This window comes from Planomonospora corallina (assembly GCF_042650625.1).
Taxonomy (GTDB): Bacteria; Actinomycetota; Actinomycetes; order Streptosporangiales; family Streptosporangiaceae; genus Planomonospora_B; species Planomonospora_B corallina.
Genome location: NZ_JBHSBM010000010.1, coordinates 89,035 through 144,231, shown reverse-complemented (window position 1 = coordinate 144,231; position 55,197 = coordinate 89,035). Strand labels below are relative to the sequence as shown.

At 73.3% G+C, this 55,197-nt stretch carries 55 protein-coding genes (1 of these 55 only partly in view); 21 read left to right on the top strand and 34 right to left on the bottom strand.

Annotated features, from left to right (window positions below; genetic code table 11):
• Positions 1–533, top strand: partial view of an ABC transporter ATP-binding protein gene (locus ACFOWE_RS04255; RefSeq protein WP_377285498.1) — the 3' portion only. Its footprint begins 238 nt before the window's first position; 533 of the gene's 771 nt are visible here — the last part of the coding sequence; its start codon lies beyond the left edge, outside the window; the stop codon is at positions 531–533.
• A 1-nt stretch (position 534) separates the two neighbouring features.
• Positions 535–3,057 (top strand): ABC transporter permease, encoded by a 2,523-nt coding sequence (locus ACFOWE_RS04250; protein ID WP_377285497.1) that lies wholly within the window; start codon positions 535–537, stop codon positions 3,055–3,057.
• A gap of 45 nt (positions 3,058–3,102) precedes the next feature.
• On the opposite strand, the gene ACFOWE_RS04245 is transcribed toward ACFOWE_RS04250, so the two are convergent.
• From ACFOWE_RS04245 to ACFOWE_RS04210, 8 genes are all read right to left on the bottom strand, one after another.
• Positions 3,103–3,372 carry a hypothetical protein gene (locus ACFOWE_RS04245; RefSeq protein ID WP_377285496.1) on the bottom strand — a complete coding sequence of 90 codons (270 nt, stop codon included), beginning with the start codon at positions 3,370–3,372 and terminating at the stop codon, positions 3,103–3,105.
• Complete coding sequence (locus tag ACFOWE_RS04240) at positions 3,369–4,118, bottom strand: toxin glutamine deamidase domain-containing protein (RefSeq protein WP_377285495.1); 750 nt, start codon at positions 4,116–4,118, stop codon at positions 3,369–3,371. The genes ACFOWE_RS04245 and ACFOWE_RS04240 overlap by 4 nt, the downstream gene beginning before the upstream one ends.
• 215 nt (positions 4,119–4,333) lie before the next feature.
• On the bottom strand, positions 4,334–5,965 hold the full coding sequence (locus ACFOWE_RS04235) for a molybdopterin-dependent oxidoreductase (RefSeq protein WP_377285494.1): 1,632 nt from the start codon (positions 5,963–5,965) through the stop codon (positions 4,334–4,336).
• Positions 5,966–6,149: 184 nt separating this feature from the next.
• Complete coding sequence (gene rdgB, locus ACFOWE_RS04230) at positions 6,150–6,755, bottom strand: RdgB/HAM1 family non-canonical purine NTP pyrophosphatase (protein WP_377285680.1); 606 nt, start codon at positions 6,753–6,755, stop codon at positions 6,150–6,152.
• Between the two features lie 67 nt (positions 6,756–6,822).
• The gene (rph, locus tag ACFOWE_RS04225; RefSeq protein ID WP_377285493.1) at positions 6,823–7,539 is read right to left on the bottom strand and encodes a ribonuclease PH; all 717 of its coding nucleotides are present in this window, start codon (positions 7,537–7,539) and stop codon (positions 6,823–6,825) included.
• Positions 7,540–7,544: 5 nt separating this feature from the next.
• The gene (locus ACFOWE_RS04220; protein WP_377285492.1) at positions 7,545–8,297 is read right to left on the bottom strand and encodes an MBL fold metallo-hydrolase; all 753 of its coding nucleotides are present in this window, start codon (positions 8,295–8,297) and stop codon (positions 7,545–7,547) included.
• 13 nt (positions 8,298–8,310) lie between these two features.
• Positions 8,311–9,147 (bottom strand): glutamate racemase, encoded by an 837-nt coding sequence (gene murI, locus ACFOWE_RS04215; protein ID WP_377285491.1) that lies wholly within the window; start codon positions 9,145–9,147, stop codon positions 8,311–8,313.
• A gap of 133 nt (positions 9,148–9,280) precedes the next feature.
• On the bottom strand, positions 9,281–10,072 hold the full coding sequence (locus ACFOWE_RS04210) for a thioesterase family protein (protein WP_377285489.1): 792 nt from the start codon (positions 10,070–10,072) through the stop codon (positions 9,281–9,283).
• A 444-nt stretch (positions 10,073–10,516) separates the two neighbouring features.
• On the opposite strand from ACFOWE_RS04210, the gene ACFOWE_RS04205 reads away from it, so the two are divergent.
• Positions 10,517–12,385, top strand: a complete 1,869-nt coding sequence (locus ACFOWE_RS04205; protein ID WP_377285487.1) for a DUF3352 domain-containing protein — start codon at positions 10,517–10,519, stop codon at positions 12,383–12,385.
• Positions 12,386–12,499: 114 nt separating this feature from the next.
• On the opposite strand, the gene ACFOWE_RS04200 is transcribed toward ACFOWE_RS04205, so the two are convergent.
• From ACFOWE_RS04200 to clpS, 6 genes are all read right to left on the bottom strand, one after another.
• Positions 12,500–13,447, bottom strand: a complete 948-nt coding sequence (locus tag ACFOWE_RS04200) for a PLP-dependent cysteine synthase family protein (protein WP_377285486.1) — start codon at positions 13,445–13,447, stop codon at positions 12,500–12,502.
• A gap of 153 nt (positions 13,448–13,600) precedes the next feature.
• Entirely contained in the window at positions 13,601–13,879 is a 279-nt protein-coding gene (locus tag ACFOWE_RS04195) for a MoaD/ThiS family protein (protein ID WP_377285485.1), read from the bottom strand.
• Between the two features lie 181 nt (positions 13,880–14,060).
• A complete protein-coding gene (locus ACFOWE_RS04190; RefSeq protein ID WP_377285483.1) occupies positions 14,061–14,198 on the bottom strand; it encodes a hypothetical protein in 138 nt (45 codons plus the stop codon).
• A gap of 58 nt (positions 14,199–14,256) precedes the next feature.
• Positions 14,257–14,673, bottom strand: coding sequence for a Mov34/MPN/PAD-1 family protein (locus ACFOWE_RS04185; RefSeq protein WP_377285481.1), 417 nt, complete (start codon positions 14,671–14,673; stop codon positions 14,257–14,259).
• 9 nt (positions 14,674–14,682) lie between these two features.
• Positions 14,683–15,207: a DUF2017 domain-containing protein gene (locus tag ACFOWE_RS04180; protein ID WP_377285480.1), complete on the bottom strand. Its 525-nt coding sequence runs from the start codon at positions 15,205–15,207 to the stop codon at positions 14,683–14,685.
• 84 nt (positions 15,208–15,291) lie between these two features.
• The gene (gene clpS / locus ACFOWE_RS04175; protein WP_377285478.1) at positions 15,292–15,579 is read right to left on the bottom strand and encodes an ATP-dependent Clp protease adapter ClpS; all 288 of its coding nucleotides are present in this window, start codon (positions 15,577–15,579) and stop codon (positions 15,292–15,294) included.
• 40 nt (positions 15,580–15,619) lie between these two features.
• Here clpS and ACFOWE_RS04170 point away from each other — a divergent pair, with 40 nt between their 5' ends.
• From ACFOWE_RS04170 to ACFOWE_RS04160, 3 genes are all read left to right on the top strand, one after another.
• The gene (locus ACFOWE_RS04170; RefSeq protein ID WP_377285476.1) at positions 15,620–16,909 is read left to right on the top strand and encodes a nicotinate phosphoribosyltransferase; all 1,290 of its coding nucleotides are present in this window, start codon (positions 15,620–15,622) and stop codon (positions 16,907–16,909) included.
• A gap of 44 nt (positions 16,910–16,953) precedes the next feature.
• Positions 16,954–17,538 carry a nicotinamidase gene (locus tag ACFOWE_RS04165; RefSeq protein WP_377285474.1) on the top strand — a complete coding sequence of 195 codons (585 nt, stop codon included), beginning with the start codon at positions 16,954–16,956 and terminating at the stop codon, positions 17,536–17,538.
• 160 nt (positions 17,539–17,698) lie between these two features.
• On the top strand, positions 17,699–18,409 hold the full coding sequence (locus tag ACFOWE_RS04160) for a hypothetical protein (RefSeq protein WP_377285473.1): 711 nt from the start codon (positions 17,699–17,701) through the stop codon (positions 18,407–18,409).
• Positions 18,410–18,535: 126 nt separating this feature from the next.
• On the opposite strand, the gene ACFOWE_RS04155 is transcribed toward ACFOWE_RS04160, so the two are convergent.
• The 10 genes from ACFOWE_RS04155 to ACFOWE_RS04110 all read right to left on the bottom strand — a co-directional run bounded on the left by ACFOWE_RS04155 (position 18,536) and on the right by ACFOWE_RS04110 (position 30,264).
• Positions 18,536–20,284 carry a DEAD/DEAH box helicase gene (locus ACFOWE_RS04155; protein ID WP_377285471.1) on the bottom strand — a complete coding sequence of 583 codons (1,749 nt, stop codon included), beginning with the start codon at positions 20,282–20,284 and terminating at the stop codon, positions 18,536–18,538.
• Between the two features lie 168 nt (positions 20,285–20,452).
• A complete protein-coding gene (locus ACFOWE_RS04150; protein ID WP_377285470.1) occupies positions 20,453–21,373 on the bottom strand; it encodes a hypothetical protein in 921 nt (306 codons plus the stop codon).
• Between the two features lie 115 nt (positions 21,374–21,488).
• Positions 21,489–22,883, bottom strand: a complete 1,395-nt coding sequence (locus ACFOWE_RS04145) for an MFS transporter (RefSeq protein WP_377285469.1) — start codon at positions 22,881–22,883, stop codon at positions 21,489–21,491.
• Positions 22,880–23,710, bottom strand: a complete 831-nt coding sequence (locus tag ACFOWE_RS04140; protein ID WP_377285468.1) for a zinc metalloprotease — start codon at positions 23,708–23,710, stop codon at positions 22,880–22,882. The genes ACFOWE_RS04145 and ACFOWE_RS04140 overlap by 4 nt, the downstream gene beginning before the upstream one ends.
• Positions 23,711–23,932: 222 nt before the next feature.
• Positions 23,933–24,184, bottom strand: coding sequence for a DUF3039 domain-containing protein (locus ACFOWE_RS04135; protein ID WP_377285467.1), 252 nt, complete (start codon positions 24,182–24,184; stop codon positions 23,933–23,935).
• Positions 24,185–24,304: 120 nt separating this feature from the next.
• On the bottom strand, positions 24,305–24,883 hold the full coding sequence (locus tag ACFOWE_RS04130; protein WP_377285466.1) for a YqgE/AlgH family protein: 579 nt from the start codon (positions 24,881–24,883) through the stop codon (positions 24,305–24,307).
• A 196-nt stretch (positions 24,884–25,079) separates the two neighbouring features.
• The gene (locus ACFOWE_RS04125) at positions 25,080–26,492 is read right to left on the bottom strand and encodes an NAD-dependent malic enzyme (protein WP_377285465.1); all 1,413 of its coding nucleotides are present in this window, start codon (positions 26,490–26,492) and stop codon (positions 25,080–25,082) included.
• A gap of 384 nt (positions 26,493–26,876) precedes the next feature.
• Positions 26,877–27,803, bottom strand: coding sequence for a co-chaperone YbbN (locus ACFOWE_RS04120; protein ID WP_377285463.1), 927 nt, complete (start codon positions 27,801–27,803; stop codon positions 26,877–26,879).
• A 46-nt stretch (positions 27,804–27,849) separates the two neighbouring features.
• A complete protein-coding gene (locus ACFOWE_RS04115) occupies positions 27,850–29,517 on the bottom strand; it encodes an acyl-CoA mutase large subunit family protein (protein ID WP_377285462.1) in 1,668 nt (555 codons plus the stop codon).
• A 228-nt stretch (positions 29,518–29,745) separates the two neighbouring features.
• Positions 29,746–30,264 (bottom strand): MarR family winged helix-turn-helix transcriptional regulator, encoded by a 519-nt coding sequence (locus ACFOWE_RS04110; protein WP_377285461.1) that lies wholly within the window; start codon positions 30,262–30,264, stop codon positions 29,746–29,748.
• Between the two features lie 392 nt (positions 30,265–30,656).
• Between ACFOWE_RS04110 and ACFOWE_RS04105 the strand changes: the two genes are divergently transcribed.
• Together ACFOWE_RS04105 and ACFOWE_RS04100 are read left to right on the top strand one after the other, a co-directional pair.
• A complete protein-coding gene (locus ACFOWE_RS04105) occupies positions 30,657–32,267 on the top strand; it encodes a hypothetical protein (RefSeq protein ID WP_377285459.1) in 1,611 nt (536 codons plus the stop codon).
• 55 nt (positions 32,268–32,322) lie between these two features.
• The gene (locus tag ACFOWE_RS04100; RefSeq protein ID WP_377285457.1) at positions 32,323–33,000 is read left to right on the top strand and encodes a DUF4230 domain-containing protein; all 678 of its coding nucleotides are present in this window, start codon (positions 32,323–32,325) and stop codon (positions 32,998–33,000) included.
• A gap of 103 nt (positions 33,001–33,103) precedes the next feature.
• On the opposite strand, the gene meaB is transcribed toward ACFOWE_RS04100, so the two are convergent.
• Together meaB and ACFOWE_RS04090 are read right to left on the bottom strand one after the other, a co-directional pair.
• A complete protein-coding gene (meaB, locus tag ACFOWE_RS04095; protein ID WP_377285455.1) occupies positions 33,104–34,051 on the bottom strand; it encodes a methylmalonyl Co-A mutase-associated GTPase MeaB in 948 nt (315 codons plus the stop codon).
• 83 nt (positions 34,052–34,134) lie between these two features.
• Positions 34,135–35,322, bottom strand: coding sequence for an acetyl-CoA C-acetyltransferase (locus tag ACFOWE_RS04090; RefSeq protein ID WP_377285453.1), 1,188 nt, complete (start codon positions 35,320–35,322; stop codon positions 34,135–34,137).
• A gap of 184 nt (positions 35,323–35,506) precedes the next feature.
• Between ACFOWE_RS04090 and mce the strand changes: the two genes are divergently transcribed.
• Positions 35,507–35,944, top strand: a complete 438-nt coding sequence (gene mce, locus ACFOWE_RS04085) for a methylmalonyl-CoA epimerase (RefSeq protein ID WP_377285452.1) — start codon at positions 35,507–35,509, stop codon at positions 35,942–35,944.
• Between the two features lie 203 nt (positions 35,945–36,147).
• Complete coding sequence (locus ACFOWE_RS04080; protein ID WP_377285451.1) at positions 36,148–37,437, top strand: DivIVA domain-containing protein; 1,290 nt, start codon at positions 36,148–36,150, stop codon at positions 37,435–37,437.
• Between the two features lie 202 nt (positions 37,438–37,639).
• Here ACFOWE_RS04080 and ACFOWE_RS04075 read toward each other — a convergent pair whose 3' ends face one another.
• From ACFOWE_RS04075 to ACFOWE_RS04060, 4 genes are all read right to left on the bottom strand, one after another.
• Complete coding sequence (locus ACFOWE_RS04075; protein ID WP_377285449.1) at positions 37,640–38,413, bottom strand: alpha/beta fold hydrolase; 774 nt, start codon at positions 38,411–38,413, stop codon at positions 37,640–37,642.
• Between the two features lie 175 nt (positions 38,414–38,588).
• Positions 38,589–39,302 (bottom strand): alpha/beta hydrolase, encoded by a 714-nt coding sequence (locus tag ACFOWE_RS04070; protein ID WP_377285447.1) that lies wholly within the window; start codon positions 39,300–39,302, stop codon positions 38,589–38,591.
• Positions 39,303–39,378: 76 nt separating this feature from the next.
• Positions 39,379–39,675: an ATP/GTP-binding protein gene (locus ACFOWE_RS04065; RefSeq protein WP_377285446.1), complete on the bottom strand. Its 297-nt coding sequence runs from the start codon at positions 39,673–39,675 to the stop codon at positions 39,379–39,381.
• Between the two features lie 20 nt (positions 39,676–39,695).
• Positions 39,696–41,174 (bottom strand): 3-hydroxyacyl-CoA dehydrogenase family protein, encoded by a 1,479-nt coding sequence (locus ACFOWE_RS04060; protein WP_377285444.1) that lies wholly within the window; start codon positions 41,172–41,174, stop codon positions 39,696–39,698.
• Positions 41,175–41,338: 164 nt separating this feature from the next.
• Between ACFOWE_RS04060 and ACFOWE_RS04055 the strand changes: the two genes are divergently transcribed.
• From ACFOWE_RS04055 to ACFOWE_RS04005, 11 genes are all read left to right on the top strand, one after another.
• Entirely contained in the window at positions 41,339–41,779 is a 441-nt protein-coding gene (locus tag ACFOWE_RS04055) for a hypothetical protein (protein ID WP_377285442.1), read from the top strand.
• The gene (locus tag ACFOWE_RS04050) at positions 41,776–42,084 is read left to right on the top strand and encodes a winged helix-turn-helix domain-containing protein (RefSeq protein WP_377285441.1); all 309 of its coding nucleotides are present in this window, start codon (positions 41,776–41,778) and stop codon (positions 42,082–42,084) included. The genes ACFOWE_RS04055 and ACFOWE_RS04050 overlap by 4 nt, the downstream gene beginning before the upstream one ends.
• Positions 42,081–42,959, top strand: coding sequence for an ABC transporter ATP-binding protein (locus tag ACFOWE_RS04045; RefSeq protein ID WP_377285440.1), 879 nt, complete (start codon positions 42,081–42,083; stop codon positions 42,957–42,959). Before ACFOWE_RS04050 ends, ACFOWE_RS04045 begins: the two co-directional genes overlap by 4 nt.
• Positions 42,956–44,167: an ABC transporter permease gene (locus ACFOWE_RS04040; RefSeq protein ID WP_377285439.1), complete on the top strand. Its 1,212-nt coding sequence runs from the start codon at positions 42,956–42,958 to the stop codon at positions 44,165–44,167. The genes ACFOWE_RS04045 and ACFOWE_RS04040 overlap by 4 nt, the downstream gene beginning before the upstream one ends.
• Before the next feature lie 249 nt (positions 44,168–44,416).
• On the top strand, positions 44,417–45,079 hold the full coding sequence (gene nucS / locus ACFOWE_RS04035; RefSeq protein ID WP_377285438.1) for an endonuclease NucS: 663 nt from the start codon (positions 44,417–44,419) through the stop codon (positions 45,077–45,079).
• 79 nt (positions 45,080–45,158) lie between these two features.
• Positions 45,159–45,986 carry an ABC transporter ATP-binding protein gene (locus ACFOWE_RS04030; RefSeq protein WP_377285437.1) on the top strand — a complete coding sequence of 276 codons (828 nt, stop codon included), beginning with the start codon at positions 45,159–45,161 and terminating at the stop codon, positions 45,984–45,986.
• 73 nt (positions 45,987–46,059) lie between these two features.
• Positions 46,060–46,920 carry an ABC transporter permease gene (locus ACFOWE_RS04025; protein WP_377285435.1) on the top strand — a complete coding sequence of 287 codons (861 nt, stop codon included), beginning with the start codon at positions 46,060–46,062 and terminating at the stop codon, positions 46,918–46,920.
• Positions 46,917–48,242 carry a sensor histidine kinase gene (locus ACFOWE_RS04020; RefSeq protein WP_377285433.1) on the top strand — a complete coding sequence of 442 codons (1,326 nt, stop codon included), beginning with the start codon at positions 46,917–46,919 and terminating at the stop codon, positions 48,240–48,242. Before ACFOWE_RS04025 ends, ACFOWE_RS04020 begins: the two co-directional genes overlap by 4 nt.
• A 4-nt stretch (positions 48,243–48,246) precedes the next feature.
• Entirely contained in the window at positions 48,247–48,870 is a 624-nt protein-coding gene (locus ACFOWE_RS04015; RefSeq protein WP_377285432.1) for a response regulator, read from the top strand.
• 166 nt (positions 48,871–49,036) lie between these two features.
• The gene (locus ACFOWE_RS04010) at positions 49,037–50,521 is read left to right on the top strand and encodes an aldehyde dehydrogenase family protein (RefSeq protein ID WP_377285430.1); all 1,485 of its coding nucleotides are present in this window, start codon (positions 49,037–49,039) and stop codon (positions 50,519–50,521) included.
• A gap of 146 nt (positions 50,522–50,667) precedes the next feature.
• Positions 50,668–51,255, top strand: coding sequence for a TetR/AcrR family transcriptional regulator (locus ACFOWE_RS04005; protein WP_377285429.1), 588 nt, complete (start codon positions 50,668–50,670; stop codon positions 51,253–51,255).
• A gap of 21 nt (positions 51,256–51,276) precedes the next feature.
• Here ACFOWE_RS04005 and ACFOWE_RS04000 read toward each other — a convergent pair whose 3' ends face one another.
• From ACFOWE_RS04000 to ACFOWE_RS03985, 4 genes are read right to left on the bottom strand one after another with little or no spacing between them, the layout of a single operon-like run.
• Positions 51,277–51,870: a response regulator gene (locus ACFOWE_RS04000; RefSeq protein ID WP_377285428.1), complete on the bottom strand. Its 594-nt coding sequence runs from the start codon at positions 51,868–51,870 to the stop codon at positions 51,277–51,279.
• Positions 51,867–53,147, bottom strand: coding sequence for a sensor histidine kinase (locus tag ACFOWE_RS03995; RefSeq protein WP_377285427.1), 1,281 nt, complete (start codon positions 53,145–53,147; stop codon positions 51,867–51,869). Before ACFOWE_RS03995 ends, ACFOWE_RS04000 begins: the two co-directional genes overlap by 4 nt.
• 12 nt (positions 53,148–53,159) lie before the next feature.
• Positions 53,160–53,957, bottom strand: a complete 798-nt coding sequence (locus ACFOWE_RS03990; protein ID WP_377285426.1) for an ABC transporter permease — start codon at positions 53,955–53,957, stop codon at positions 53,160–53,162.
• Positions 53,958–53,995: 38 nt separating this feature from the next.
• The gene (locus ACFOWE_RS03985; protein ID WP_377285425.1) at positions 53,996–55,057 is read right to left on the bottom strand and encodes an ATP-binding cassette domain-containing protein; all 1,062 of its coding nucleotides are present in this window, start codon (positions 55,055–55,057) and stop codon (positions 53,996–53,998) included.
• Positions 55,058–55,197 lie beyond the last annotated feature (140 nt).

Genomic DNA, 55,197 nt, shown 5'->3' with positions numbered 1-55,197 from the left:
TGCACATCGGGGACGTGGAGCTGACCGGGTTGAACGACAAGCAGCTGACGCTGCTGCGCCGGGAGCGGATCGGTTTCATCTTCCAGGCGTTCAACCTGCTGCCGACGCTGACCGCGGAGCAGAACATCCGGCTCCCGCTGGAGATCGCGGGCCGCCAGGCCGACCAGGTCCTGTTCGACCGGGTGGTGGAGACGGTGGGGCTGCGCGACCGGCTGGGGCACCGGCCGACGGAGCTGTCGGGCGGCCAGCAGCAGCGGGTGGCGGTGGCCCGGGCGCTGATCAGCAAGCCGCAGGTCATCTTCGCCGACGAGCCGACCGGCAACCTGGACTCGCGCAGCGGGGCGGAGGTGCTGTCGTTCCTGCGGGCGTCGGTGCGGGACCTGGGGCAGACGATCGTGATGGTCACCCATGACCCGGTGGCGGCGTCGTACGCCGACCGGGTGGTGTTCCTGCGTGACGGTTCGCTGGTCAGCGAGCTGGACCGGCCGACTCCGCAGAGTGTGCTGGACACGCTGATGAAGCTGGAGGCGTGAGGTGCTGCGGACGACTCTGGCCGGGTTGCGGGCGCACCGGTTGCGGTTGCTGCTGACGTCCCTGGCGATCGCGCTGGGGGTGGGTTTCATCGCGGGCACGTTCGTGCTCACCGACACGATCCAGGCGGGGTACACGGAGAAGTTCGCCGCGGCGGGCGACAGGATCGACGTCGCGGTCTTCCCCGGCAAGGACGGGGAGGGCCGCCCGGACGAGCGGCCGGTGCTCTCCGACGCGGTGCTGGAGAAGGTGCGCCGGGTGGACGGCCTGGCTGACGCGCAGGGGCTGGTGCGGGGCACGGCCGCGCTGCTCGGCAAGGACGGCAAGGCCGCCGGTGACTTCCCGACGAACGGCGTCTCGATCCCCCGGGGCGCGCTCAACCGCACGGTGATCACCGCCGGTGCGGCGCCGGCCGACGGGCGGCAGGCCGTGCTGGACGACAACACCGCGAAGAAGTACGGCTTCGCGGTGGGCGACACCATCGCGGTGCTGGACTCCGAGGAGGTCCGGCACGAGTTCACGCTGGTGGGCCTGTTCGACGTCGGGCTGGACCAGGAGCTCGCCTACAGCGGCGCGGTGGGGTTCACCACCGAGACGGCCCGGGCGATGACCGGCGCGAAGGGCTTCGGTGAGATCGACGCCCTCGCCGCCGAGGGGACGGGCCAGCAGGAGCTGCGCGACGCGGTCGCCGCCGCTCTCGGGAAGGGCTTCACGGTCAAGACCGGTGAGGACTACGCCGCGGACATGGCGCAGGCCAACGGCGCCGACAACCGGATGATCACTCTGGGGCTGCTGCTGTTCGGTGTGGTGTCGATGTTCGTGGCGGCGCTGGTCATCTACAACACGTTCAACATCCTGGTGGCGCAGCGGACGCGGGAGATGGCGCTGCTGCGCTGCATCGGGGCGACCCGCCGGCAGGTGTTCGGCTCCGTCGTGCTGGAGTCGGCGGTGGTGGGGCTGGTCTCCTCCGTGCTGGGTCTGCTGCTCGGCTACGGCCTGGGGGCGGGGGCGCTGGCCGTGCTGAGGTCGCTGGACGCGCCGCTGCCGTCGTCGGCGGTGTCCCTGGCTCCGCGCACGATCGCGGTGGGGCTGGTCATCGGGTTGGTGGTGACGGTGGGCGCGGCGCTGCTGCCGGCACGCTCGGCGACGCGGGTGGCGCCGATCGCGGCGCTGCGCACGCAGGTGGAGGAGCACACCTTCCGGGCGGGCGTGGTCCGCGTGGTGTTCGCCGCGCTGTTCCTGCTCGCGGGCGGGGGTGTGACGGCGGCGGGGCTGGTCATGGACGCGGGGCAGGCGGCGCTGCTCGCGGTGATGGCCGGCGGGGCGCTGGTGTTCCTGGCGGTGCTGATCCTGGGGCCGGTGCTGGTGCGGCCGCTCAGCGCGTTCGCGGGCTGGCTGCCGGCCAGGCTCTTCGGGGTGGCGGGCAGGCTCGCCACGGACAACTCGCGGCGCAACCCGAAGCGGTCGGCGACCACCACGGTGGCGCTGACGGTGGGGGTGACGCTGATGACGCTGATCGCCGTGCTGACGGGCACCCTGCGGGAGACGTACTCGGCGAAGCTGGACGAGCAGTTCCCGGTGGACTACATGGTCCAGCCGCAGGACTGGGACGCGCAGCTGCCGCGGGCGCTGGCGGAGGACCTGCGGTCGCGGCCGGAGCTGACCTCGGTCCTGGCGCTGCGCGGCACCACGGCGGAGGTCGGCGGGAAGGGCGCGGAGTACGAGGTCGGCACGTTCACCGCGGCGGCGGACTTCCGTCCGGAGCTGGAGTCGGGCTCGCTCGGGGAGCTGAGGCCGGGTACGGCGATGCTGGAGGAGGGTGCGGCGCGGAGCCTGGGCGTCGGGGTCGGCGACCGGGTCCCGGTGGAGACGAAGGAGGCCGGGACCGTCGAGCTGACGGTGGTGGCGCTGTTCGACCGGGAGAGCGCGAGCCTGTCCGAGGTGACCGTGCCGGAGCGGGAGTTCGACCGCTACTTCGGCGCGGTGGGTGACAGCCGGATCATGGTGAACGCGCGGGACGGGGTGGCGCTGGAGCGGGCGCGGGCGGCCGTGGACGCGGCGGCGCAGCCGTACCCGACGGCGAAGGTCGCCAGCTCGACGGACATCCGCGGCGAGTTCGACGAGGCGCTCGACATGATGCTGATGATCATCACGGGTCTGCTGGGCCTGGCGGTGCTCATCTCGCTGCTGGGCATCGCCAACACGCTCTCGCTCTCGGTGCACGAGCGGACCCGCGAGTCGGCGCTGCTGCGGGCGCTGGGCCTGACCCGTCCCCAGTTGCGGCGGATGCTCTCGGTGGAGGCACTGATCCTGGGCCTCATCGGCGCCCTGGTCGGTGTCGTGCTCGGGGTGGTCTACGCGTGGGCGGCGGCGCACACGCTGACCAATGACGTCCACTTCGAGGTGCCGGTCCTGCAGGTGCTGGCGTTCATGGCGCTGTCGGGCCTGGCCGGGGTGGTCGCGGCGGTGCTGCCGGCGCGCCGGGCGGCGCGGGCGTCCATCGTCGGCTCGCTGGCGAGCGGCTGAGCGGGGGTCTCCGGCCGGGGCCGGGTCTGCGCCCCCGGGAGGGCACTACCGGGGGCGGAGGCCCGGCCACTGCTCGGCCACGGTCTCGGGGTTGAGCAGGGGGCGGATGAAGATCTCGCCGGTGGTCCTGTCGATGACGATGCAGCCGGAGCCGACGGTGCCGGGCAGCGTGGCGGGATCCTCCTCCCCCGGCTGCCGGGCCCAGGCGACGTAGCCTTCCTTGAAGGCGTGGATCCTGACCTCCAGGGCGGCGCCGAGCGGGCGCACGCCGTTGAAGTACTCCTCCGCGACGGTCCTGGCCTGGTCGAGGTTCACAGCGCCCGCCCCTCTCCGTCGATCAGCACGCAGAAGACGCCGGTCACCGCGTCGTAGGGCGGTTCGACGGCCATGTGGCCGCGCTGGGCGTCGATCCAGATGACCTCGCCGCCGGAGTTGACGGCGTTCCAGGCGTGGCTGCCGCCGCCCGGCCAGCGGGTGACGAGGAGCGCGGCGGAGCCGTGTCCTCCGTCGAGCAGCCGCTGCGCGATCAGGGTGTAGGCGGCGCGGCCGGCGCCGGCGAGCTGGAAGCGGTGGCCCAGCCAGCGTTCGGCGCGGGCGGTGCCGTCGCTCTCGCCGTCGAGGACGGGTTTGCCGATCCGGTCGTACTCGGGGTGGCGGGCGGCGGCCACGGTCGGCATGCCGTACCAGGTGGCGAGTACCGCGAGCGCGCAGTCGAGGGCGTTGGTCGCGCGGAACGGGTCGTCGGCGGGGCCGGAGGCGTTGATCAGCCGGATCCACATGCCGCGGGGGTCGGGGAAGCGCCGGGGCGCCCCGCGCTCGTCGGCCGGTACGGCCCGCTCGATGTCGGCCTGGGCCTGCGGTTCGGGCCTCGACAGGCCGCCCGCCACGCCGTACGGCCGGCAGCGGTCGAGCCGGGGCGGCCGCCACGGCCGGCGTTCGGGTTCGCGGGGGGCGGCCACGACGACGGAGGCGGCCCCGTCCAGTTCGAAGTCACGCCACCGTTTCCCGTCCGCGGTCACGACCGGGTTGTAGACCCCTGCGGGTACGGACCATCGCGTCACATGCACCCCCTGTCACCCATGTTTCGCAAGCCCCGATCGTAGGGCGGTCACCGGGGCGGCGCGGGGGAGTTGGCCAGATCGGGACCCGGCCGTCCTCTCCGGCGGGGGCACGGGAGGGTGGTGCCCCCGGGGTTTTCGGGGGCACCGGGTCCCGTCCGTTCCCCGGCCGGCCGTGACCGGGAGCGGGCGGGATCCCGGCCGGTCCGTGGCCGGGCTCAGGCGACGGTGACGGTGACGGTGTGCAGGCCGGTGGCGCCGTCGGGGGCCACCGGGGTGCGCTCGGCGGTCTGGGTGTAGCCGGTGGCGTCGGTGGCCCGCACCTCGATGGTGTGCTCTCCCGGGGTGGCGTCCCAGTCGTCGACGACCCACTGGCGCCAGGTGTCGGCCGTGGGGGCCTGGGCCAGCCTCGCCTGCCGCCAGGGCCCGCCGTCGACGCGTATCTCGACCGCGTCGACCCCCTTGTGCTGGGCCCAGGCCACGCCGGCGACCACCGTGCGGCCCGGCGCCAGGCGCGCCCCGGGCCTGGGCAGGTCGATGCGGGACTGCGTCTTGACCGGGCCCTCGGCGGCCCAGCCGCGCGGTGTCCAGTAGGCCTCGTCCCGGTCGAACCGGGTGACCTTGATCTCCGTCACCCATTTGGTCGCCGAGACGTAGCCGTACAGGCCGGGGACGACCATCCGGGCGGGGAAGCCGTGGTCGACGGGGAGTGTCTCGCCGTTCATCGCGACCGCCAGGAGCGCGTCGCGGCCGTCGAGGACGACGCCGGCCGGGGTGCCGCAGGTCCAGCCGTCGGCGGAGACGCTGAGCAGCATGTCGGCGCCGGCGCGCACACCTGCCTCGCGCAGCAGGTCGGCCAGGCGGACGCCGAGCCAGCGGGCGTTGCCGATGTACGGCCCGCCGACCTCGTTGGAGACGCAGCAGAGCGTCACGTCGGCCTCCACCAGGGGCCGCGCCAGCAGGTCCGCGAAGGTCAGCTCGACCTGCCGGTCGACCATGCCGCCGATCCTGAGGGTCCAGCCGCGGGGGTCGACCCGGGGGACGACGAGGGCGGTGTCCACCCGGTAGAAGTCGTGGTTGGGGGTGAAGAACGGCGAGAGCCCCTTGATCCTCAGGTCGCTTCCGGCGGGCACCGGCCGGGCGGGGACCGCCGGGCGGGGCAGCGCCAGTCCGGCGCGGGCCGCGTCCACCTCGGAGCGTCCCGTGAACAGTCGTCCGGCCACCGCCCCGGCTCCGGCCGCGACCGCGCCGCCGAGCGCGGCGGTCAGCAGCCCTCTCCGGTCGAAGGAGCGCGGCTCCTCCCCCGCGCGCATGACAGCCGGGACCTGCACACCGGGCGGCTCGCCCTCCGCGCGCATGGCCGCCGGGGTCTGCACGCCGGGCGGCTCCTCCCCGCCGGTCCCGGTGGGGAGGAGCGCGCGGCGCAGCAGGCGGGACAGCGTGAACACCCCGGCCGCCACCCCGAGCAGCGTGGGCAGGGCGTCGGCCGGTCCCGCGCCGGGACGGGTCAGGACCGCCAGGATGCCGAGGGCGCCGAACCCGCCCAGGAGCGCGGCGCCGTACCGGAGGTCGCGGGCGGCCAGGATCCCGGCGTACGCGGCGGCCGCGGCGAGGACGGCGAGCACCCCCGCGAGCAGGACGGTCTTGTCGTGCTCGCCGAAGGTCCGGATCGCCCAGTCCTTCAGCCAGGCGGGTGTCAGGTCGACGGCGGCGTTCCCGGCCGCCACCACGGGGAAGGCGGAGGCCTTCACCAGGGCGGCGGCGGGCAGGGAGAGCCCGGCCGCCACCGCGCCCGCGACCAGCCCGGCCAGCGCCGCGGCCCAGGAGGGCAGGCGCCCGTTGTTCTCCATGCCCCGACGTTACGCCCGCCGGGCGGCCGGAATTGTCACGCTCCGGTCACGCCGAGGTTGTCACGCTCCGGTCATACGGCCGAGGTTGCACGCTCCGGTCATACGGGGGTCATGCGGGGGCCGTGCGGGCGGACGGTCACGCGACCGGGCGGGCGGACACCGGTGGAGGCGCCGACGGGCCCGGTCACGCCAGGCCGAGCGCCTCGGCCAGGATCGGGACCAGGGCGCGGAAGGCCCGGCCCCGGTGGCTGATCGCGTCCTTCTCCGCAGGCGTCAGCTCCGCGGTCGTGCGGGTCTCGCCCTCCGGCACGAAGACCGGGTCGTAGCCGAAGCCGCCGGTTCCGCGCGGGGCGCGGACGACCACGCCGTGCAGCGCGCCCTCGGCCACCCGTTCCTGCCCCGACGGGAGCGCCAGCGCCGCGGCGCACGCGAAGTGGCCTCCCCGGCGTCCCTCCGGCACGTCGGAGATCTGGGCGAGCAGCAGCTCCAGGTTCGCCCGGTCGTCGCCGTGCCGGCCGGACCAGCGGGCCGAGAAGATGCCCGGCATGCCGTTCAGGGCGTCCACGCAGAGCCCGGAGTCGTCGGCGATCGCGGGCAGGCCGGAGGCTCCGGCGACGGCGTGCGCCTTGAGCAGGGCGTTCTCCGCGAAGGTCAGGCCGGTCTCGGCGACCTCACCGATCTGCGGGAACTCCTCCAGGCCGACGATCTCGACCGGGAGCGCGGCGTCGGCCAGGATGCGGCGGAGTTCGGTGATCTTTCCCGCGTTCCTCGTCGCGAGGACGACCTTCATACGCCCGCTCACGCGCCCTCCTCCACCGGCCGCGCGAGCGGCGCCGCTGCGCCCGTGCTCCGCCCGCTCACGCGAGCGCCTCCTTCTGCAGGCGGGTGAGCTCGGCGCAGCCGGCGGCGCCGAGGTCGAGCAACTGGTCGAGGGCCGCCCGGTCGAACGGCCTGCCCTCGGCGGTGCCCTGCACCTCGACGAACTCTCCGGTCCCGGTCATGACGACGTTCATGTCGGTCTCGGCGGCGACGTCCTCGGTGTAGCAGAGGTCGAGCAGCGGCGTGGATTTCACGACGCCGACCGAGACGGCCGCCACCGAGGCGACCAGCGGGTCGCCCTTGCACATCTTCCGCTCGCGCATCCAGCGCACCGCGTCGACCAGCGCGACGTACGCGCCGGTGATGGCGGCGGTGCGGGTGCCTCCGTCGGCCTGGAGCACGTCGCAGTCGATCATGATCGAGTTCTCGCCCAGGATCTTGTAGTCGACGCAGGCGCGCAGGGAGCGGCCGATCAGGCGGGAGATCTCGTGCGTCCGGCCGCCGATCTTCCCCCGGACCGACTCGCGGTCGTTGCGGGTGTTCGTGGCCCGGGGCAGCATGGCGTACTCGGCCGTCACCCAGCCCTGGCCGCTGCCCTTGCGCCAGCGCGGCACGCTGTCCTGCACGGAGGCGGCGCACAGCACCCTGGTGCCGCCGAACTCGACGAGCACCGAGCCCTCGGCGTGCGCGAGCCAGTTGCGGGTGATGGTCACCGGGCGGAGTTGGTCGGGATTGCGTCCGTCTGCACGAGCCATGGACATCACCCTAGGTCATACACGGCCCCGCTCCGTGCGAGCTCCGTCCGCCCGCCGAAGCCGCCCCGGGAGGCGTCCGAGAGGATCTCGGCCGGGTCGTACCAGGGGACGAGGTGGGTCAGCACCAGGGTGCCCACCCCCGCCTTGGCCGCGTGCTCGGCGGCCTGCCGGCCGGACAGGTGCAGTCCCGGGGGGTTGTCCGGGCGGTCCAGGAAGGAGGCCTCGCACAGGAACACGTCCGCGTCGGCGGCCAGCTTGACCAGTTCGGCGGACTCGCCGGTGTCGGCGGAGTAGGCCACCGAGCGCCCGCCGTACGAGACGCGGAAGCCGAAGGTCTCGACCGGGTGCTCCATGCGCGCGCAGGTCACCTCGAACGGCCCCGCCTCGAAGGTGCCGGGGGTGAGCGCCGTGAAGCCGAAGGCGGTCTCGATGCCGGGCTCGTCGGGCATGCTGTAGGCGGCGGACAGACGGCGGGGCGCGTCCGCGGGCGCGTGGACCGGGACCTTCGGGTGCGGGCCGTCCGGGGAGTAGGTGCGCACCACGTGGTAGGGGCACAGGTCGAGGCAGTGGTCGGCGTGCAGGTGGGACAGGCAGATCGCGTCCACGTCGTACAGGCCGATGTGCCGCTGGAGGGCGCCCAGCGCGCCGTTGCCGAAGTCCAGCACCAGCCGGTAGCCCTCGGCCTCCAGCAGGTAGCAGGACGAGGGGCTGTCCGGCCCGGGGAAGCTCCCCGAGCATCCGACGATCGTCAGTTTCACTGCGGCCTCCTTCTCATCGCGTGGTCATCGCGACGCCGGCGTCGCCGGAGAGCTCGCCCACCGCCGCCGCCTCCACCGCCTCGATCTCCGGTCCGAGGAAGCGCCGGCCCAGCCGGGCGAACAGGCCGGTGTCGCCGGTGGTGAGGAAGCGGTGGCGGGGCGGGGCGCCACCGGCGGCGGCCAGGCCTTGGTCGTGCAGGATCCGGAAGACGTCCTTGGCCGTCTCGTCGGCGCTGGAGACCAGGGTGACGCCGTCCCCGGCGACGTAGGAGATCGCACCGGTCAGCAGCGGATAGTGGGTGCATCCGAGGATGAGCGTGTCGCAGCCGTCGGCGAGGATCGGCTCCAGATAGCCGCGGAGGACCTCGATGAGCTCCTCGCTCATCGTCTCCCCCCGCTCCACGAACTCCACCAGCCGGTGCGCGGCCACCCCGGTCAGGTGGACGTGCGGGGCCGCGGCGAAGGCGTCGTGGTAGGCCATCGACTCGATGGTGGCGCGGGTGGCGATGACTCCGACCCGGCCGTTGCGGGTGGCCCGCACGGCCCGCCGGGTCGCGGGCTGGATGACCTCCACGACCGGCACGTCGTAGCGTTCGCGCGCGTCCCGCAGCACCGCCGCGCTGGCGCTGTTGCAGGCGATGACGAGCATCTTGACCCCATGCTCGACGAGGTGGTCCATCACCTCCAGCGCGTAGGCCCGCACCTGTGCGATCGGCTTGGGCCCGTACGGCTGGCGCGCGGTGTCGGCCACGTAGAGGACCGACTCACCCGGCAGCTGGTCGATGATGGCCCTGGCCACGGTGAGGCCGCCCACCCCGCTGTCGAAGATTCCAATGCTCGTTTGCGACACGGTTCCCAAGGTTAGGCGACCGTCGGCGGGCGCTCACGGTAAGAATCCTCACAGTGTCCCTGGCGTCTCCGGCGTCTCCGGCGTCTCCGGCGTCTCCGGCGTCTCCGGGTCTCCGGCGCGGGCCCGCCGCCGGTCAGCCGCGGCCGACCCGGGCGAGCTGGCGGGACTGGGCGACGAGCCGCCCGGCGGAGTCCCAGACCTCGACGTCCTCGTCGAACCAGCCGTCCCCGATCAGCCTGCCGCTGCCGAGCACGGTGAGCCAGCCGGGGGCGGGCAGGGCGCGCAGGTGCCAGGTGAGGTCCACGGTCGGGGCCCAGCCGCGGGCCCCGGCGGAGAAGACCACCGGCGGCAGCGCGTCCACGGCCAGGGCCAGCACGTAGGGGTCGGGGTCCTGCGGCTCGGCCATCCGGAAGTAGGCGCGGCCCTCGGGCCGGCCGGTGGGCTCGCCGCCGAGCCAGCCGATGGTGGGCGGGTCGAACAGGACCTCCACCTGGGCGTTGAGAGTCATGTTGGACTCGGGCTTGGGGTCGGGCAGTTTGACGCACTGCTCGACCGGCGGCATGGCGGCCGACGGGCCGTCCGTCCAGTCGGGGGCCGCGCCGGTGAGGGTGGCGGTGGTGACGAAGGTGTCGATGAAGGGCCGGTCGTCCTGGACCAGGGTGGCGCGGGTCACCGTCGCGGTGCGGCCGGTCTTGACCTGCTCCAGGTGGACCCGGGCGGGGCCCGGCCGGGCCGCGCGCAGGAAGTGGGCGCTGGTGGTCACCGGGTGCGCGTGCGCGGAGGCGTCCACCGCGGCGCGGAGGATCACCGCCATCAGGTAGCCGCCGTTGAGGGGCCCGCCGATCGAGTAGCCGGGGTCCAGGCACACGTCGTAGGTGGTCTCGTCCACCCGGATCGCCTGCGTCGCCTCGTCGAACTTCGTCATCTTTAGTCCACTACCTCGCTTCACCCGGCGGCGCGGGCGTCCGTGGCGGCGCTCGGCCGCGCCCTCGCTCCTGATGTACGGCCCGGCGTCCCGCGGGACACTCAACCGAACCTTGTTCTAGTGGGCTCACTCTACCAATTCCCGGCGCCCGGCCGCGTCCCCGCCCGCACCGGCTCCGCCCGCACCTTTCACCGCGATCCAGGACAAAGCACCGAATCGACATAGAAGATTATTTTTGGGATCCCCCTCTCCACCGCCTCCCCGCGAGCCCCGTTCCCCGGGCCGGAGGGCGCGGTCCACGGCACGGATCCCCTGGTGAACGGCATATGGCAGGCGATCCACCGTTAGATGCCGCAAAGGCGCCGTTAGTTCAATGCAAGTGATTCGCTAGCAAGATGCACTAGCTTCTACATATCCCCGAAGTCCACCTTGTGAGTAGTGAGCATGTCTGCCAACAACCCCCCCGGTCAGTTCCCCGACCCGGGTCAGAATCCAGACAGGACGATCGCCTACCGTCCTCAGCCCAATGACCAGCCGCACACCCAGGCCTATCCCCAGCCCGGCGGCTACCCCCAGCAGGGCGGCGCCTACCCGCAGCAGGGTCAGCCCACCTACCCGCAGCAGGGCGCGGGAGAGTACCAGCAGACCCCTCCCCCCTACCCGCAGCAGGCCTACGGCCAGCAGCAGGCGTACGGCCAGCAGCCCCCCTACGGCCAGCAGCAGCAGGCGTACGGCCAGCAGCAGTACGGCCAGCAGCCCCCCTACGGCCAGCAGCAGCAGGCGTACGGCCAGCAGCCCCCCTACGGCCAGCAGGGCAACTGGCAGCAGGGCCCCGAGTTCCTCGGCGCCGGGCAGCCGCCCGCCCCGCCGGCGCGCAAGGGCCGCAGGAGCTGGCTGGTCGCGGTGGTCGCCGCACTGGTCGTGGCGCTCCTCGGCGGCGGCGGCTACGCCGCGGTCGGCCTCCTCAGCGGCGGCGGCGCCCAGCCGCACGACGTGCTGCCCGGCAACGCCGTCGGCTACGTCCGCCTCGACCTCGACCCGGCCGCCAACCAGAAGCTGGCGCTGTTCGAGATCGCGCGGAAGTTCACCGTCACCAAGGACTCCTTCACCGGCGACGACCCGCGCAAGGCCATCTTCGACCTGATCAAGAAGGACGGCAACGACCTGCAGAACCTGGACTACGCCGCCGACGTCGAGCCCTGGCTCGGCTCCCGCATCGGCGTGGCCGTGACCGCCCCCGCCAAGGCCGGCGAGAATCCCGGCGTCGTGGTCGCCGTCCAGGTCACCGACCAGGACAAGGCCAAGGCCGGGATCGCCAAGCTCGCCGACGGCGGCGAGTACGGCATCGCCTTCCGCGACGACTACGCGCTGATCTCCGAGAACCAGCAGCAGGCCGACCAGGCCGCCCAGGCGGACCCGCTCTCCAAGAACGAGAACTTCTCCGCCGACCTGTCCGACCTCGGCGAGGACGGCGTCCTGTCCTTCTGGGCGAACCTCGCCGAGATCGCGAAGCTCGCCCCTGAGGCGACCTCCGCCGAGAACGCCGCCACCCTGGAGATGGTGAAGAACGCCCGGTTCGCCGGCGCGCTCCGCTTCGACGGCGACTACGTCGAGATCGCCGGCGTCGTCCGCGGCGTCGACTCCCCCGAGATCAGCGACCCCGAGCCCAACCAGCTCGGCAAGCTCCCGGCCTCCACCGCCGCGGCGATCTCGTTCTCCGGTCTCGGCGAGACCCTCGGCAAGCAGTGGAACGAGGTCATGAAGGCGGCCGGTCAGGGCGCCGGCGGCACCCAGTCCTTCCAGCAGTTCACCGACCAGGCCCAGCAGCAGTACGGGCTGAAGTTCCCCGACGACCTGGTGACCCTCCTCGGCACGAACCTCACCGTGGCCCTGGACGAGAACGGCCTCGACGCCAACGCGCCCAAGATCGGCGCCCGTATCGCCACCGACCCGGCCAAGGCGCAGGAGGTCGTCGGGAAGTTCGAGAAGCTCCTGGCCGACTCCGGCGCCACCGCGCAGCTCGGCAAGGCCACCGGCGACGGCCTCCTCGTGCTGGCCAGCTCCCAGGAGTACGCCGACGCGCTCGCCAAGGACGGCACCCTCGCCGAGAGCGAGGCCTTCCAGCTCGCCGTCCCGAACGCCGAGAGCGCGACCTTCGCCACCTTCGTCGACCTCGACAAGCTCGAGAAGCTCTACCTGCAGAACGTGCAGGGCGACGAGCAGGCGAACCTCAAGGTCCTGCGCGCCGTCGGCATCAGCGGCACGCAGTCCGGCGGTGACGCGGACTTCTCCCTGAGGGTCCTGTTCAACTAGGGGCCGGCGCACGCACACGCGCAAGGGCGGGCGTCCCGATCGGGACGCCCGCCCTTCTCCATGCGCGCGGCAGGTGCGCGGCGTGCGCACGGCAGGTGCGCGGTCGGCCGGGGCTCAGGCCCAGAGCTGGCCCTCCAGGCGCTCCTCGGCCTCGTCCAGGGTGCCCTCGTAGGCGCCGGTGGACAGGTACTTCCAGCCGCCGTCCGCCACCACGAAGACGATGTCCGCCCGCTCGCCCGCCTTGACCGCCTTCGCGGCCATGCCCAGCGCGGCGTGCAGGGCCGCGCCGGTCGACACGCCGGCGAAGATGCCCTCGGCGGCCAGCAGCTCCCGGGTCCTGCGCAGGGCGTCGCCGGAGGAGACGGAGAACCGGGTGGTCAGCACCTCGGGGTCGTACAGCTCCGGGATGAACCCCTCGTCGACGTTGCGCAGGCCGTACACCAGCTCGCCGTAGCGCGGCTCGGCGGCGACGATCTTCACGCCGGGCACGTGCTCACGCAGGAAGCGGCCCACGCCCATCAGCGTGCCCGTGGTCCCGAGGCCCGCGACGAAGTGGGTGACGGACGGCAGGTCCGCGAGGATCTCCGGGCCGGTGGTCTCGTAGTGGGAGCGCCAGTTGGCCGGGTTGCCGTACTGGTAGAGCATCACCCAGGACGGGTTCTCCTCCGCCAGCTTCTTGGCGACCCGGACCGCCTCGTTGGAGCCGCCCGCCGCCGGGGAGGAGATGATCTCCGCTCCCCACATGCGCAGCAGCTGGCGGCGCTCCTCGGAGGTGTTCTCCGGCATCACGCAGATCAGCTTGTAGCCCTTGAGCTTGGCGGACATCGCCAGCGAGATGCCGGTGTTGCCGCTGGTGGGCTCCAGGATCGTGCAGCCGGGGGTGAGCAGCCCGTCCTTCTCGGCCTGCTCGACCATCCAGAGCGCGGGCCGGTCCTTGATCGAACCGGTCGGGTTGCGGTCCTCGAGCTTGGCCCAGATCCGCACGCCCTCCGAGGGCGAGAGCCGGGGCAGCCCGACCAGGGGTGTGCGACCGACCGAGTCGATCAGCGAGTCAAAACGCATGGGTGCCGGTTTCCGCTTCGGGTCAGTGGACGAAAGACGCCGGAACGCACCGCCGGGGCCGCCGGGCCCACCGGGATCATCCGGATCGCCGGGCTCGCCGGGGTCACAGACGGCCCCGGCGGTGCTGACGGCGCCGACGGTGCCGTGCCGCCGTCAGCGGGAGCCGCCGGCGACGGCGGGCAGGACCGTGACGGTGTCACCGTCGGCGACCGGCGTCTCCAGGCCGCCGAGGAAGCGGACGTCCTCGTCGTTCAGGTAGACGTTGACGAAGCGGCGCAGCGCGCCGCTCTCGACCAGGCGGTCCTGCAGCCCCGGGTGCCGGGACTCCAGGTCGCCGATCAGCTCCTCGATCGTGGAGCCCTTGGCCTCCACGGCCTTGGCCCCGTCGGTGTACGTGCGCAGGATGGTCGGGATGCGGACCTGGATCGCCATCGTGAATCAGTCTCCTCGTGTCGTCATGGGAGTCGTCATGGGACGCCTTGGAGCTTCGCGGAGCTCCACAGGGCGCCATGGAGCTTCATGGAGCGTCATGGGACGTCATGGGACGTCATGGGAACGGCCCACCGGATGAGAACACCGGAGGGCGCGGGGGGATTTCCCGGGTGGGAGCCGGTCAGCGACAGTCGTAGACGACGGAGAAAGGCGTGTGACCGAACAGGAAGTTCTGCACGGGCGCGAGGCCCGCGTGCCGCACGCGAACACCGGGACGTGCGCACACGACGTCCTCGAAGTTCGGATCAACGGTCGGCATGGTGGCCAGTCTACCCAAAGGGGTCACCCCGCCCCACGGCCGTCCCGCCCTGCGGACGTCACGACGGCAGGACCGTGACCTCCTCCTCGGTGATCACGCCGTCGACGATGCGGTAGGAGCGCACCTCGGCCTTCTCCCCCAGCTCCTCCCGGGTGGAGACCAGCACGTAGTGCGCGTTCGGCTCGGAGGCGTAGGAGACGTCGGTGCGCGAGGGGTAGGCCTCGGTCGAGGTGTGCGAGTGGTAGATGACCACCGGCTCCTCGTCGCGGTCGTCCATCTCCCGCCAGACCCTGAACTGCTCCATGGAGTCGAAGCGGTAGAAGGTGGGTGAGCGCTCGGCGTTCTCCATCGGGATGAACCGCACGGGGGTGTCCGAGCCCTCCGGACCCGCGATCACGCCGCAGGCCTCGTCCGGGTGGTCGGCCCGGGCGTGCGCGATCATCTTGTCGACCAGTTCCTGGGAGATCGTGAGCATGTCTGGAAGTTACCAAAGAGCCTGGACCAGGCTGTCCTGCAGGTAGGTCAGCCAGTCGTAGGCCACATACGCCGGGTAGCGGGGGTCGTCCTCGCCCATCCCGGCGATCTGGTCGTGGACCTCCTCGGTCACCTCCAGCCGGGTGCCGAGCGCCAGCCGTACGTCGTTCAGCGCCCGCATCCACGCCAGCGCCTGCTCGTGGGTCAGCTCCACGCGCCCGGGCGCGGCGGTCTCCAGCAGGGTCCGTGCGTCGGCCCGCTTGCCCTCGCGCAGCGTCACCTCGGTGTAGCGGCGGAACTCCGCCGACATCTCCCGGTCCTCGTAGGCCGAGGGGAACAGCCGGGCCAGCACCGGGTCGGACGGCTCCTCGGCCGGGCCGATCCCCAGGGCGCGCTCCAGCGGGTCGTCGCCGGCCTCGCCCGGCTCGACCAGGTCCAGGATCTGGGCGACCAGCGAGCGCAGGACCGCGACCTCCCCGGCCTCGAAGCGGGCGGTCACCCCGCCCCCGTGGCCGGACGCGAAACCCTCGCTCACCGGTCACCGCCCCCGGCGGGCGGCCAGGCGTGCCTCATCGATCACCTCCGGCGCGGAGCCCCCGGCCCTTCGGCGGGAAGCCCGTCACGAATCCTGCTGCAGGGTGGCCCACAGGCCGTAGGAGTGCATGATCTGCACGTCGCGCTCCATCTCCTCGCGGGTGCCGCTGGAGACCACCGCCCTGCCCTTGTGGTGCACGTCCAGCATGAGCTTCTCCGCCTTCTCCCGCGGATAGCCGAAGACGGTCTGGAAGACGTACGTGACATACGACATGAGATTGACCGGGTCGTTCCAGACGATCGTCAGCCACGGCTGGTCCGGCCGGTTGTCGATCGACGGACGCTCGACCTCCATCGGAGCTGTGGTACCCACGTCCACCAGTCTGCCTCATCCCGGGCTTAGTCTTCGACTCGTGACCATGAGCATGAGCGGGGCATTGCTGACGGACCACTACGAACTGACGATGCTGCAGGCGGCGCTGCGCAGCGGAGCGGCCTCGCGGCGCGCCGTCTTCGAGGTCTTCGCCCGGCAGCTGCCCGGCGGGCGGCGCTACGGGGTGGTCGCCGGGATCGGCCGCGTGCTCGACGCGCTGGAGCACTTCCGGTTCGGCGACGAGGAGCTCGCCTTCCTGTCGGACGGCCGGGTGGTGGACGACGCGACCCTGGACTTCCTCGCCGGCTACCGCTTCCGCGGCCGGGTGGACGGCTATCCCGAGGGCGAGTGCTACTTCCCCGGCTCCCCCATCATGACCGTGGAGGGCACGTTCGCCGAGGCCGTGCTGCTGGAGACGCTCATCCTGTCCGTCCTCAACCACGACTGCGCGATCGCCGCCGCCGCCTCCCGGATGGTGCACGCCGCCGGTTCCCGGCCGATCATCGAGATGGGCTCGCGGCGCACCCACGAGATGGCCGCCGTGGCCGCCGCCCGCTCCGCCTACCTGTGCGGGTTCGCCTCCACCTCCAACCTCATGGCCGGCCGCGTGTACGGCGTGCCGACCGCGGGCACCGCCGCCCACGCCTTCACGCTGCTGCACGACTCCGAGGAGGAGGCCTTCGCGGCCCAGATCGCCTCGCTCGGCGCCGCCACCACGCTCCTGGTCGACACCTACGACGTGGAGCGGGCCGTGCGGACCGCGGTGGAGCTGGCCGGGCCGGAGCTGGGGGCGGTCCGGATCGACTCCGGCGACCTGGCCGAGGCCGCGCAGCAGGTCCGCGCGCAGCTCGACGCGCTGGGCGCGGACCGCACCCGGATCCTGGTCACCGGCGACCTCGACGAGTACTCCATCGCGGCGCTGGCCGCCGCCCCGGTGGACGGCTACGGCGTCGGGACGTCCCTGGTGACCGGCTCCGGGGTGCCCACCGCCGCCCTGGTCTACAAGCTCGTCGCCCGCGAGAGCGCCTCCGGGGTCCTGGAGCCGGTCGCCAAGAAGTCCGTCGGCAAGCCCAGCCGGGGCGGGCGGAAGGAGGCCTTCCGGCGGCTCGACGAGTCGGGCACCGCCCTCGCCGAGCTGGTCACCGTCTCGCACGAGCAGCCGTCCGGCGCCCGCCCGCTCCGGGTGCCGCTGGTCCGCGACGGCGAGGTCGTCCGGCGGGAGGGCCTCGAGGAGGCCCGCGCCCGGCATCGGTCGGCCCTCGCCGAGCTCCCCGTCACCGCCTGCCAGCTGTCGCGGGGTGACGCGGCCCTTCCCACCGTCTTCGACTAGTCCCGGCCGTGTCCGGCCGGTCCCGGCCGTGCTTGACTGGGCCCATGGCAACCGCGCTGATCATCGTCGATGTCCAGAACGACTTCTGCGAGGGCGGCAGCCTCGCGGTGAGCGGCGGCGCGGAGGTCGCCGCCGCCATCTCCCGGCACGCCGCCTCGCACGGGTACGACCACGTGGTGGCCACCCGTGACTTCCACATCGACCCGGGCGACCACTTCGCCGCGGAGCCCGACTTCGTGCTCTCCTGGCCGGCGCACTGCGTGGCCGGGACCCCGGGCGCGGACTTCCATCCCGCCCTGGACACCTCGCGGGTGGAGGAGGTGTTCAGCAAGGGCGCCCACGCCGCCGCCTACAGCGGTTTCGAGGGGAGCTCCGGCGACGGCACGAGCCTGGCCGGCTGGCTCGCCGAGCGCCGGGTCCGCGCCGTGGACGTGGTCGGCATCGCCACCGACCACTGCGTGCGCGCCACGGCGCTGGACGCGGTCGCCGGCGGGCTGGAGACCCGTGTGCTGCTGGACCTCACCGCCGGGGTCGCCCGGCAGACCACCGAGGCCGCCCTGGCCCGGCTCGGCTCGGCCGGCGTCGTCCTCACCGGGTCCCCCGTGGTCCGCTCCCCCGGGCAGGAGTGAGCACCGGACAGGAGTACGCCGGACAGGAGTGAGCGCCGGGCAGCGGGTCCTCCGCGCTCCGGATACGGACGATCACCGGTCGGCAAGGAGGCGGTAAACACCGCCATCGCCGGCCGCGGCAGGAGTATGACGGGGAGTCGGAATCCTCATACTCGCGGTGGTGAACCCCATGCTCGTGCTCGGCGTCTCGTGGCTGGTCCTGGCCCCCGTGTGCCTGTGGCTGCTGGTCCGCGGCCGGGCGCGGGCCCGGGTGTCCGCGCTCCTCGCGCTCGTCGCGCTGGAGGCGGTCACCGTACGGCTCGGCGCCGCGGGCCGGGAGCCCGCCGCCCCGGCCGCCCCGCCGGCGGCCGGCGGCTCCCCGGCTCCCATGGCGTCGCCGGGGCCCGCTGTGCCCCCGGCGTCCCCGGGGCCCGCTGTGCCCCCGATGTCCCCGGGGTCCGCTGTGCCCTCGATGTCCCCGGCGTCCGTGGCCCCGGGGTCCGCCGCGTCCTCCTCCCCGGAGCCGCTGGCCCCCGCGCCCTCCACCCCGGGCGGCACGGTCGCGCGGCCGTGTGCCCCCTCTCCCCGGATTCCGGAGCGGGTCAGGCTGGTCACGCGCGGAGGCGAGCTGCGCGCGGTGGCGCTCTCCTGGACGGCCGAGGGGGACGGGTGCGGCACCGCGACCGTCGTCCTGCGCCTGCGCGGTCACACGCTCCGGGTGTGGCTGCGCGAGGGCACGGCGCCGGTCGCCCGTCCCGGCGCCCGCGTCCTGCCGGTGCGGGTGGACGGCGCCACGGCCTCCACCCGGGTCCGGCTCGCCCCGCCGCTGCCCGCCGGTGCGGGCCTGGCCGCGGTCGACGGCCGCACCGGCAGGCCGATCGCGCTGCGCTGACCCCGCGGCGCCGCCCGCGTCCCGCCGGCCTCCCGTAGGACCGCCGCCCGCGGCCCGCCGGCCTCCCTGCCGCCGATCACGTCCCACCCGTACGGCCGCCGCCCGCGCCGAGCGGGCCCGCCGCGGCTAACGCCGCTGGGTGGCCCACTGGCGGATCTTGTCGATCCGCGCCTGCACCTGCTCGGCCGTGGCCTGGGCGATGGCGGGCCCCCCGCAGGCGCGCCGGAGCTCGGCGTGGATGACCCCGTGGGGCTGGCCGGTGCGGTGGTTCCACGCGCCGACCAGGCCGTTGAGCTCCTTGCGGAGGTCGGCGAGCACCTCGTGCGGGGCGCGCTCCGGTTCCTTGCGCTCCGGCTTCTTCCGGGCGGCCTTGAGCTGCTCCGACTGGCGCCTGCTGAGCAGGGTGCGCACCTGGTCGGGCTCCAGCAGGCCGGGCAGGCCGAGGAAGTCCTCCTCCTCCGGGGAACCGGGCTCGGCGGCCGTGCCGAACTCGCCGCCGTCGAAGAGCACCCGGTCGAAGGTCGCGACCGCCTCCAGCGTCTCGAACGGCAGCTCGTCGCCGACGACGTCGGGGTTGTCCTTCTTCCGGTTGGCGTCCTCGAGGAGGAAGTCGTCGAGTCCTTCCTCCGGTGGCCTGCGGTCGAGCACGTGGTCGCGCTCGGCCTCCATCTCCCCGGCCAGGCCCATCAGGGTCGGCACCGAGGGCAGGAACACCGAGGCGGTCTCACCGCGCTTGCGGGCCCGGACGAAGCGGCCGACGGCCTGGGCGAAGAACAGCGGGGTGGAGGTGCTGGTGGCGTAGACGCCGACGGCCAGGCGCGGGATGTCGACGCCCTCGGAGACCATGCGGACCGCGACCAGCCAGCGCTCCTGGGAGGCGGAGAACTGCTTGATCTTCTTGGAGGCGTCGGGGTCGTCGGAGAGCACCACGGTGGCGCCCTCGCCGGTGATGGCGCGCAGGTGCCGGGCGTAGGCGCGGGCCGTCTCGTGGTCGGTGGCGATGACCAGGCCGCCCGCGTCGGGCACGCCCCGGCGGACCTCGGTCAGGCGCCGGTCGGCGGCCTGCAGCACCTGCCGGATCCAGTCGCCCTTGGGGTCGAGCGCGGCCCGCCACGCCTGGCCGATCTGGTCCTTGGTGAGGGGCGTGCCGAGCGTCGCGGCGATCTCGTCGCCCGCGCGGGTGCGCCAGCGCATCTCCCCGGCGTAGGCCAGGAAGATGACCGGCCGGACGACGCCGTCGGCGAGCGCCGGGCCGTACCCGTAGGAGTAGTCGGAGACGCTCCGCATCACGCCCTCGCCGTCCTCGGCGTAGGTGACGAACGGGATGGGGTTCACGTCGGAGCGGAACGGGGTGCCGGTCAGGGCCAGGCGCCGGGCGGCGGGCTCGAAGGCCTCGCGCACGCCGTCGCCCCAGGACCTGCTGTCGCCTGCGTGGTGGATCTCGTCGAAGATGACGAGTGTCTTGCGGGCCTCGGTGCGGGCGCGGTGCAGGGCCGGGTGCATCGCGACCTGGGCGTAGGTGACCGCCACCCCGGTGTAGTCGCGGGAGGTCGCGCCCTGGCTGTTCTTGAACTCGGGATCGATCGCGATGCCGACGCGGCCGGCGGCGTCGGCCCACTGCCGCTTGAGGTGCTCGGTGGGGGTGACGATCGTCACGGCCCGGACGATGCCCCGCGCGAGCAGGTCGGTCGCGATGCGCAGCGCGAAGGTCGTCTTGCCGGCGCCCGGGGTGGCGACCGCGAGGAAGTCGCGGGGCTCACGCCGGCGGTACAGGTCGTAGGCCTCCTGCTGCCAGGCGCGGAGCTTCGGCGCGGTGCCCCAGGCGGCCCTGTCGGGGTACGAGGGAGGCAGGTGGGAGGCGGCGGAAGTGCTCACGCTCCCCTCCTCGCCTGGCTGCTCGCCGGAGTGCTCACGGTGCTGCTGGGTCGGATGGTCCGCTCGCTTGGCTCACTCACAATCCCAACAGACTAACCGCCGTGTGCCGGCGTGCGCGCCGATCGCGGGCGATCCTCCGCCGGATCACGGCGGGATCCGGCGCGGCGCTCAGCGCAGCCCGGCGAGCACGGCGTCGATCCCGGCACGGGCGCGGAGGTCGTCCGGCCCCGCCACCGCCAGCACGACGACCGGCGGCCTGCCTGCGCTCCCGGTGAGGAACACCACACGCAGGTAGGCCGGGCGGTTGACCACGTCGCGGTACTCGGCCCGGAGGCTCCGGCTGTGCCCGGCCCGCCCGCCGACGGTGACCGCCCGGTCGTCGATGACCTTCACCTCGTCGCCGTGGAGCAGGAGCCTGCCGTACAGGTCGGCGAGTGTCACCGTGGCCCGGCGCGCGTCGGCGACCCGGCCGCCGGGCCGGACCAGCACCGTCACCGTCCGGCCGTCCCCGGCCACCGAGGTGAAGCCCGTGACCGGGGGCACCGGGCCCGTCCGCCACCCGGCGGGCAGCGGGTAGCCGACGCCCGCGGCCGGGTCCGCCACCCTGCCGGGGACCGGGGAGGGGGACGAGATCCGCAGCACCGCGACGACGGCGCCGGCGGTGGCCGCGGCGCAGGCGGCCAGGGCGAGCAGGCCGAGCGCCAGTCGCCGCAGGCGGCGGGGGATCCTCAGGCCGGAGGGCGCCGCGGGCGCGCCGTAGCGGCGGGCCGAGGGCGGCAGGTCGTCCTCGTCCCGGTCCGGTCCCGGCGACCGCGCGTGGCCGGGCCGGGCGGGGCTCCATCCGCCGTGCCGGGGCGGCCACACCCGGCCGGGCTCCGGCCGGCCCAGGTCCGGCGGGATGGCGGGAGCGCGCTGCGGCGGGCCCTGGTCCGGCGGCGCGGCCGGGGCGCGCTGCGGCGGGCCCTGGTCCGGCGGCGCGGCGGGGCCGGCCTTCGGCACCGGGGCGCCGTAGGGATGCGTCCGGCGGGGGGCACCGGGCCGCCGCGGGGGCTCCTCCGGCGGCCACGCCCGGTGCGGTGCTTCGCCCACGGCGGCTCCTTCCGGTGGTCGCATGGCGGTCACGGCCCTCTCGTCCTACCATGCCTCGCCCGCCGCGATCCGGCCATAGCCGATCACCGGTATGAGCCCGTGCGGCCGCGGCCGGTCAGGCGGGGTCGCGCATCCGGGCGGCCACGAAGGCCCCGAAGAGCGCGATGGCCGCCGTCATCGCGATGATGGCGGTGTATCCGGTGGCGATGTCGTCGTGGCCGATCAGGTTGACCAGTGTGCCGCCGAAGCCGATGGTGAGCGCGCCGCCCAGGGTGTCGACCACCTGGAGCGCGGCGGAGTTGGCGCCCTGCTCGTCGCCGGGCGACTGGCGCATGGTGGTGATGCTCACGCTGGTGGTGCCGATGCCCATGCCGAACCCGGCGACCATCCAGGCCGGCGCCATGAGCCAGCCGGTGGACCCGGGGACGAGGGCGAGCATGGTCAGCAGGATGCCCGCGGTGACGGCCGCGGCGCCGGCCCGCACCAGGGTGGGCCGGTCGAACTCCCGCCGGGTCTGCAGGTAGGAGCCGGTGCTCCAGCCGAGGGCGCCGATGGTGAGCGCGACCCCGGCCTGGGTGGTGGTGAAGGCCAGCTCCTTCTGCAGGACCAGCGGGATGTAGGCGTTGACGCCGAAGAAGGCGGAGGCGAGCACGCCGCGCATCATGACGGTGGTGGGCAGTCCCCGGCCGAAGCGCAGCGCCTTCGGCGGCAGCAGCCGGGGCAGCCCCGCGGCGAGCAGGCCCAGTCCCACGCCGGCGGCGATCCCGCCGAGCGGCGGGTCGGTGTCGAACAGCTCCACCCCGTACAGCAGCGTCCCGCCGCCGGCGGCCGTCGCCAGCGCCGCCAGGGTCATCCGCAGCGGCCGCGACCTGGGCCCGGTGCCGGGGACCGGGGCGTCGCCGTCGCCGGCGCCGCCGCGCAGCGCGGGCAGGAGCATCACCAGGGCCGGGACCACCAGCGGGACGATGCCGTAGAAGACCCAGCGCCACTCGGCGGCGTCGGCGACGAACCCGGCGACGCTGGGCCCGATCAGCGAGGGCAGCACCCAGGCCGACGAGAGCCCGGCGAAGACCTTGGGCCGGGCCGCCGGCGGGTAGACCCGCACGATCATGACGTAGATGGCGACGATGACGAAGCCGCCGCCCAGTCCCTGGACCGCGCGGGCCACGATGAACATCCCCTTCGAGGCGGCCGCGCCCGCCATGACCATGCCGGTCACGAACAGGGCCACCCCGAGCAGGAACGGCACGGCGTGGCCGCGCCGGTCGGACCAGAGTCCGGCGACCACGTTGGCGAACAGGCCGGCGATCAGGAAGGCCGAGAAGCTCACGCCGTACAGGTCGAGCGCGTCGAGGTCCGCCGAGACGGCGGGCATGATCGTGCCGATCGACATGCCCTCGAAGGCGATCAGGGTGACGACGAGCAGGATGCCGAGGGTCGCCGTGCGGTACCGCGGGCCGAAGATCCGGGGAGAGGCGTATGGAGCGTCGAGCGTCTTCGGTGCTGTCACCCGTCAAGGGTAAGGGGCAGGCCCATTCCCCGGTACATCGCCCAGGACTCCCTCATCTTGGCGCCCTGCCCGGCGGTGAACTGCGACATGCAGGTGTCGTAGGAGTAGTCCATGAAGTTGTGGATCGCGTCCACGCCGTCCCCGGGGCAGGTGTCCTTGCCCGCCGGGCAGCCCTCGGTCGCGCTGCCCTGGGGCGGGGTGTCGGCGACCCCGTCACCCGGCTCCTGGCAGCCGTTCTCGAAGGTGTGCAGCAGCCCGAACCAGTGGCCGATCTCGTGGACCCCGGTGAACCCCCGGTTGAAGTTGCGCAGCGATCCGCCGGGCATGCTGCGCCAGTCGATGACCACGCCGTCGGACTGGGGGTCGTTGGCGTACCAGTAGGGGTAGGTGGAGTAGCCGAGCACCAGGCGGCTGAGCTGGGCGACGTAGAGGTTGAGGGTCTCGGGCCCACCCCTGCGCACCTGCTTGACCTCCCGCTCGTAGGTGAGCGGGCTGACGAACCAGGCCGGGTTGTTCCTCCTGGTGATGCCGGCGAGGCGGAACCGGATGCCGGTGTCGGCCCCGCCGTACCGGCCCCCGTAGGCGGCGTTCAGCGCGGCGATCTGGCTGCGCACCGCGGCGTCGGTGGCGCCCTGGCGGCCGTTGGTGATCACGTGCACCCAGACCGGGACCGTGACCGTCGTCTCGGGGGCCCGGCGCAGCGCCGACCGCCGCCGCTCGTGGTCGGCGAGCATCTCGGCGACCTGACCGTGCCCCGGCGCGTGCGGCTCGAACCCCCGTCCGGGGCTCCCCGGCGTCGCGGGCGCCGCGACGCGCGCACCGGTCACGCACTCGTCCGCGGTTGCGGCTGCGGCTGCGGCTGCGGAGATGGACGGAGCACCGGGGTCCGCGGAGGCGGGAACGGTGCCCGCCGTCAACAGGAACGTCGAGACGACGGCGATCGCACGCGCAACCATGCACTCCCCCGATGAGTGGTCTGACCTGGCCGGATGCTCTCCGGTGCGTTCACGACCGTAACCTCATCGGGGGCGGTCACCAGGGAGTGACACTCACTCCTTGCCGCTGTCGTCGCCCTTCGGCAGCCCTTCGTAGATCTCCTTGCACTCGGGGCAGACCGGGAATTTCTGCGGATCCCGGTTGGGCACCCAGACCTTGCCGCAGATCGCCCGCACCGGGATGCCGGTGACCGCGCTCTCCATGATCTTGGACTTGTCGACGTAGTGGGCGAACCGCTCGTGGTCGCCGTCGCCGTGCGACAGGTTCGGGCGGACGTCGCTCTCAGGAAGAATCTTCGTGCTCACCCTGTCGATTTTATGCCCGAGCCGCCCCCGCCCCCTCTCCGATGTACGGCTTCGCAACCGGAGCGCTCCCGGGGATGCCGGCCCCGCGGCCGCCGCCCCCGGCGCGGGCGCCGTCCGCCGTCAGTTCATCGTGGGGTCGTCGGGGCAGGTGGCCACGTAGGCGAGCTCGCCGCGCTGGCGGCGCAGGACCGCCCGCCACAGGGTCTCGGGGGCCGCGTGGAAGGTGTCCTGGGGCTCGGCTTCCACGACGTACCACGCGCCCTCGCCGATCTCGGCCTCCAGTTGCCCGGCGGTCCAGCCCGCGTACCCGGCGAAGATCCGCATCTGGGCGATCTCGCCGGCGAGGATCTCCGGCGGGGCGTCGAGGTCGACGGTGCCGAGCCTGGAGACCGCGCCGGTGCCCCGGTGCAGCCGCCGCCAGCCCAGGGGCTCCTGCCCGCTCGGGACCGCGGCCAGGGCCAGGGCGCTGTCGGTCTGGACGGGCCCGCCCTGGAACAGGACGGGCGGGCCGGTGACCAGGGCGTCCCAGGTGGGCAGCACCTGCGTCACCGAGATGTCGCTCGGCCGGTTGAGCACGACGCCGAGGGTGCCCCCGTCGGTGTCGTGCTCCAGGATCAGGACCACGGAACGCCGGAAGTTGGGATCCTCGAGCTGCGGTGTCGCAACCAGCAGCCCGCCCACATAGATCGCCTCCGCCATACCCTCCATCATCCTCCAGCGAGGACCCCGACGGGTTCATCCGCGGTGGAATTGCTTCCCTCACGTGGCGATCCCCACGCCCCGCGGGGCCGCGCGCCCCCACGGGGGTCCGCCGGAGCCCGGCCGCCTGCCGCACCGGCCGGCCGGCCGAGAAGGTCTCCCCGGCCGGCGCCGCGGGTGCGGGCCGGGACCGCGGCTAGGCCTCGGTCATGCCGGTGCGCGCCCGGCCGCCGGCCGACTCGCGCACGGCCGCGGCGACGGTGGCCGACACGTCCGGGTGGAAGACGCTGGGGATGATGTAGTTGGGGCCGAGCTCCTCGTCGGTGACCACGGCGGCCAGCGCCCTGGCCGCGGCCAGCAGCATCTCCTCGGTGACCACGCTGGCCTGGGCGTCGAGCAGGCCGCGGAAGACGCCCGGGAAGGCCAGCACGTTGTTGATCTGGTTCGGGTAGTCCGAGCGGCCGGTGGCGACCACGGCCGCGTGCTCGCGGGCGTCGTCGGGCGCGACCTCGGGCTCGGGGTTGGCCAGGGCGAAGACCACGGCGCCCTCGGCCATCGTGGCGATGTCGTCGCCGCTGAGGATGCCGGGGGCGGACACCCCGATGAAGACGTCCGCGCCCTTGACCGCGCCGCGCAGGTCACCCGAGTAGCCCTCGGTGTTGGTGTGCTCGGCGATCCAGCGGAGCGAGTCGTCCAGGTCGTCGCGGCCGCGGTGCACGGCGCCCAGATAGTCGCAGACGACGACGTCGCGCGCCCCGGCCGCGAGCAGCAGGCGCAGCACGGCCGTGCCTGCGGCGCCGGCCCCGGCGAGGGTGATGCGGACCTTGTCCAGCTCCTTGCCGACCACGCGCAGCGCGTTGGTCAGCGCGGCCAGCACGCAGATCGCGGTGCCGTGCTGGTCGTCGTGGAAGACCGGGATGTCCAGCAGCTCGCGCAGCCGCCGCTCCACCTCGAAGCAGCGCGGCGCCGAGATGTCCTCCAGGTTGATCCCGCCGAAGCCGGGAGCGATCGCGCGGACGATCTGAACGATCTCGTTCACGTCCTGCGTGTCCAGGCAGATGGGCCAGGCGTCGATGCCCGCGAACCGCTTGAACAACGCCGCCTTGCCCTCCATGACGGGCAGCGCGGCGGCCGGGCCGATGTTGCCCAGGCCCAGCACCGCCGAGCCGTCGGTGACCACCGCGACGCTGTTGCGCTTGATGGTCAGGCGGCGGGCGTCCTCGGGGTTGCGGGCGATCGCCATGGAGACCCGGGCCACCCCGGGCGTGTAGGCCATGGACAGCTCGTCGCGGTTGCGGAGCGGCACCTTGGACTGCATCTCGATCTTGCCGCCGAGGTGCATGAGGAAGGTCCGGTCGGAGACCTTGTGGAGGACGACGCCCTCGACGGCGTCGAGCTGGTCCACGATCGTCTGCGCGTGGTCGGTGTCACGTGCGGCGCAGGTGACGTCGATGCGCAGGGTCTCGTGGCCCGCGTTGGTCACGTCAAGGGCGGTGACCACGCCTCCGGCGGACTCTACGGCGTGGGTGAGCTGGCTGACGGCCTTGCCGCCGGCGGGCACCTCAAGCCGCACGGTGATGGAGTACGACACACTCGGCACAGTGGCCACGGTCAATCCGCTCCTTACGCGACGGACCCGGTTCGGGATTCCTCCAATCTAGCGGGGGGGGACCACCGGGTTCACCCGGCAGGGGAATCGCTTCCCTGTTACGGTTCTGCTGTTCGAAACGGGCAGGGCTTGTCCGTCGCCTACCTCAGCAGAGGAAAGCGAGAAGCCGCTCCCTTCGGGGAGCGGAGGAGTCACCGTGCCACCATCACGCGAGTGGCCGCGCCCGGGCCGTCCGCACGGCCACCGGCCGCGGCCGTGCGGAGACCCGTGATCCCGTGATCCGCCGGTGGACCGTGGACCGCCAGGGCCCCGGCACGATCGCGGGGAGCGGCGCCGCCGCCGCTCCCCACGCTCAGAACGGCCCGCGCTCAGCGCGGCTCGTGCTCAGAACAGCGCGGAGGCCAGCCCCCTGCGGGCCTTGACGACGGACGGGTCGTCGGCGGGGAGCGTGTCGAACAGGCCGATCAGGTGCACCCGCGCCCTGTCGCGCTCGTCGCCCGAGGTCCGGCGGACGACGCCGATGAGCCGGTCGAAGGCGGCGTCCACCTCGCCGGAGAGCATCTCGAAGTCGGCGGCCAGGAGCTGGGCGTCGAGGTCGGCGGGGTCGGCCAGGCGGCGCTGCAGGTCGGCCGGGTCGACGTCCTGGGTCCTGCGGATCAGGCCCAGCCCGGCCAGGCCCAGCTTGGCGTCCTGGTCGTTCGGGGAGCGGGCCAGCAGCCGCGTGTAGGCCGCCTCCGCCGCGTCGAGGTCACCGGCGTCGATCGCCTGCTCCGCGGCGAGCAGGTCGGGGTCCGCCGGCGGCTCGGCGGCGGCCTGGTCGCCCTCGGCGGGGGGCGGGAGATACTGGGCCAGGGCCTCCATGAGCTGGGTGAGCCAGTCGCGCAGCTGCGGCTCGGTGGCGATGCCCGGGACCGCGGCCACCGGCTGCCCCTGGAAGATCGCGTACAGGGCCGGCACGCTCTGCACCCGGAGCGCCTGCGCGACCTGCCGGCTGACCTCGACGTCCACCCGGGCCAGCACCCACCGGCCGGCGTTCTCCGCGGTCAGTTTCTCCAGCAGCGTGCTGTAGTCCCTGGCCTGCTCGGCCCGGGTGACGGTGAGCTCCAGCAGCACCAGGCTGTTCATGGAGCGTTCGACGACCTCGGTCGCGAAGCTGGCGTCGTCGACGTCGATTACCTGCGCCGGCGCGCCTCCGGTCTGCTGCGCGGCGGTCTCCCGCCGCGCCTGCGCCTCCAGCGCCTGCTTGCGCGCGCCGAGGTCCACCGCACCGTAGAGCGATCCGGGTCGAGAAGTGAAATCCGCTGGGCTCATGCCTCCAATCCTGCCGTATACGGGGCCGTGACCGTGTTCGGCGGGCTCAGAAGCGCGCGGGCTCGGTGTAGACGCCCCACACCCCGCGCAGGGCGTCGCAGATCTCGCCCAGGGTGGCCTCGGCGCGGACCGCGTCCAGCATGGACGGGATCATGTTGCCCTCGCCCCGGGCGACCTCGACCATCGCGGCGAGCGCGGTGTCCACGGCGGCCTGGTCGCGCCCGGCCCGGCGCTCGGCCAGGACGCGGTTCTGCTCGCGCTCGACCTCGTGGCTGACCCGCAGGATCTCCAGCGGCTCCTCCGCGGAGGCCGTGTGGCAGTTCACCCCGACGATCCGCTTGGCGCCCTTCTCCAGCTTGCGCTGGTAGTCGAAGGCCGCCTCGGCGATCTCGGACATGAACCAGCCGTCCTCGATGCCGCGCAGGATGCCGGAGGTCATCGTGCCGTCGGAGCCCATGTCGCGGATCTTCGCGAAGATCGCCTCGGCCTCCCGCTCCAGGCGGTCGGTGAGCGCCTCGACGTACCAGGAGCCGCCGAGCGGGTCGGCGACGTTGACGACCTCGGTCTCCTCCATGATCACCTGCTGGGTGCGGAGCGCGATCTCGGCGGCCTTCTGCGTGGGCAGCGCGAGCACCTCGTCCAGCGCGTTGGTGTGCAGCGAGTTGGTCCCGCCGAGCACGGCGGCCAGCGCCTCGATCGCGGTGCGGACCACGTTGTTGTACGGCTGCTGCGCGGTCAGCGAGACCCCGGCCGTCTGGGTGTGGAAGCGCAGCCACTGCGCCTTGTCCGTCTTGGCCCCGTAGACGTCGCGCATCCAGCGGGCCCAGATGCGGCGGGCGGCGCGGAACTTGGCGATCTCCTCGAAGAAGTCGATGTGCGCGTCGAAGAAGAACGACAGGCCCGGGGCGAAGACGTCGACGTCGAGCCCGCGGGACAGGCCGAGCTCCACGTAGCCGAAGCCGTCGGCCAGGGTGAAGGCCAGCTCCTGCGCGGCCGTGGAGCCGGCCTCGCGGATGTGGTAGCCGGAGACGCTGAGCGGCTTGTAGGCCGGGATCTCGGCGGCGCAGAACTCCATCAGGTCGCCGATCAGCCGCAGGTGCGGCTCGGGGGCGAACAGCCACTCCTTCTGCGCGATGTACTCCTTGAAGATGTCGGTCTGGAGCGTGCCGTTGAGCCTGCCGACGGGCACGCCCTGCCGCTCGGCGGCCACGACGTACATGCAGAAGATCGGTACGGCGGGGCCGCTGATCGTCATGGAGGTCGTGATGTCGCCGAGCGGGATGCCGTCGAACAGGAGGTCCATGTCCATCGCCGAGTCGATCGCCACCCCGCAGTGGCCGACCTCGCCGAGGGAGCGCGGGTCGTCGGAGTCCCGGCCCATCAGGGTCGGCATGTCGAAGGCCACGCTCAGGCCGCCGCCGCCGGCGCCCAGGATCATCTTGTAGCGCTCGTTGGTCTGCCGGGCGTTGCCGAAGCCGGCGAACTGCCGGATGGTCCACGTCTTGCCGCGGTAGCCGGTGGCGTGCAGGCCTCGGGTGAAGGGGTACTCACCCGGCCAGCCGATGCGCTCGAACCTCGGATCGTCCCCCGCCGGGCCGTAGACCGGCTCCACCTCCAGGCCGGAGAGCGTCCGGAACTCGGCGTCGCGCTTGGCGGACCTGTCGAACCGCGCCTGCCAGCGCGCCCGTCCCGCCTCGATCTCCTCGGCGTCCATAACCTCAATCCTTCGTCCGGCTCGTGGCCTCGGGAGGACCCGCCTGCCCGGTCTCCCCCCGCCGGTGGGCGGCCGGGGAAAGCGGACGGGTCCCGAGAAAATACTAGGACGTCCTAGTATTTGTTGGCCAGAGAGCGGCGCCGTCCGATGTGCCCGCCTGCCGGAGAGCGGCGCGGCCCGGCCCGCCCATCGACTGGAGAGCGGCGCCGTCCGCCCGGCGGGCGGCGCTCAGCCGTCGAGGTCCCCGAAGTCCCCGGCGGCCACCCGGAGGGTCCGGAGCAGGCCGAACATCTCCTCCAGTTCCGCCTCGCCGTACATCGCCATGGCGAAGTCGGCCTCCATCAGCGTCTCCGTCGCCCGGGCCACGACCTCCCTGCCCCGGTCGGTGATCTCCGCCAGCACCCCGCGCCCGTCCCTCGGGTTGCGCATCCGGCGGACCAGCCCGGCCCGCTCCAGCCGGTCCACGGTGTTGGTGACGCTCGTCGGGTGCACCATCAGCCGTTCGCCGATCCTGGACAGCGGCAGCGCCCCCGTCTTGCTGAAGGTCAGCAAAACGAGCGCCTCGTACCGGGCAAAGGTCAAGTCATACGGCTTGAGCAGCGTGTCCAGTTGCGACAGCAGGATCTGGTGCGCTCTCATGATCGAGGTGACCGCGGCCATCGCCGAGGACGGCCCGAAGCGGGCACGCCAGGTCCGCGCGGCGCGCTCGATGGGGTCGAACGGCAGGTTCAGCTGCTCAGTAGCCACGAAGGTTACGGTAGCGCGACCTCGTCCCGGTTCGCCCATGTACATAGAGTGATCAGATTGACGGCTTCGCCAAGAACCCGGACGCCAAACGTCACACTCAGTTATGGTTCCCACATCGAATGGTGAGGCCGCCGCCAAAAGGCGATGGGGGCTTACGTCCGGGCCGCGGGGGAAGCGGGCCGGGCCGGACGCCGGGGGGAACGGCTCCGCACATTCATCGCACGGGGGGTGCTTGATGAACGACGGTTCGAAGGCGTTCGCGCGCCACGCCGGATCCGGTCCGGGCCTCGGCCCGGCCTCCGGCCAGGTGGACGCGGCACGGGCGCGGCCCGCGCCCGCCGGTGCGTGAGCACAGGGGCGTTTCACGCGAGGAACTCCAGCAGAGCGCGTTGGTGGCGGTCGCCGTCCTGCTCGTGCTCGGCGTAGTCGCGGCGTGGAGCGTCCTCATTCCGGGTGTCAGCGCCTGGGAGAACATCGTCGTCGCCCTCATCGGCTCCCTGAAGATCACCGGACCGGTCGCCGCCGCGTTCGCCGCCTGGGTGGCGGTGCGCCGACGGCGCGCGACGGGCGACAGAGCGCTGACGACATGGCAGGCGGTCCGCGCGCCGCTGGCGATCCTGGTGGTCGTCATGGGCTCCTACACCGCCACGGTGCTGGTCCTCGCCATCAAGATCATGCTCAGCGAGCAGGCGGGGCGGCTGCTGCCCAGCGGTCTGCTCATGGGCGTGTCCGGGCTGGCGCTGTACGTCACCATCGGCTGGGTGACCGGCTGGCTGCTGCCCTGGACGATCACTCCGGCCCTCGCCGGGCTGGGCTGCTACGGCCTGTTCAGCTGGCTGGCCGGCGGGTCCACCTGGACCGACCGGCTCGCCCCCACCACGCGGGAGCCGTACGACCTCTTCCAGGGGCTGAGCGCGACGGCCTTCACCGACCAGACGCTCTGGCTGCTGGGCGTCAGCGCCGCGCTCCTGCTGGGCTGGGCCGCCGTGGTGACCCGCCAGGCGCTCGTGCTGGCCGCCGCGCTGCTCGCGGTGCTGGCCGCAGGCACCGGCGTCGCCAGGCTGCTCAGCGAACCGCGGCAGGTCGCGGTCCAGCGGGTGGTCTACAGCTGCCAGGAGTGGCCGATCATGGTCTGCGTGCACCCGGGGATGCGCACGGGGCTGGACGAGCTCGGCGCGGCGTTCGTCAAGATCGCCTCCCGGCTGGCCGGGACGCCCGGCGAGTTCTCCCGGGTCGAGCAGCGGCCCCGCCGCGACAACGTCGTCCTCCCGCCGGGCGTGGTCCCGGTCCACGTCGACGACCTGTCCGCCGGGTTCGCCGACCGCGCGGCCGACGAGTTCGTGGAGAGCCTGGCCAAGGAGTGCGACGGCACCCAGGCGGACGGGTACCGCGACATCGTGACCGCCTGGCTGCGCGGGGAGCCGCTGCCCGGGGGACCGCTGCCCGAGCACCAGTACGCCGCCGCGTGGTTCTCCGGCCTGACCGAGAGCCAGCGGCGCGGCTGGCTCCGGCTCCACTACGCCGACTTCGCCAGCTGCCGGCTGCGGAGCACGCACTTCGGCGCCCAGGCGAGCCTGGACGGGCAGAGCAGGTCGCCCGAGGTGCGGCGGGAGCAGGCCGCGGACGGCACCGGGGGCGCGGCGCCGGACGCAGCGCCCGGCACAGCGCCCGGCACAGCGCCCGGCACGGTGGCCGACCGGCCCCGGGACAGGGACGGGGCCGCGGGCGGGCGGGCGGAGAGGTCTCCCCGCGCGGACCGCTTCCACCAGGCCCCCGGTGCCCCCGGTGCCCCCGACGCCCCGGACGCCCCGGACGACGTGCGGTTCGCCCGCCCGGCCGTGTCGCCGGCCCCGGAGGCCACCGCCTCCGAGCGGTCGCGCCGGCGCGACCGCGAGGACGGGTCCCCGGGCGGCGGCCCGCGCGACCGGGAGCGGGGACAGGAGCACGGGCAGGAACGCGGCCACGCGCCCGGCGCGGTGCCCGGCCACGGTGCGCGCCCCTGACGGGATCGGCGTAGGTTCGGGGTGAGACAGCGGCTCCGAAGGGAAGAAGACGGCTGTGAAGGCTCCCCCGCACCCGCTTCCCGAGGCCGCTCCCGCGGCGCCCCGGCGGCGCCGCTGGCGCCTGGCCGCCGGGCTCCTCGTCGTCGCGGCCCTCGTGGCCGTGGCGGCCCGGCTCGCCTGGTCGTGGCTGGACCCGTTCGGCGAGACCGCGATCGACCGCAGCCAGCCCGTCCTGCTCCAGTCCATCCAGGACCTCAGCCGCTTCGAGTCGGCCACCGGGAACTTCCAGGTCATCGTCGACCTGGAGAAGGACGCCGACTTCCTGCCCGACGCCATCAAGGGCACCCGGACCCTCTTCGTCGGCGCGGGCGGCGTCGACGCCTACGTGGACTTCTCGGGCCTGTCCTCCGGCGCGCTCACCGTCTCCCCAGACCGCACCGCGGTCACCGTACGGCTTCCGCGCGCCCAGCTGGAGAAGCCCAACCTCGACAACGCCCGCTCCTACGTCTACGACCAGCAGCGCGGTCTCCTCGACCGGATGGGGGACTTCCTGTCCGCCTCCCCCGCCGACCAGCGGGAGCTCTACCAGCTGGCCGAGAAGAAGATCGCCGAGGCCGCCCTCGCGAGCGACCTGCGCAGGCGCGCCGACCAGAACACCCGGGCGATGCTGCAGGGCATGCTGACCGGTCTCGGCTTCGAGAAGGTCACCGTGAAGTTCGCCGACGAGCCCTGAGCCGGGCCGGCCCCGGCGGGAGCCCGGCCCGGCTCCGGCCGGCGGAGGCTCCCGCCGGACGGACGCGCCGGACGGCCGCGCCCGCCGGACGCCCGGCTCCGGGTCAGGCGAGCGAGGCCAGGAGCTCGTCGGCCGCCCCGTAGGGGTCGATCTCGGCGGCCACGACCCGCTCGGCGAGCGCGTCCAGCCGGCTGTCCCCGTGGAGGTGGGCGAAGCGGGAGCGGAGCGCGGCCAGGGCGATGGTCTCGATCTCGTCGCGCGCCCTGGCGCGGCGGCGGCGCTCCAGATCGCCCGACTCCCGCAGGTGCGCCAGGTGCCTGTCCAGTGCCTCGGCCACGTCCTGGCCGCCCTCGCCCCGGGCGGCCACCGTCGGCACGATCGGCGGGCGCCAGTCGCGCTCGGTCAGGGCGATCATGTTGCGGAGCTCGCGGACCACCGCCTGGGCACCGTCGCGGTCGGCCTTGTTCACCACGAACACGTCGGCGATCTCCAGGATGCCCGCCTTGGCCGCCTGGACGCCGTCGCCCATGCCCGGGGCGAGCAGGACGATGGTGCTGTCGGCCAGGGAGGCGATGTCGACCTCCGCCTGGCCGACGCCCACGGTCTCGACGAGGATGACCTCGCACCCCGCCGCCTCCAGCACGCGCAGCGCCTGCGGCGCCGCCCAGGCCAGGCCGCCCAGGTGTCCCCGGCTGGCCATGGAGCGGATGAACACGCCGGAGTCGGTGGCGTGGTCCTGCATCCGGACCCGGTCGCCCAGCAGCGCCCCGCCGGTGAACGGCGAGGACGGGTCCACCGCCAGCACCCCGACCGTCGCCCCGCGCTCGCGGAACGTCCGCACCAGCATCGCGGTGGAGGTGGACTTGCCCACCCCGGGTGAGCCCGTGAGCCCGATGACCCGGGCCCGCTCCGGCCGCTCGGCGCAGAGCTTCACGAGCTCGGCGGAGATCTCCCTCAGCAGCGGCGAGCCGTTCTCCACCATGCTGATCAACCGGGCCACCGCCCGGGGCCGCCCCTGGCGGGCCCCCGCGACCAGGAGGTCCAGGTCCATTGCCTCTCCATCCACCGGCTCGTCGCGTTCGGACATGGCGGACCCCGGCGCGGGGCCCGGCACCGGGCCCCGCGTCACGGGCGTCACGCGGAGGGGACGCGGATGATCAGCGCGTCGCCCTGGCCGCCGCCGCCGCACAGGCCCGCCGCGCCGAGCCCGCCGCCGCGGCGCCTGAGCTCGTGGGCGAGGGCCAGGACGATGCGGGCGCCGGAGGCGCCGATCGGGTGGCCGATGGCGATGCCGCCGCCGTTGACGTTGACCTTGTCGAGGGAGACGCCGAGCTCCTTGGCCGACTGGAGGACGACCTGGGCGAAGGCCTCGTTGATCTCCAGCAGGTCGAGGTCGTCGACGGTCAGCCCCTGCTTGCCGAGGGCGTGCTTGATCGCGTTGGCGGGCTGCGACTGCAGCGAGTTGTCCGGGCCGGCCACGTTGCCGTGGGCGCCGATCTCGGCCAGCCAGGGCAGGCCCAGCTCCTCGGCCTTGGCCCTGGACATCACGACGACGGCGCAGGCGCCGTCGGAGATCTGCGAGGCGGAGCCCGCGGTGATCGTGCCGTCCTCGGCGAACGCCGGGCGGAGCTTGGCCAGGGTCTCGGCGGTGGTGTCGCCGCGCACGCCCTCGTCGGCGGAGAAGACCACCGGCTCGCCCCTGCGCTGCGGGATCGTGACCGGGACGATCTCGTCGTCGAACACGCCGTTCTTGATCGCGGCGGCGGCGAGCTGGTGGGAGCGGGCGGAGAAGGCGTCCTGCTCCTCACGGGTCAGGCCCAGGCGGGCGTTGTGCCGCTCGGTGGACTCGCCCATGGACACCTGGTCGTAGGCGTCGGTGAGGCCGTCGTGGGCCATGGAGTCCACGATGCCGGCGTCGCCGTACTTGACGCCCCTGCGCAGGCCGGGCAGCAGGTGCGGGGCGTTGGACATGGACTCCATGCCGCCCGCCACCACGATGTCGAACTCGCCGGCCCGGATGAGCTGGTCGGCGAGGGCGATCGCGTCCATCCCGGACAGGCAGACCTTGTTGATCGTCAGCGACGGCACGGTCATCGGGATCCCGGCCTTCACCGCCGCCTGGCGGGAGGGGATCTGGCCCGCGCCCGCCTGGAGCACCTGGCCCATGATCACGTACTGCACCGCCTCGGGGGCGACGCCGGCCCGCTCCAGCGCGGCCTTGATGGCGATGCCGCCGAGCTCGGCGGCCGACAGGCCGGACAGCGAGCCGAGAAGCCGGCCGATGGGGGTACGAGCTCCGGCGACGATGACGGAACCGGGCATGGAGGGGCCTCCCTGTGTCGATGGCAGCGCTGCGCACCGCGGCCCGGACGGCGGCCGGTGCCCTTCACTCGGGCCCGGGGCCTCGTCGCCCCGGTCCCGCTCACCGGCGCGCCCTCGCTGAGGACGCGGCGCGTTTGCCACGATACCTATGAGTACGCTCACGACCGCCATGGAGGATGGCCCTATGTTCATGCGCATCGACCATGTGGGAATCGCCTGCCACGACCTGGAGGAGAAGATCGCGTTCTTCGAGCGGACCTTCGAGCTGACCGTGGTCGCCCGGGAGGTCAACGAGGAGCAGGGTGTCAAGGAGGCGATGCTGCACATCGCCGACGGCGAGGGCGGCGGCTCCTACATCCAGTTGCTGGAGCCGCTCGGCCCCGACACCCCGGTGGGGAGGTTCCTCGCCAAGCGCGGCGAGGGGGTGCACCACGTCGCCTTCGGCGTGCCGGACGTGGAGGAGGCGCTCGAGACGATCGGCGGCAGGGGGGTCCGCCTGCTGGACGCCCAGCCCCGGCACGGCTCGATGGGCTCCTCCATCGCCTTCCTCCACCCCAAGGACGTGGGCGGGATGCTCACCGAGCTCGTCCAGGCCCCGCCGCGGCGGCCCGAGCGCTCCTGACCGTTCCGGTACGGAGGATCTCGAACACAAAAAAGGTTCATACGTAACAAGTCGCGCAGATAGTCGGAGGAGGAAGCCAAGGTGGCAGTGGCGGAGTACGCTGGCGTACCACCGGACGTGGATCCCGCCACGGCTCCCGCCTCGGATGTCCGAACCCTCGTCCGGCCCGTGTAGCCGTCTCGACAACCCAGGATCGAGCCTCCATGCAGTCCGACATCGACGCCCAGCTCAACAACTTCTTCGAAGACGCCCCGGCCCGGGAATTCGACGTGGTGCTCCGGGGCTATGACCGGCACCAGGTCCACGACCACCTGAAGCAGCTCGACGGGGAGTTGCGCCAGGCCCGCGAGCAGCTGCAGAGCCTGCAGCGGGACCTGGCCGACTCCCAGCGCCAGCTGCAGGAGCAGGAGCGCCCGACCTACTCCGGTCTCGGCGCCCGGATCGAGCAGCTGCTCCGCCTCGCCGAGGAGCAGGCCACCGAGCTCGTCCAGGCCGCACGGGCCGAGGCGAACGAGATCAAGGCCGCCGCCAAGGTCGAGGCGGCCGACATGCGCGCCGCCGCGGAGAACGAGGCCGCCGAGAAGCGCGCCCTGGCCACCCGCGAGGCCGACGACATGCGCGGCACCGCGGAGCGCGAGGCCGAGGAGATCCGCTCGACCGCCCGCCGCGAGGCCGACGAGCTGACCTCCACCACCGAGCGCGAGGTCGCCAAGCTCCGGGCCACCGCCGACCACGAGGTCGCCGAGAAGCGCGCCGACGCCGAGCGTGAGATCGCCAAGCTCCGCACCACCACCGAGCGCGAGGTGGCCCAGCTCCGCGCCTCCACCAAGCGCGAGCGCGACGAGATCCTCACCACGGCCAAGCGTCAGGCCGACGAGATGCGCGCCCAGGCCCAGCGGGTCCTGGAGGAGTCCGAGGCCAAGCGCGCCCAGGACGAGGCCGAGTTCGAGATCCAGCTCGCCGCCCGCCGCGAGGAGGCCGAGCGCCAGGAGGCCGAGCGCCACGCCACCGCGCAGGCCGCCACCCAGAAGCTGGTCGCCGAGGCCGAGCAGCGGGCGGCCACCGCCGAGCAGCGGGCCACCAAGGCCACCCAGCAGGCCGAGCAGACCCGCCGTGAGGCCGACACCCACGCCAAGCAGCTGCTGGCCAACGCCCGCAAGAACGCCGACCAGATCGTCTCCGAGGCCAAGACCAGCGCCGAGACGATCGTGTCCGAGGCCAAGACCGAGGCCGAGCGGAGCCGCTCGGTGGCCCAGCGCCAGGTCGACGAGCTGACCCGTCAGCGCGACAGCATCACCAGCCACCTCGCGCAGCTCCGCCAGCTGCTCGGCGGCGCCCCGCTTCCCGCCACCGAGCCGGAGCCCGCGGTCACCGCGGCCCCGCCGAAGCCGGCCATCGCCGCCCCCTCCAACGGCAGCTCCGACCGGCCGGTCCCGGCCGCGCCCGCCAAGGAGGAGAAGGCCGAGGACGACGCGGAATGGTGGCAGGAGTAGGACCACCCGCGCCCTGAGGCGCTGACGACGGCTACCACGGAAGAGCCCGGCGACCCGCACGGTCGCCGGGCTCTCCTGCTCGTCACGGGGCCGGAAGCGGGCCGTCCTGACCCGCGGGCGGGCCGGCCGGGAACAGGCCGGCCGCCGGGTCTCCGTACGGCTCCGCGCACCCCGGCCGCCGTCCGCATCCCGGCGGCCGCCCCTACAGGATCCGCTCCCGCAGGAAGGCGGTCACGGCGCGGTTGAAGGCCTCGGGCTGCTCGATCGCGCTCAGGTGCCCGGCCTTCTCGATCACGGCCAGCCGGCCGTCCGGCACCGCCTCGGCCATCGCCTCCGCGTCGGAGACCGGGGAGAGCTCGTCTTCCTCCCCCACGATCACCAGGGCGGGGACCTTGAGGCCGCGCAGGGTGTCGAAGGAGTCGGGGCGGGCCGCCATGGCCCGCTGGGCCCAGGCGACCGCGGCGGGCGGGGCCGCCTGGACCAGGCCGCGGATCCGGCCGAGGACCATCGCGCGGCGCTGCTTGGTGGTGGGCCCGACGAGTCCGGGCAGCACCTCCTCGACCAGGACCGAGGTGCCCCGGTCGAGGACCGCGGAGGCGATGCGCTCCCGGTTGGCCCTGGCCGCCTCGGGGTCGGCGGTCGCCTTGGTGTCGGCGAGGACCACTCCCAGGACCCGGTCGGGGTGACGGCGGCACAGCGCCATGGCGACGTAGCCGCCCATGGACTGGCCGCCGACGACGGCGCGCTCGACACCCTCCTCGTCGAGGAGCCGCGCCACGTCGTCGGCCATCACGTCGAGCGAGGGCTCGTCGTCGCCGAGCGGCGACCCCCCGAACCCGCGCAGGTCCGGCGTGATCACCTTGCACTCGGCCGCGAGGCCCTCGCGCTGGGCGAGCCACATCGCCGACGACATCGGGAAGGCGTGGAGGAGGACGACAGGAGTGCCCTCTCCGGCCGATCGTGTGTGTAGACGCACCTGTCCACCGTAATCGGGGAGCGCGGATCTGGCACCTCCCGTCCCGAGACCGTCCCCCCTGCCCGTCCCGGGCCCTTCTCACGACCGGCGTCCTCCCCGCCCTCGCGGCCCTCCCGCGACCGTCCCCCCGGCCGTTCCGCGGCCCCCGCGCCGGACGCTGGAGCCGCGGGCTCGCCTAGGAGGCGGCGACCTCGGTGGGCAGGGGGTGGGCCGCGGGGTTCACCCGGCGGACGATCTCGTTCAGCACGATCCGCACGTACGGCTCGCCGACCCACAGGTGCTTGGCCCCGTCCACGCCGACGACCTCCGCCTGCGGGACCCGGGCGAAGCGCTCCCGGGCCTGCTCCGGCCTGAGGTAGTCGTCGAACTCCGGCACCAGCGCGACCAGCGGGCGGCCGAACTCCGCCCACGCGTCCAGGTCGGCGTCCCCGGCGCGGTGCAGCGGCGGCGAGAGCAGGATCGCACCCTGGACGAGCGGGTCGTGGCCCCACCGGAGCGCCAGCTCCGTGCCGAAGGACCAGCCGACCAGCCAGGGCCGGGGCAGGTCGTGGAACTCGGCGTACTCCAGGGCCGCCGCCACGTCGAACCGTTCTCCCTCGCCCCCGTCGAAGGCCCCCTGGGAGGTGCCCCGCTCTGAGGTGGTCCCGCGGGTGTTGAAGCGCAGCACCGCCAGGTCGGCGAGGGCGGGCAGCCGGTTGGCGGCCTTCTTGTGGACGTGGCTGTCCATCATGCCGCCGTGCGTCGGCAGCGGGTGCAGGCAGATCAGTGTGGCCGCCGGAGGGCGCTCCGGCGGGAGGGCCAGCTCCCCGACGAGGGTCAGCCCGTCACCGGTGTGCAGCTCGATCGGCTCGCGCCGCGCGGGCAGGACCGTAGAGGCCCGGATCTCCATCCTTCTCCTTCTCGTGGTCGGCCGGCGACGGGACGCGCCCGGCGCCGGCGGCCCTCAGTAACGGCTCAGCAGCGACTCAGTAGCGGCTCCGGCCGGGGCCGCGCCTGCTCCGGTTGCGCCAGCAGGCGGTGTGCCAGTGCCTGCGCTCGTCCTCGCCGCCCCGCCAGGCGGGCCAGCTCACCAGGTGCGGCAGTCCCGGGGCGATCTCCTGGTCGCATCCGGGGCACCGGTAGACCTTGCCCGCGCCGAGGCCGGTGATCCGGCGCACGTGCCAGTCGCCGTCGGGCCACTCCTCGACCTGGTCGACGCCGGGCACGGAGCGCCCGACGGGCCGGGTGGAGCCCCGGTTCCCGCCCCGGTCGAACGGGTCCATCCTCCGTGATCTGCGCGGGCTCATGCCGGCAGGTCGCGGATGCTCCGCACTCCGGCGGTGACGAGCTGGTCGAGCAGCGGCGCGGGGGCGAAGGCCGGGTCGCGGTACTCGTCGTAGAGGTCGCGCAGACCGTCCCGGACGGTCTGAAGGCCCAGCCGGTCGAGCATCTCGAACGGCCCGGCGGGGTAGCCGCAGCCGAGCCGCATGGCCGTGTCGATCTCCTCCACCGAGGCGTAGCCCGACTCGTACATCCGCACGGCGTCGTTCAGGTGGGGGTAGAGGAGGGCGCCGACCACGAACCCGGCCCGGTCCCGGCAGACCACGGGGGTCCGGCCGAGGATGCGCACCAGGCCCGTGGCGACCTGCTCGGCGCCGGGCGAGGTCAGCACGGTGGAGGCGACCTCGGCGACCTGCTCCCCGACCAGGTTCAGGCCGACGAGGCGGTCCGGGTGCGGCAGCCGTACGGCCTGCCGTACCACGGGGGTGCGGGAGAGCGCGACGACCAGTTCGGCCTCCTCGACGCCGGTGGTCTTGAAGCCCGCGGACACCAGCCGGTCGGCGAACTCCCCGGCCTCGGCCTCCTCGCCGACGACCGCGACGGTGCTCACCGACGGCTTCTCCTCCGCCGAGGGCGTCTGCGGCGCCTCCTCGCCGTGGAACCCGCGCCCGGACTTGCGGCCGAGCAGCCCTGCGGCGACGAGCTCGTGCAGGAGCGGAGCCGGGGCGTGGCGGCGCTCGCGGCTCTCCCGGAACAGGGCCTCGCAGATCTCGTAGGAGGTGTCGAGGCCGATCAGGTCGAGCAGGGCGAGGGGGCCCATCGGGAAGCCCGCGCCGAGCCTCATCGCGGCGTCGATGCCGTCGCGGTCGGCCAGGCCGTGCTCCAGCAGGACGACCGCGTGGTTGAGGTACGGCAGGAGCAGCCGGTTCACCACGAACCCGGCGCGGTCTCCGACGGTCACGGGGGTCTTGCCGAGCCGGCGCGCGAGGGCCGCGATGTCGTCGGCCAGCCCGTCCTCGGTGGTCACGGTGCGGACCACCTCGACCAGCCTCATGACCGGCGCCGGGTTGAAGAAGTGCATGCCCACCACCCGGCCGGGCCGGGACGTGGTGGCCGCGATCTCGGTGACCGAGAGCGAGGAGGTGTTGGTGGCCAGCACCGCGGAGGGCTTGCAGATCCGGTCCAGGTCGGCGAAGAGGGCCCGCTTGTACTCCATGACCTCGGGGATGGCCTCGATGACCAGGTCGCAGCCGGCCAGGTCGTCCCGGGAGGTGGTGAGGGTCACCCGGCCGAGGATCTCGGCGCGCTCGGCCTCGGTGAGCCTGCCGCGTGTCAGCGCCCTGCCCGTGGAGCCCTCCAGGTGTCCCCGGCCGCGTTCCAGCGCGGCGGGGTCGGCCTCCACGCCGACGACCGCGATCCCGGCACGTGCGAACACCTCGGCGATCCCCGCACCCATCGTGCCGAGGCCGACCACGCCGACCGTCTCGAAAGTGTCCGCCATCCCTCTTCCCATCGCGTCCGCGGATCGGTGCCGGCGGAGAGCCGGCGGTTCCCTCCTCCAAGTCTCCCAGAGACGCCCCGCGCTCCCCAAAACCGGTACCGGAAAGTACTTGAACGATAGTTGAGTGTCATCTAACGTTTGAGAACGTGAGCGAAGGAGGACTTATGGAGGAGAAGTTCACTCCGGAGGAGGCGCTGCGGCGGATCGGCGCCGTCGACCGGCGGGTGCGGCGGTCCGTGGGGACGGCCGGGCTGGTCTACCTCCTCTCCGGGGGCGCGACGATCGTCTACTGGACGGCCATCCTGCTGGGCCCCCGCTGGCTCCAGCTCTCGGCGGCCATCCTGTGGGGGGCCCTGGTGGGGATGTTCGCCCGCTACCACGGGAGGCTCGGCGTGCGGGACCGCGCGATCGCCTGGGCCACCAGAGCCGGCGGCGTCGTGCATCTCGCCTATCTCGGCATGACCACGGCCACGCTGCTGGTCGCGGTCTTCCTCCGGCCCGGAGAGTCCGGCGGCGGCTGGACCGCCCTGGCGGTCGCGCTGGCGGTGGTCACGGGTCTCCCCCTGCTCTACGCGGGAGGGCGGATCCTGAGGGCGCCGCGATGAGCGGCGCACACCCCCGCCACGAGCTGGACGACGTCATCCACGCGCCGGTCCGGCTCTCGATCGTGGCCGCGCTGGCCGCCGCGGAGAAGGTGGAGTTCCGCTTTCTCCGCGACACGATCGAGGTGAGCGACTCCCTGCTCTCCAAGCACGTCCTCACCCTGGAGGAGGCCGGCTACGTCGAGGTGGAGAAGGCCTTCGTGGGCAAGCGCCCGCGCACCTGGCTCTCGCTCACCGACTCCGGGCGCCGTGCCTTCCAGAACTACGTTTCCGTGCTCCAGAGACTGATGACAGGATCCCCCTCATGATCGAAATTGACGGTTTGCAGAAACGCTACGGCGACAAGAGAGCCCTGGACGGGGTGTCCTTCGCCGTGCGGCCGGGTGAGATGTTCGGCTTCGTGGGCGCCAACGGCGCGGGCAAGACCACCACGATGCGCATCCTGATGGGCGTGCTGGAGGCCGACTCCGGCCAGGTGTGCTGGAACGGCGGGCCGCTGACCTTCGCCGGCCGGCGGAGGTTCGGCTACATGCCGGAGGAGCGCGGGCTGTACCAGAAGATGAAGGTCGCCGAGCAGGTGGAGTACTTCGGCAGGCTCAACGGCCTGTCCGCGGCCGCCGCCCGCAGCGCCACCGCTGACCTGCTCGAGCGGCTCTCCCTGACCGGGCGCGCCGGCGACGAGGTGGGCGCGCTCTCCCTGGGCAACCAGCAGCGGGTCCAGCTCGCCGTCGCGCTGGTGCACGGGCCCGAGGCGCTGGTCCTGGACGAGCCGTTCTCCGGCCTCGACCCGATCGCCGTCGACGCGCTCGTCGAGGTGCTCGCCGAGCGGTGCCGCGCCGGCGTCCCGGTGTTGTTCTCCAGCCACCAGCTGGACCTGGTGGAGCGGTTGTGCGACTCGGTCGGCATCATCTCGGCCGGGCGCATGGTGGCCACCGGCACGGTGGAGGAGCTGCGGGCCCGGGAGGGGCGCGGCGTGCTGAGGGTGGTCGTCCGGGACACGGCCCCCGGCTGGGCGGCCGGGCTACCCGGCACCGTCACGGAGAAGGGTGACGAGGTGCTCGTGGCCGACGTCGCAGGTGACGGCCAGGACGTCCTGCGGGCCGCCGCGGCGGCGGGCAGGGTCGAGCACTTCGGCTGGGAGCGGCCCTCGCTCACCGACATCTTCCGGGAGGCAGTGGCATGAGCGGTCTGTGGCTGGTCGCGCGGCGGGAGATCGCCACGCGCGGCCGTACGAAGGGATACCTCATCGGGCTCGCGCTGAGCGCGCTGCTGGTCGGCGCGCTCGCCTTCCTGCCCAAGGCGTTCGACGGTCCCGACTCCTACACCGTCGGCGTCGTCGGCTCGCCCGCGCTGCGGTCGGCCCTCACCGGGGGGGCGCAGGACGGGACCCCCGGGGACGCCGCGGTCACCGTGAAACCGCTGACCGAGGCCGGGCAGGACGAGGCCGCCGCGATCACCCTCCAGCCGCTCGCCGACGAGGCCGCCGCCCGCAAGGCGCTCCTCGACGGCGAGATGGACGCGGCCGTGGTGGGTGACCGGAAGGTGCTGGCCGACGGCGAGGTGGACCGGGAGCTGGGCGTGATCCTGGAGAGCGCCCACCGGACTGCGCAGACGCAGAAGCAGCTCACCGCCGCGGGGCTGGACCCCGCCAAGGTCGCCGGGGCGATGCAGGTGGACCCGCTGGAGCAGCTCTCCGTCGGTGCCGACACCCGCTACGCGGCCGTGCGCACGGGCATCGCGACCGCCGTGATCATCGTGCTCTTCTTCCTGCTCATGCAGGCCGCCATGTTCGTCGCGATGGGCGTGGTCGAGGAGAAGGGCAGCCGGATCGTCGAGATCCTGCTCACCTCGATCCGCCCCTGGCAGCTGCTCGCCGGCAAGGTCGTGGGCCTCGGCCTGCTCGCCCTGGCCAACCTGGTCGTGATCATCGTGGTCGGGGTGGGCGCCGCCGCGGCGTCCGGCTTCGCCGTCGACCTGCCGCCGGGCATGACCGGCATGATGCTCGGCATCGTGCTCTGGTTCCTGCTCGGCTACGCCTTCTTCTCGGTGATGGCGGCGGCGCTGAGCTCCCTGGTCTCCCGCCAGGAGGAGGTGAGCAGCGTCCTGACCCCCATGCAGGTGCTGTTCATGGGCTCCTACTTCGTGGCCTTCTTCGCCACCATGGAGCCCGGCAGCGCGGTGGCCCGCGTCATGTCGTTCGTCCCGCCGTTCTCCTCCCTGGTCATGCCGGTCCGCATGGCCGGCAGCGAGGTGCCGCTCTGGGAGGTCGGCCTGGCGACGGCCCTGATGGTCGCCGCGACGGCGGGCATGCTCGCCGTCGGCGCCCGCGTCTACGAGCGCGCGGTCATCCGCACGGGGGCGCGGGTCAAGTTCTCGGAGGTCGTGCGCTGAGGCCGTGCGGTCGCGTGCCGGCACGCGACCGCGTTCCGGCTCGGCCGCACCCCGGACCATCGCGTGCGTGAGGCCCACCGCGCGTCATCGCGTGCGCAGGGGTACGGCCCGCCGCCGCGGAGCGGTCCGCGGCGGCGGGCCGCTCCGCGGCGGCAATCGCCGGCTTCGCGGGACGGCGGGCCGTGCCGCGGCGGCGGTCGCCGGCTTCGCGGGGCGGCCGCCCCCGTCCGGCCGGTAGGGTTGTCGGTCATGCGGCTGGTTATCGCGCGGTGCAGCGTGGACTACGTGGGGAAGCTCACCGCCCATCTCCCGATGGCGTCCAGGCTCATCCTCCTCAAGGCGGACGGCAGCGTCTCGATCCACTCCGACGGCCGCGCGTTCAAGCCGCTCAACTGGATGAACCCGCCGTGCAGGCTCCGCGAGGAGGACGGCACCTGGACCGTCACGCACGGCAAGACCGGCGAGAAGCTCGTCCTCACGATGGAGGAGATCCTCCACGACTCCAGCCACGAGCTGGGCGTGGACCCCGGGCTGATCAAGGACGGGGTCGAGGCCCACCTGCAGGAGCTGCTGGCCGAGCACATCACCACCTTGGGCCCCGGCTACACGCTGATCCGCCGCGAGTACATGACGGCGATCGGCCCGGTGGACATCCTCTGCCGGGACGGCGGCGGCGCCACCGTGGCCGTGGAGATCAAGCGGCGGGGTGAGATCGACGGCGTCGAGCAGCTCACCCGCTACCTGGAGCTGCTCAACCGCGATCCGCTGCTGGCCCCGGTCCGGGGCGTCTTCGCCGCCCAGGAGATCAAGCCGCAGGCCCGCGTGCTGGCCACCGACCGCGGCATCGACTGCGTGACCCTCGACTACGGCGCGCTGCGCGGCATCGAGCCGGAGAACCCCACGCTGTTCTAGCCGTGTCCACCGAACGGAGGACACGGGGTTCCACCGGCCGTCGGTACCGCGCGGGCCCCGCCCGGACGACGCTTGGGGCATGACGACGACAGCGGTCCGGGTGCGCGGCCTGACCAAGCGCTACGGCGACGTGCAGGCGGTCGGTGGCATCGACCTCGACATCCACGCGGGCGAGGTGTTCGCGATCCTCGGCCCCAACGGGGCCGGGAAGTCCACCACGGTGGAGATCCTGGAGGGCTACCGGCGGCGGGACTCGGGTGAGGTCAGCGTCCTGGGGGCGGACCCGGGCCGGCCGACCCGCGCCTGGCGCTCCCGGATCGGCGTGGTGCTGCAGACGGCCGGCGACATGACCGAGGCCACCGTGCGGGAGACCGTCCGGCACTTCGCGGGCTTCTACCCGGACGCCCGCGACCCCGACGAGGTGATCGAGCAGGTCGGCCTGGCGGAGAAGGCCGGCAGGCGGATCCGGGAGCTCTCCGGCGGCCAGCGGCGCCGGGTGGACGTGGCGCTCGGCGTGATCGGCCGCCCCGAGCTGCTCTTCCTGGACGAGCCGACCACCGGGTTCGACCCCGAGGCGCGGCGGCGGTTCTGGGACCTGATCCGGGGCCTGGCCCACCAGGGCACCACGATCGTGCTGACCACCCACTACCTGGACGAGGTCGAGGCGCTGGCCGACCGGGTGGCGGTGATCGCCAAGGGCCGGATCGTGGCCGAGGGAGAGCCCGCGACCCTGGGCGGCCGGGCCACCGCCGAGGCCACGGTCGGCTGGGCGGGCGGGTCCGTGGAGACCGACGCCCCCACCAGGGCCGTGCTGGAGCTGAGTGAGCGCTTCGGCGGTGAGGTCCCGGAGCTGACCGTCACCCGGCCGTCCCTGGAGGACACCTACCTCCGCCTCGTCGAAGGCTGATCCCCTGCTCCCCGGCGCTCTCCGCGGCCGCGGGGAGGCCTCCCCTCTGGAAGACGACGGAGAACCGACTCCCATGAGCCAGACCGCCACCCGTTCCACCACCCCGTCCACGCCCCCGCCCCCGCGCGCGTCCGCCGGGCCGCCCTCCACGCTCCGGACCGGGCTCTCCCGGGCCGCGTTCGAGACCCGGCTGTTCTTCCGGGAGAAGGACGCGGTGATCTTCACCTTCTCCTTCCCGATCGTCCTGCTGGTGATCTTCGGATCGATCTTCTCGCAGGAGCTGGAGGGCACCGGGCTGAGCGTCTCCCAGCTCTACGTGGCCGGCCTGATCGGCTCCGCGACCATGACCGGTTTCCAGAACCTCGGCATCGGTATCGCGATGGACCGCGACGACGGCACGCTGAAGCGGCTGGCGGGCACGCCGATGCCGCCGGCCGCCTACTTCGCCGGCAAGGCGCTCAACACCCTGCTCGTCTCCGCCGTCCAGGTGGCGATCCTGCTGGCCATCGGGGTGGCGATGTTCGACCTGGAGCTGCCCTCGGCGCTCTCCGACTGGCTGACCTTCTCCTGGGTGTTCGTGCTCGGCGTGGTCGGCTCGTCCCTGCTCGGCGTCGCGGCCAGCAGCCTGCCCCGGTCGGGCAAGAGCGCGGGCGCGGTGATCTCGATGCCGTTCGTGGTGCTGCAGTTCATCTCCGGGGTGTTCATCCCGGCCGCCGATCTGCCCGACTGGCTGGACCGGATCGCCTCGTTCTTCCCGCTCAAGTGGATGTGCCAGGGCTTCCGCTCGGTCTTCCTGGGTGACGCCGGTGCCACACTGGAGGCGACCGGATCGTACGAACTCGGCCGGGTCGCCCTGATTCTGGGCGCCTGGGTCATCGGAGGACTGGTGCTGTGCCTGACGACCTTCCGCTGGAAGGGCCGGCGCGACGGATGAGCGTCCCGTCGGACGGTCCGGCCGCGCGGATCCCCATTCCGCTGATGCGGCCGGGCCGGCCGGCCGACCCGGCCGGCCCGCACGCCTGGGAGTCGCTGCTCGGCTGGGAGGTGATGCTCTGCGCCTCGACGCTCGTCCCGGCCGGGCTCCTGCTGCTGGAGGGACCGGTCACCTGGGAGATCCTCCTCGCCACCGGCCTCATGGCCGCGATCCCCCTGGCGTACCTGCTGCTCGGCCGCTCGGCGATCATGAACGACGACCGGCGGCGCGGGCTCGTCTACCTCGCGCTCCTGGTGGCGCTGTTCACCCCGGCGGTCCTCATCACCCCGGCGTTGACGTTCGCGCTCTTCGGACTATGCCCGCAGGCGTTCATGGTGCTCCCGTCCCGGCCCGCCGTCGCCATGGTCGTCGTGTTCAACCTCGGCCCCGCCTGCCGCTTCCTGCTGTCCCAGGACGACTGGGCGGGCACGTTCAACTTCCTCACCGTCACCCTGATCACGATCTTCTTCTCCGCCGTCTTCGGCGTCTGGATGGAGCGGATCATGGCGCAGAGCGAGGAGCGCGCGGCGCTCATCGCGGAGCTGGAGGCCCAGCGGGCCGAGGTGGCCCGGCTCTCGGCCGAGCGCGGGGCCCTGGCCGAGCGGGAGCGCCTGGCGGGCGAGATCCACGACACCCTGGCTCAGGGCTTCACCAGCATCATCATGCTGCTGCAGGCCGCCGAGGCGCAGCCGGACCCGTCCCGGCACCTGGCGCTGGCCGTACGGACCGCGCGGGAGAACCTGGCCGAGTCCCGCGCGCTGGTCGCCGCGCTGAGCCCGGCGCCCCTGCAGGGCTCCACCCTGGACGAGGCGCTCGGCCGGCTGGCCGCCCGTCTGGGCGAGGAGACGGGGGTCGAGACGTCATGCGCCGTCCGGGGAACGCCCCGGCCGCTCCCTCCGCCCTCCGAGGTGGTACTGATCCGCGCCGCGCAGGAGGCGCTGGCGAACGTGCGCAGGCACGCGGGGGCCGGGCGGGTGGAGGTCTCGGCGGTCTACGGGCCGGGCGCGGTGACGCTGGAGGTCCGTGACGACGGGCGCGGCTTCGACCCGGCGGCCGCCGGCGGGTACGGCCTGCGCGGCATGCGCGCCCGGGTGGAACAGGTGGGCGGGGCCCTCGGCCTGGCCAGCGCTCCCGGGGCCGGGACCGTGCTCTCGGTCACCGTCCCCACCGGGACCACCGGGACCACCGGGACCACCGGGACCACCGGGACCACCGGGACCACCGGGACCGCCGAGGCCACCGAGGCCACCGGGACCGCCACCACAGCCGGCCATGGAGCGTGAGCACATGCTGCGTCTGATGATCGTCGATGACCATCCGGTGGTCCGCGAGGGACTGCGCGGGATGCTGGAGGCGGACCCGCGGATCACCGTGGCGGGCGAGGCGGCCTCCGGGGACGAGGCCGTCGTGCGGGCGCGGGAGCTGGCACCGGACGTGATCCTGATGGACCTGCGCATGCCGGGCGGGGACGGGGTGGGCGCGATCTCCCGCATCCTCGCCGACCGCCCGGAGAGCCGGGTGATCGTGCTGACCACCTACGAGACGGACCAGGACATCGTGCGCGCCGTCGAGGCGGGGGCCGCCGGGTACCTGCTCAAGGACACCTCCCGGGCCGACCTGCTGGCCGCGGTCGTCTCCGCCGCGCGCGGGGAGACGGTGCTCTCGCCGTCCGTGGCGACAAAGCTGGTGACGCGGATGCGGGCGCCCGCCGTCGAGGCCCTCTCCCGGCGGGAGACCGAGGTGCTCTCCCTCGTGGCGCGGGGGCTGACCAACGCGGAGATCGGGCGGGAGCTGTTCATCGGCGAGACCACCGTCAAGACGCACCTGCTGCGGATCTTCGGCAAGCTCGGCGTCTCCGACCGCACCGCCGCGGTGACCACGGCCCTGGACCGGGGCTTCCTGCCCGGCTGAGCGGTCCGGGGCACGCCCCGAAGTAAGTGATGGTTTACCCGGCGGCGGGCGCGGTCTATCGTGGGCGCACCGCTCCCGTACGGCCGGACGCCCCCGGGCGGGAGCACGGCGGGCGCGCCGCCGGACGTCCGCCCCACACGCAGCCGTAAACGCGAGGAGGCCCGTGATGTCCACGGCGACCGGACAGCGAACCTTCGACTCCCTCGACCCCGCCACCGGATCCGTGGTCGGGACCCATCCCGTCCAGGACGCGCGGGCCGTACGCGCGGCCGTGGCAGAGGCCGAGCACGCCGCGCGGTGGTGGGCCGGGCTGGGCTGGGCCGAGCGCAGGCGCCGGCTGCTCGACTACAAGGCGGTCGTCACGCAGAACCTCTCCCGGATCGCCGAGGTGGTCCACCGGGAGACCGGCAAGCCGGAGGCCGACGCCACCCTGGAGGTGATCCTGGCCGTCACCCACATCGACTGGGCGGCCCGCAACGCCCGCCGGGTCCTCGGTCCGCGCCGGGTCCGGCCGGGGCTGGTCGGCGCCAACCTCGCCGCCACGCTGGAGTACCTGCCGCTGGGCGTCGTGGGGGTCATCGGGCCGTGGAACTACCCGGTCTTCACCCCGATGGGCTCCATCGCCTACGCGCTGGCGGCGGGGAACGCGGTGGTGTTCAAGCCGAGCGAGCTCACCCCGGGGACGGGGGTGCTGCTGGCCGAGCTGTTCGCCGAGTCCGTGCCCGAGCAGCCGGTCTTCCGCACGGTGACCGGTCTGGGGGAGACGGGAGCCGCGCTCGCGGGCGACCCTGGCGTCAAGAAGATCGCCTTCACCGGTTCCACGGCCACCGCCAAGCGGGTGATGACGGCGTGCGCGGCGAACCTCACGCCGATGGTCGCCGAGTGCGGTGGCAAGGACGCGCTGATCGTGGACGCCGACGCGGACGTGCGCGCGGCGGCGGACGCGGCGCTGTGGGGGGCGATGTCCAACGCCGGGCAGACCTGCGTCGGGGTGGAGCGGGTCTACGTGGTGGACGCGGTCTACGACGCGTTCATGCGGGAGCTGACCGAGCGGGCCGCCACGATCCGGGCGGGCGAGGACTACGGCCCGATCACCATGCCCGCGCAGCTCGACGTCATCCGGCGGCACATCGCCGACGCCGTCGCGCGCGGCAGGGCCGTGGTGGGCGGGCCGGAGTCGGTGCGCGCGCCGTACGTGGACCCGGTGATCGTGGAGGACGTGCCGGAGGACTCCCCCGCGGTCCGCGAGGAGACCTTCGGGCCGACCGTGACGGTCAAGCGCGTCGCGGACGCGGAGGAGGCCCTGGAGAAGGCCAACGCCGGCGCGTACGGCCTGGCGGGGACGATCTTCTCGGGGAACGCGCGGCGGGCCGTGGAGCTGGCCCGCCGGATGCGCACCGGGATGACCGCGATCAACTCGGTCATCTCCTTCGCCTCCGTCCCCTCCCTGCCCTTCGGCGGGCTCGGCGACTCCGGCTTCGGCCGGATCCACGGGGCGGACGGCCTGCGCGAGTTCGCCCGGCCCAAGGGCATCTCCCGGCAGCGCTTCGCCCTGCCGGGGATGAACCTCACGTCGTTCGCCCGCGGCCAGAAGGAGCTTGACCAAGTGGTCAGACTTGTGACTTTCTTGCACGGCCGCCGCAAGAGATAACGTCCCAACTCTTCCACAAAAAGGATCTTGCACCCATAATAGTGGACCCCGGGTGCAAAGATCATGAGGTGGATGTAGAAATGCGCACACTTGTCAAGCCCTCACCCGCAGCGAGGACTTGCACGAGCGGTAGATCCTATAGGGGAATGTCGGCGGAGGAGCGGCTGGAGGAGCGCCGGGAGCGTCTGATCTCGGCCGCCTACACCCTCTACGCCGAGCTCGGCTTCCCCGACACCACGATCGAGAAGCTCTGCACCGTCGCCCGCATCTCCAACCGTGCCTTCTACGAGTGCTTCGACAGCCGCGACCAGCTGATGATGGTGGTGTACGGCCGGTGCGTGCGGGAGACCCTGGAGACGGTCGCCCAGGCCGTCGCGGAGGCCCCCGAGACGCTGGAGGACCGGATCGAGGCGGGCATCGCGACGTACGTCCGGTTCGTCACCTCGGACAGGCGCCGCGCCCGCATCCTGCACTTGGAGGTACGGCGGGCGGGCGACTGCCTGACCGTCTCCCGGCAGGAGGCCGTGGCGGGCTTCTGCCGGATCCTGGAGGAGGAGCCGGGCCTGTCCGCGATGGCGGAGCAGGCCGGGGTCGAGCTGCGCCTGGTCGTGCTCGGCATGCTCGGCGCGATGCAGGAGCTGCTCATCGAGTGGGCCCTGGCCGCCGAGCCGCTCCCGGTCGAGCCCCTGATCGACACGGCCGTGCACATCTTCCGCAGGACCCTGGCGGCCTGACCGCCGGCGCACGGCCGGCGGTCAGATCCAGCCCTTCTCCTGGGCCGCCCGGATCGCCGTGATCCGGTTGGCGGCGCCCAGCTTGGTGATCGCACTGGACAGGTAGTTGCGGACGGTGCCCTCGCTGAGGTGGAGCGCGCCCGCGATCTCCCCGACGGAGGCGCCCCTCGCGGCCAGGGCCAGCGCGTCCCGCTCCCGCTCGGTCAGCGGGCTCTCCCCCGCCATCATCGCCGAGGCGGCCATCTCCGGGTCGAGGTAGCGCCCGCCGGCGTGGACCTTGCGGATCGCGGCGGCCAGTTCGGCGGAGGAGGCGTCCTTGGGGACGAAGCCGCGCACCCCGGCGGCCAGCGCCCGCCGCAGGTAGCCGGGCCGGCCGAAGCTGGTCAGCATCAGCACGGCGTGCCCCGGCAGCGACTCGGCCACGCTCAGCCCGTCCATCCCCGGCATCTCGATGTCCAGCACGACCACGTCGGGCCGGTGCTCCCGCACGGCCGGCTCCACCAGGTCGCCCCGCGCCACCTGGGCCACCACCTCGATGTCCGGCTCCAGCCCGAGCAGGGTGGCGATCGCCTCCCGGATCAGGTGCTCGTCGTCGGCCAGCAGCACCCGGATCATCGCACTCCCTCCAGCGGGACCTCGGCCCGCAGTCTGAACTCTCCCCGCCCGTCGGCTCCGGCGGTGACCGTGCCGCCGGCGGGGGCCAGCCGTTCCGACAGGCCGATCAGGCCCGTGCCGCCCCGGTTGTCCACCTTCGCCACGCCGTCGTTGGCCATCTCCAGCACCGCCGTGCCGCCGCGCACGGTGACGGAGATCCGGCAGCGCGTCGCCGCGCTGTGCCGCAGCACGTTGGTGGTGCCCTCACGGGCCACCCAGGCCAGCAGCGTGGCGCTCTCCTCCGGCAGCCCGTCCGGCGGCGCGACCAGGGTGCAGCGGATCCCGCCCGCCTCCAGCACCGCGATCATGCTGCGCAGCTCGGCCTCCAGGTCCACCGTCCGGTAGCCCCGCACCGCGGTGCGGATCTCCTTCAGCGCCTCCCTGGCCAGGCGCCGCACCTCGTCCATCTCCGCGGCGGCGCGGCCGGCGTCGGCTCCCGCGAGCCGGGCGGCCACCTCGCTCTTGACCGCGATCGCGGAGAGGCTGTGCCCGACCAGGTCGTGCAGGTCGCGGGCGAAGCGGAGCCGCTCCTCGGTCACCGCCAGCTGCGCCTGGGCCGCCTTTCCGGCCTCCGCGGCCCTGACCACCTCCCAGAACCAGAGCTGGAAGCGGTTCGCCCAGGGCAGGCTCAGGCCGCCTCCCAGATAGCCTCCGACCGCCGCGGCGAACGCCTCCCCGTCCGAGAAGCCGGTGGGAGAGGCCATGTTGTCCGGCCAGCTGAGGAAGATCCCCGCCGCGACCGCGCCGAGGCTGGCGGCGAACGTGCCGGACCGGCTCAGCAGCAGCGCCGCGCCCGCCGCCCAGCACGGGGGGGCCAGCCCCCAGGACAGGAGGTTCCCGTCCGGGACGAGCGGCAGGAGCAGCGCGAGCACGCCCGAGGCGGCCAGCTCGCGGCGGGCGGTGGCGCCCGCCACGGCCGCTCTGATCATCCGCACCTGGAGCACGGTGAAGACGAGCAGGCCCAGCAGGCCGAGGATCGCCCACGCGTTCCGGCCCGGGCGCTCCCCCGCGATCCAGCCGAACGCCCCGCTCCAGGCGATCAGGAGGCCCACGGTCAGCATCCAGACGGTCAAGCGGCGCAGCCGCTCGACCTGCGGGCGCTTCTCCCGCCTCAGCGGCAGCCGGGACAGGGGAAGGGACAGGGACCGGGACACGGCCGCGGGGACGAGGCGCCGCACGCGCTCCGTCCCCGGGCTCCCGGTGTCCGTCGAGGGGTTCATCGAGGTGTTCGTCGACATGGCCGGTCCACGTTAGCCGTGCCGGGGCTCCCACCGGAACAGCCACCTGGCGAGCAGGGCGGAGACCGCGATCCAGCCGAGCAGGATGCCGATCGAGGGCAGCGCGGCGACCCACTGACCGGCCATGCCCAGCGCCTCGCCGCTGCCGGTGAAGTGGTCGGCCCCGAGGAAGCCGCTGCGCATCATCTCCACGATCGGGGTGACCGGGAGCAGGTTGGAGACCACGGCCAGCGGGCCGGGCAGGATGTCGGCGGGGAAGGCGACGGGCGCGCCGATCGTCATGACCATCAGCAGCGGCAGCACGCTGACCTGGGCCATCTCGGCGTTCGGCGTCAGGCCGGAGAAGGCCGCGGCGAGCAGGGTGAAGACCGCGACGCCCAGGAGCGCGGCGACCACCAGCATCGGCACGTTGGCCGGGAGGACCCCCTCGGTCCGGTGCACCCAGAAGCCGAGCAGCACGACCTGGAGGACGAAGAAGACGAGGGCCCCGAGCGCGCTGCCCGCCATGACCGCGGCGGCGGACGGCTGGCCCCCGCGCAGCCGCTTGAGCACCAGTTCCTCACGGCGGGCCGTGAAGGAGTTGACCAGGTTGATGAAGACCGAGAAGGTCAGCATCAGCCCGGGCACGCCGGTCAGCACGAACGCCCCGCCCGGCACTCCGTCGATCTCCGCGCCGCCCTGCATCATGGTGAACATCCAGGCCAGCAGGAGCGGCAGCAGCAGCACGTTGAACAGCGCGGTGGTGTTCCTGCCCACCAGGGTCACGTCGACGCGCGCCAGCCGTACGGCGTGCAGGACATCGGTCTTCATGGTCGCTCCACTGCTCCTCGTCACCGTCCGGACCGCGCTCATCGCTGCTCTCCCACCACTCGCATGAAGACGTCCTCCAGGGTCCCCCGGCGTACGGCCAGCCGCCCCAGGGTCAGGCCGCGCCCGTCGGCCCAGGCCAGCAGCGGGCGGAGCGCGGCGTGCGCGCGGGTCTCGGTGTCGGCGCCGGTCAGCGTGTAGGCGGCCTCGGTGCCGGTGCCGTTGTAGGTCAGCACCGGGGTGACGCCGTCCAGCGCGGGCAGGTCGCCGAAGGTCCACGAGGTGCCGGGCAGCCGGAAGGAGATGCGGTCTCCGGAGGTGGCGACCACCTCCTCGACCGTGCCGTGGGTGTGGATCCGGCCCTGGTGCATGATGGCCAGCCGGCTGGCCAGGCGCTCGGCCTCCTCCAGGTAGTGCGTGGTGAGCAGCACGGAGGTGCCCGCGTCCCGCAGGTCCTCGATCACCTTCCACGTCGTACGGCGGGCCTCCGGGTCCATGCCGGTGGTCGGCTCGTCCAGGAAGAGCACCTCGGGCGCGGAGAGCACCGCGAGCGCGAGGTCGAGCCGGCGCTTCTGGCCGCCGGAGAGCTGCTTGACCTTGACCCGCGCCTTGTCGGCCAGGTCCACCAGCTCCAGCGCGCCCATGGTGACCCGGTCGACCCTGCGGATCATGCCCGTGAAGGTCATCCGCCCCGGCAGCTCGGTGCTGCCGGACAGGGTGACCGGGCGCCCGGCGTCCTCGCTCAGGCCCTTCCACAGGTCCACGGTCTCGGCCACGGTCAGGTCGCCGAGGAAGCCGCCCTCCTGGAGCATGATGCCCACCCGGGGACGGAGCTCGCGCTGCTGCTTCACCGGGTCGAGGCCGAGGACCCGCACGGTGCCCGCGGTCGCGGGGGTGTAGCCCTCCAGGACCTCCATCGTGGTGGTCTTCCCGGCCCCGTTGGTGCCGAGCAGGGCGAAGACCTCGCCCCGGGGGACGGTGAAGGAGATCCCGCGCACGGCCTCGAAGTCGCCGTACTTCTGCCGCAGCCCGTCGACCTCGATCACGTCGTCGAGAGCGGCGGGGGCGGTCCCGGTCGCGTCCGCAAGCTGTGGTGTGCTCATGGAGAAAAGCTTCGTCTACCGGCTTCCGCCCAGGTAGTCGTTGATATCACCGCAAGGATATGGATCTTGCGGAAGATCCGTATGACAGATGTCATGTCCGGCGCGGTGCACCCGCACGGCGCCGGACCCGCGTCAGGGAC

Bases quoted from the DNA above. Each gene is read 5' to 3' on its own strand.
- ACFOWE_RS04235 (WP_377285494.1), bottom strand. From the start codon at position 5,965: ATGGAGAACAACGGGCGCCTGCCCTCCTGGGCCGCGGCGCTGGCCGGG.
- rdgB (WP_377285680.1), bottom strand. From the start codon at position 6,755: ATGAAGGTCGTCCTCGCGACGAGGAACGCGGGAAAGATCACCGAACTC.
- rph (WP_377285493.1), bottom strand. From the start codon at position 7,539: ATGGCTCGTGCAGACGGACGCAATCCCGACCAACTCCGCCCGGTGACC.
- ACFOWE_RS04210 (WP_377285489.1), bottom strand. From the start codon at position 10,072: ATGACGAAGTTCGACGAGGCGACGCAGGCGATCCGGGTGGACGAGACC.
- ACFOWE_RS04205 (WP_377285487.1), top strand. From the start codon at position 10,517: ATGTCTGCCAACAACCCCCCCGGTCAGTTCCCCGACCCGGGTCAGAAT.
- ACFOWE_RS04200 (WP_377285486.1), bottom strand. From the start codon at position 13,447: ATGCGTTTTGACTCGCTGATCGACTCGGTCGGTCGCACACCCCTGGTC.
- ACFOWE_RS04195 (WP_377285485.1), bottom strand. From the start codon at position 13,879: ATGGCGATCCAGGTCCGCATCCCGACCATCCTGCGCACGTACACCGAC.
- ACFOWE_RS04190 (WP_377285483.1), bottom strand. From the start codon at position 14,198: ATGCCGACCGTTGATCCGAACTTCGAGGACGTCGTGTGCGCACGTCCC.
- ACFOWE_RS04185 (WP_377285481.1), bottom strand. From the start codon at position 14,673: ATGCTCACGATCTCCCAGGAACTGGTCGACAAGATGATCGCGCACGCC.
- ACFOWE_RS04165 (WP_377285474.1), top strand. From the start codon at position 16,954: ATGGCAACCGCGCTGATCATCGTCGATGTCCAGAACGACTTCTGCGAG.
- ACFOWE_RS04130 (WP_377285466.1), bottom strand. From the start codon at position 24,883: ATGGCGGAGGCGATCTATGTGGGCGGGCTGCTGGTTGCGACACCGCAG.
- ACFOWE_RS04120 (WP_377285463.1), bottom strand. From the start codon at position 27,803: ATGAGCCCAGCGGATTTCACTTCTCGACCCGGATCGCTCTACGGTGCG.
- ACFOWE_RS04115 (WP_377285462.1), bottom strand. From the start codon at position 29,517: ATGGACGCCGAGGAGATCGAGGCGGGACGGGCGCGCTGGCAGGCGCGG.
- meaB (WP_377285455.1), bottom strand. From the start codon at position 34,051: ATGGACCTGGACCTCCTGGTCGCGGGGGCCCGCCAGGGGCGGCCCCGG.
- ACFOWE_RS04090 (WP_377285453.1), bottom strand. From the start codon at position 35,322: ATGCCCGGTTCCGTCATCGTCGCCGGAGCTCGTACCCCCATCGGCCGG.
- mce (WP_377285452.1), top strand. From the start codon at position 35,507: ATGTTCATGCGCATCGACCATGTGGGAATCGCCTGCCACGACCTGGAG.
- ACFOWE_RS04080 (WP_377285451.1), top strand. From the start codon at position 36,148: ATGCAGTCCGACATCGACGCCCAGCTCAACAACTTCTTCGAAGACGCC.
- ACFOWE_RS04070 (WP_377285447.1), bottom strand. From the start codon at position 39,302: ATGGAGATCCGGGCCTCTACGGTCCTGCCCGCGCGGCGCGAGCCGATC.
- ACFOWE_RS04065 (WP_377285446.1), bottom strand. From the start codon at position 39,675: ATGGACCCGTTCGACCGGGGCGGGAACCGGGGCTCCACCCGGCCCGTC.
- ACFOWE_RS04060 (WP_377285444.1), bottom strand. From the start codon at position 41,174: ATGGCGGACACTTTCGAGACGGTCGGCGTGGTCGGCCTCGGCACGATG.
- ACFOWE_RS04055 (WP_377285442.1), top strand. From the start codon at position 41,339: ATGGAGGAGAAGTTCACTCCGGAGGAGGCGCTGCGGCGGATCGGCGCC.
- ACFOWE_RS04050 (WP_377285441.1), top strand. From the start codon at position 41,776: ATGAGCGGCGCACACCCCCGCCACGAGCTGGACGACGTCATCCACGCG.
- ACFOWE_RS04045 (WP_377285440.1), top strand. From the start codon at position 42,081: ATGATCGAAATTGACGGTTTGCAGAAACGCTACGGCGACAAGAGAGCC.
- ACFOWE_RS04040 (WP_377285439.1), top strand. From the start codon at position 42,956: ATGAGCGGTCTGTGGCTGGTCGCGCGGCGGGAGATCGCCACGCGCGGC.
- nucS (WP_377285438.1), top strand. From the start codon at position 44,417: ATGCGGCTGGTTATCGCGCGGTGCAGCGTGGACTACGTGGGGAAGCTC.
- ACFOWE_RS04030 (WP_377285437.1), top strand. From the start codon at position 45,159: ATGACGACGACAGCGGTCCGGGTGCGCGGCCTGACCAAGCGCTACGGC.
- ACFOWE_RS04025 (WP_377285435.1), top strand. From the start codon at position 46,060: ATGAGCCAGACCGCCACCCGTTCCACCACCCCGTCCACGCCCCCGCCC.
- ACFOWE_RS04020 (WP_377285433.1), top strand. From the start codon at position 46,917: ATGAGCGTCCCGTCGGACGGTCCGGCCGCGCGGATCCCCATTCCGCTG.
- ACFOWE_RS04015 (WP_377285432.1), top strand. From the start codon at position 48,247: ATGCTGCGTCTGATGATCGTCGATGACCATCCGGTGGTCCGCGAGGGA.
- ACFOWE_RS04010 (WP_377285430.1), top strand. From the start codon at position 49,037: ATGTCCACGGCGACCGGACAGCGAACCTTCGACTCCCTCGACCCCGCC.
- ACFOWE_RS04005 (WP_377285429.1), top strand. From the start codon at position 50,668: ATGTCGGCGGAGGAGCGGCTGGAGGAGCGCCGGGAGCGTCTGATCTCG.
- ACFOWE_RS04000 (WP_377285428.1), bottom strand. From the start codon at position 51,870: ATGATCCGGGTGCTGCTGGCCGACGACGAGCACCTGATCCGGGAGGCG.
- ACFOWE_RS03995 (WP_377285427.1), bottom strand. From the start codon at position 53,147: ATGTCGACGAACACCTCGATGAACCCCTCGACGGACACCGGGAGCCCG.
- ACFOWE_RS03990 (WP_377285426.1), bottom strand. From the start codon at position 53,957: ATGAAGACCGATGTCCTGCACGCCGTACGGCTGGCGCGCGTCGACGTG.
- ACFOWE_RS03985 (WP_377285425.1), bottom strand. From the start codon at position 55,057: ATGAGCACACCACAGCTTGCGGACGCGACCGGGACCGCCCCCGCCGCT.